A 56,201-nucleotide genomic window follows, 5' to 3' on the forward strand; every position below is an offset into this window, starting at 1 on the left:
GGTGAGGGGTCGTGCCGTTCGGACACCACGGACACTAGAAACAGTCGACGCTTCCTTCTGCGCAGGAATGCACACTCGCGGCTGAAGGTGCACTATTACGGATTTAAAGACCTTCCGTAGCCGATGGTCCCGTGCAACCACTCTGCTCTGCGCGGCGTGCCGGCAGGGCCTTGCGCCGGCGCCGCAGCCGTCGGTGTTCGGCCTGGGGCCCGCGTCTTGCTCCCCTTCGCCTGACCGGGCTGTTCGCACTCGCCACGGAGCCCTTCCGGGATCGGACCCCGCTCGTCCGGTGGAAGACGGGCTTCGCCCACGGCCCGCCCGGCATCGGTGAGATCACCACGCGCCGTGCTCCGTGTCCCGCCGAGGTGCTCCGTCGAGGTGCTCCGTCGAGGTGCTCCGCCGAGGTGTTCCGCCGAGGTGCTCCGTCGAGGTGTTCCGCCGAGGCCGGACCGCACCGCGCAGGCGAGCCCACGCCCCGACGAGCCGGACCTCGAACAGGCCCTGGATCGTGATGCCTTCTCGCTCCTCCGCGCAGCTCCGTGTGCGCTGTAAGCGGTCACCCGGTGGCCTGTTTCCACCTCATGAGGATATTGGCTCGTTCGTGGTGGAATGCCGGAAAAGACCATTGTTCGGTGCGCGGACGATTAAAGGTGCCACTGGATCACATGGCGATTTCATCTTTTCCCTAGAAATGGCGCCAAGTCTTTGTCTTTCGCATGTCGGGCGACAGGGAGCCGAAATGCCGATTAGTAAGGTCGGAGGATATGGCGCGTCATCGGTAATGTGCCTGAGCTGAGCCGTACCAAAGGAAAAGGGCAGTTTGATGAAAGATGCCGGTCGCCCTCGCCTCGTACCGAGAAACATCGTCGGTTCCTTGCGGGTGTGGGCCCTCGCGGTCCTGATCGCGACAGGAGGCATCGCCGCGACACCGTGTACCGCGAAAGCGTTGGCGACACCGGTCGCGCTGGGCACGGCCGCCGACTTCGCGGTACTGGGCGGGGCCTCTGTCACGAACACCGGGTCCACTGTCGTCACCGGAGATCTGGGGGTCAGCCCGAGCGCCACGGTGACCGGCTTCCCGCCCGGCACCGTGATCGGAACCCTCCACGCCGCCGACGCCGCCGCCGCACAGGCTCAGACGGATCAGCTCGCCGCCTACAACGACGCCGCCTCCCGCGCTCCTGACGCCACCATCCCGACACAGCTCGGTGGGACCACCGTGACCCCCGGCGTCTACGACTCCGCCGCGGGCACATTTCAGATCACGGGAAACGTGACGCTCGACGCCCAGGGCGACCCCGACGCGGTCTTCATCTTCCAGGCCGCCTCCACCCTTGTCACCGCGGCCGCCGGCACGGTGACCCTCGCCGGGGGAGCGCAGGCATGCAACGTCTTCTGGCAGGTAGGCAGCTCGTCCACTCTGGGAGCCAATACCGACTTCTCCGGCGACATCCTCGCGCTGACCTCGATCACTGTGGGCAGCGGTGTGACCGTGGACGGTCGAACCCTGGCGCACAACGGCACCGTCACACTGGACACGGACACCATCACCCTGTCCGCCTGCGCGGATCCTTCCGACAGGTCCACCACCACCACGGTGAACTCGTCATGCGCCATCAGCCAGCAAAGCCCGATCACCTTCACCGCGACGGTGAGGTCTCCGAGCGGGATCGTCCCCACCGGCCCGGTCGAATTCTTCGGTGACGGAGTAAGTCTGGGCACGGCCCAACTCGACGGCACAGGCCACGCCGAGTTGACCGTCGCCCCTCTCTCCGAAGGTGTGCATGAGATCGTCGCCGTCTTCCCCGGTACGACCGAACTGGACGGCAGCACATCACCGGTCTTCATCCAGGCCGTCGACTCCCAGGGCTTCTGCCTGATAGAGGGATGTGGGCCGGCGTGTGGCGGTGAGCCTCAGGCCAGGGTGCTGTCCACGACGGCGGAGCGTACGGCCTGCTCGCCGCGCCGGCCCTCTGCGGACGTAACGGTCGCCGACGACCCCCTGAGGATTTCCCGCCTTCGCCCGAAGAATGCGCCGGACACTTTCACTGTGAATTCAATGACCCGCAGGCCGAAGATCGCACCATGAAGTCCCTGTGGTCATGAATGCGAACCTCGATGGGCTGCTCTCCATCGCTTTCCCGTCATTATATTGTTAATTTACGGTTCGACGGCCAGGTCAATGTATTCCGGAGCATTTATCGGGTATCCCATGATCACTGCCCATGCGTCACAGAGGCTGCCCTTGGGGCCCCGAACGACACGGAATGACATGAATTCCAGCGATAGTAGACATGTCGTGATCTCACGGCTTGGCAGGTGCGCCCGAAATCGGGGTATTGCGGTAGTTCTCGTTGGTGTTTTTTTCTTTACGTCGTTTCAAGTGCCGATAAACATGCTCAAGGAAAAATCGGTCGGTATTCACCTGATCGCACAGGTCAAGGAGGGAAAGCCGGTCTCGTCCTGCCCTCCCGTCGCCGCCTCCCGAAGGCCGCACGTCCATGCGAGAGGTCATTGCCGGAAGAGATGCTGCAGGCCATGCAGGTGCAAGGGCAAGCTTTGCGTGTGCCCGCGTGGCCCACGCGGACCGAAAGGCAGGAAAGGGTCCAAGGGCGCAACGGGTCGAACCGGCCCGTACGGCCCTCGGGGCCCAGAAGGTCCCGCAGGTGAGACTGGCCTGCCCGGAGCCACCGGCTCAAAAGGACCAGCAGGTGCGACGGGTGCGACAGGACCCGAGGGGCCAGTAGGTGCGACCGGTGCGACGGGTCCGGTAGGGCCGCGGGGAGAGGTCGGTCCGGCAGGACCGGAAGGGCCGCCGGGCGCAGCCAGTGTGACAGGGCCCGAAGGACCGGAAGGTGCGACGGGTCCGGTAGGGCCCGCAGGGCCGCGGGGGGAGATCGGTCCGGCAGGACCGGAAGGGCCGGCGGGCGCAACCGGTGCGACAGGACCCGAGGGGCCAGTAGGTGCGACCGGTGCGACGGGCGCGGTAGGGCCGCGGGGAGAGGTCGGTCCGGTAGGACCGGAGGGGCCGACGGGTGCGACCGGTGCGACGGGCGCGGTAGGGCCCGCAGGGCCGCAGGGGGAGACCGGTCCGGCAGGACCAACAGGCGCGACGGGTCCGGTAGGGCTGCAAGGGGAGGTCGGTCTGGTAGGGCCCGAGGGTCCGGCGGGTGCGACCGGTGCGATGGGTCCGGTAGGGCCCGCAGGGCCGGAAGGCCCGGTGGGACCCGCAGGTGCGACGGGTGCGACGGGTCCGGTAGGGCCGCAGGGAGAGGTCGGTCTGGTAGGGCCCGAGGGTCCGGCGGGTGCGACCGGTGCGATGGGTCCGGTAGGGCCGCAAGGGGAGATCGGTCCGGTAGGACCGGAAGGACTTGCGGGTGCGACGGGCGCGACGGGCGCGACAGGGCCCGCAGGGCCGCGGGGAGAGACGGGACTTCAGGGACCTCCGGGAGCGACCATCTGCTGCACCGACACGTGGGGCGTCATCGGTCGCGAATCGGATGGCGGACCGAGCGCCGTTTACCGTGTCGGCCCGTATGAGCGAGATCCCGTCACCGGCTCCTCGGCCACCGTGCCGCCGCCCTATGGCGTCGGCAGCCTGGGAATCATCGTCGGAGACAGCCCGGATAAGATCACTTTCGGCAACGAGACGGACTTCGCGGAGTTGTCGATCAGTGATCTCACGATTTTGAGGTACTGGGCGTTCGCGGGCACCGACTCTCCGGCCGAGGTCTCCGTGCCGGGGCTGAGCATAGAGGTCGATCCCAACATGGGCTCGGCGGACTACGCGACCTTGATCTATCTGCCTGACACCTCTACCAGCCCTTCGGCTCCCGACCCCCGGCTGCCCAACACCTGGCAGCAGTACGACGCCGGCGCGGCCGGCAGCCAGTGGTACGCCACCGGGGCGACGGGCGCTTTGATCAACTGCACTCTGGCTTCTCCGTGTTCGTTCGACGAGCTCAAGGCCGCGCTGCCGGATGCGGTGATCACGCTGAGTCTTGGGTTCAGCATGGACACCGCCTTCATCGGCGCGATCGACGGACTGCAGGTGAACAACACGGTCTACGACTTCGGGCCCCTTGGAACACGGAAACTGGCCGTGGCACCTTAGGCCTGCTCGTGGTCCGGATCGTCAGGGTGTGGATTCATCTGCGAGGCGCCGTCCCGGGGATGGATCCGGAATTTCCAGCACACTTGCAGACCCGAACTCAGGACACCGTCCTAGTTGCCCCAGCCAAGGAGCCAGACCTGGCCGTCGGCGCCGTAGCGGTTCTTCTGCCACGGGTATATCCGGGCGGAGCACACGCCCGTGAAACGGCTGTAGGCCGTGCAGAAACGCCATCTGTCGATGACGTCCCAGACGTTCCAGCCGACCCCGTAGGCCTGGATGTTCTGGCAGCCCTCGTAGATGTAGGTGGGAAGGCTCGTGCTCCCGGTGCAGCCGGCCGAGGTGTACGTGATCTGGAAGCCGTCGCCGCACCAGGTGTGATAGGCGCTTCCCTGGAGAGCGGGATACCCGTACGTCGTCGTGAGATACCAGCAGCCTGTCGCGAGATTGGCGGGACCGACGGTTCCCGTCCGCTTCACGGGAGTAAGAAGATTGCTGGTGAATTTACCCTGGGACGTGTCGATAATACTGGGAACCGTTTCCCTCTGGCGGGACATGTCGATGTATTCATCAAGCCCCTGTTCCCGGATCTCGGCGGCCGTCAGAGCGCGTACGGTGGGCCTGGGGGGCGGTGCGACCTCCCCCGGCTGAGGTGCGGGTTCCCACGACCGTGGGGTGACCTCCCAGGGCTGGGGCGCGGCTTCCGCGGGCTGGGGCGCGGGCGGATTGTCCGGAATGCCCGGCGGCACGGGAGAGAAGGCCCCGAGGCTCAGGACGGCCGCCACCGCGAAGGCGCAGTTGACCGTGACTCGGGCGAATCGTCGCTTCAATGGCATACGGCATGCTCCTTATCAAAAAAGCGCGCCATGGACGGAGCTCGTCGATATCTCCGTCGGCGGCGCGATCTTGATGGCGTGGAAAATATATACGCCCTCCTTTGAGGGGGGATCGAATTCCGTTTCCGGCAGGGTAAATGAAAATTTCCTCGCCCTGTCATCCGAAGGTGTCGGGTGTCCTCTCCGGTCCGCGAGGCCACTCGCCGGGCCGTTTCGACCCGCCCGGGACTCTCTCGTTCTCAAAACGGGTGATCTAGTCTGTTCGCCGTCAACCGCACCCCCGTTCCACGGTCCGCGCCACGGGCCGGGGAGCGTGCCGAGACCTCACCCACACGACGAACGCGGCGGAGCGAACGGAACGAATGTGGACCTTCTAACGACCCTGACGCTCGTGATCGGTGTGCTGGTCCTGGTGACCGCGTTCACGGTGGCCGCGCGGCGCCTGCTCGACCTGCGGTTCGGGATCGTCCGCACGCTGCTGGCCGGAACATTCGTGGTCCTGATCGCCGGGCCGCTCATGAAGGCGTTCGCGGGGACGGTGGCCCCGGACGACCCCGGTGTCACCCCGATCTGGTTCTTCATCCTCGCCGTGGTCTGCGCCCTGCTCGCCGGGCTGGTACCCCTGGTGATCGCCGAGGCCCTGATGCCGTCCGGATCGCTGCCGGGACCACTGGAGCTGGCGGGAAGGCTGCGCCGCCACCTGATCCGTTCGCGCCGCTACCTCCGCATCACGCGCATCCTCGTACGGCACGGTCTCGGACCGTACCTGCGCGGCCGGGACCCCGACCTCGGTGCGCCCTCCAGCAGGGCCCGGCTGGCCAGGTCGCTGCGTGAGGCCCTCGACGACGGCGGGGTCACGTTCGTGAAACTGGGCCAGATCCTGTCCACCCGGAGCGACCTGCTGGCGGTGGAGTTCGTCGAGGAGCTGCGCCTGCTGCAGGACGGCGCGGCCTCGGCGCCGTGGACGGAGATCGAGCCGGTGCTCGTGGCCGAGCTGGGCGGGCCCGTGGAGGAGACGTTCGCCGATTTCGACCGCGAACCGCTCGCCGCCGCCTCGATCGCGCAGGTCTACCGCGCCAGGCTGCGGACGGGCGAGGAGGTGGTGGTCAAGGTCCAGCGCCCGGGGATCGCCACCGTGGTCGAGCAGGACCTCGACATCATCGACCGCCTCGCCCACTCGCTCGAACGACGCACCCGCTGGGGGCGCGCGTTCGGCGTCGCCGCCCTGTCCAGAGGATTCGCCGACGCGCTGCGGGAGGAACTCGACTTCCGGATCGAGGCCGGGAACATGGCCGCCGTGGCGGCGGTCTCCGCGGGCGAGCCGGTGCACGTGCCGGTGCCGTACCCGAAGCAGTCCGGACGGCGGGTGCTCGTCATGGAATGGCTGGACGGCACCCCGCTGGGGTCCGCCGCGCCCGGTGGGCAGGCCGGGCAGGAGCTCGCCAGGACCCTGCTCGACACGTTGCTGCGCCAGATCATGGTGCACGGGGTGTTTCACGCCGATCCTCACCCGGGCAACCTCATGCTCCTCGCCGACGGGCGCCTGGCGCTGCTCGACTTCGGCTCGGTGGGGCGGCTCGACGGCTCGCTGCGCGCCTCGCTGGGGCGCCTGCTCGGCGCGATGGACCGGGGGGACCCGCTCGGGGTGAGCGACGCCCTGCTGGAGGTGGTGCCGCGGCCGGACGAGATCGACGAGCGCGAGCTGGAACGCGAGCTCGGCCGGTTCATGGCCCGGCACCTGCTCGCCGGTACCGCCCCGGACGTGCGGATGTTCGGCCGGCTCTTCCGGATCGTCTCCTCGCACGGCCTGTCCCTCCCGCCCGAGGTGGCCGCGGTGTTCCGGGCCCTGGCGACGGTCGAGGGCACGCTCGCCCGGCTCGCCCCCGGGTTCGACATCGTCACCGAGGCACGCGTGTTCTCGCTCCGTCACCTCACCGAACGCCCCGACCACCAGCGGGTACGGGACGAGGTCACCCGGGAGGTGCTCGGCCTGCTTCCCATGGTGCGCCGCCTGCCCCGCCGGATCGAGCGGATCGCCGACGCGGCCGAGCACGGCCGGTTCAGCCTGAACGTGCGCCTCTTCTCCGACGAGCGCGACCGGCGGCACGTCACCGGGATGCTCCACCAGGTGCTGCTCACCGTGCTGGCGGCCACCACGGGTCTCATGGCCGCGCTGCTGCTCGGGGCCGACACCGGCCCGCGCGTCACCCCTGGGGTCGGGCTGCACCAGCTCGTCGGCTACAACCTCCTGCTCGTCAGCGCCATCCTGGGGCTGCGGGTACTGGTGGTCATCTTCCGAAGGAACGGGTGAACGGCCCGCCGCCTCCCGCGACCGTTGGAACCGGCGCGGGAATCGGATAGGAAGGAACCCATGACTACCGAGCAGACGTTCGTCATCGTCGGAGCGGGCCTGGCGGGTGCCAAGGCGGCGGAGTCCCTGCGCGACGAGGGCTTCGAGGGCGGGATCACGCTGATCGGCGCCGAGACCGAGCTCCCCTACGAGAGACCCCCGCTCTCCAAGGGCTATCTGCTCGGCAAGGAGGAGAAGGCCAAGCTCTATGTCCACGACGAGGACTGGTACGCCGCCAACTCCGTGGAGCGGCTGCTCGGGCGCCGCGCGACGGGCCTCGACCGGGTCGCGCACCACGTGGAGCTCGACGACGGGCGGCGCGTCCGGTACGACAAGCTGCTGCTCGTCCCCGGCTCCTCCCCGCGCCGCCTCGACGTACCCGGCGCCGACCTGGACGGCGTGCACTACCTGCGCAGTCTCGGCGACTCGGAGCGGCTGCGCGAGGCCGTCCGCGGCGGCGGCAGGAGGGTGGTCGTCGTCGGCGCGGGCTGGATCGGGCTGGAGACCGCCGCGGCCGCCAGGGAGTACGGCTGCGAGGTGACCGTCGTCGAGCCGAGGGCGGTGCCGCTGCACGCCGCGCTCGGCCCCGAGCTGGGCGCCTTCTTCGCCGACGTGCACCGGCGCCACGGCGTCGACGTACGGCTCGGCCGCGAGGTGACCGGGCTCCTCGGCCCCGGGAACGTCCGCGCGGTCGCCACCCACGACGGCGAGGAGATCCCGGCCGACATCGTGATCGTCGGCATCGGCGTGAGTCCCGACACCGAACTCGCCGAGCGGGCGGGCCTGGCCGTGGACAACGGGATCCTCGTCGACGAGTCCCTCCGCACCGACGACCCCGACGTCTACGCCGCCGGTGACGTGGCCAACGCGTTCAACCCCCTGTACGGCACCCGCATCCGCGTCGAGCACTGGGCCAACGCCCTCAACGGGGGAGTGGCCGCGGCCAGGGCCATGCTCGGCCAGAAGGTGGTCTACGACAGGCCGCCGTACTTCTTCACCGACCAGTACGACGTCGGCATGGAGTTCTCCGGCTGGTTCGCGCCCGGGGGATACGACTCCGTGGTCATCCGGGGAGACCTGGAATCGGAGGCCTTCCACGCCTTCTGGCTCTCCGGCGGACGTGTCGTGGCGGGCATGCACGTCAACCAGTGGGACGAGGGCATCTCGCCGGCGCAGGAGCTGATCCGCGGCGGCGCGACCGTCGCCCCCGACCGGCTCACCGACCTCTCCGTACCGCTGGCCGACCTCGCGAAGAGCTGACCCGCCCCCGCCGTCCCCTCGCTCTCACCCCCTCCCATGAACCGGAGCGGCTACCACGCCCGTCCACGGGTAAAAGCCCTTCTGAGGAGGGTGGTGAGACGAAGGCGAGGAGACGGGCATGACCGACACGGCCCCCACCGGCAAGCTGACCATAGAGACACACGGCCGCCGGGAGGCGCTCGCGCTGGCCGGGACGATCTGCGATCTCTACGAGGCGGTGTTCTCGCTGCCCCCGTTCGACGGGAACGCCGCGGAGTTCGCCAACCAGCGCTCCTACTTCCCCCGGCTGGCCGACCGGCCAGGCTTCCGGCTGACCACCGCGCGGTCCGGGGCGGAGTTCGTCGGGTTCGGGTACGGCCACCTGCTGCCGGCCGACACCCGCTGGTGGAGCGCGCTGGCCGACCCGGTCGGCGAGGAGTTCGCGGCCGAGACCGGGAGCAGGACGTTCGTCGTCGTCGACTACGGGGTGCTGCCCGACTGGCGAGGTGCCGGGATCGGGCACCGGATCCACGACGAGCTGCTCTCCGGGTCCGGGGCCGAGCGGGCCACGCTCTCGGTGCAGCCCAAGGCCGTGCGGACCCGGGAGGTCTACCGGAGGTGGGGATGGCGGAAGGTGTCCGAAAAGCTGATGGACCCGCCGATCCCCGCCCCGGTCTTCGAGATCCTGGTGCTTGAGGAGATGCCAGGGGCGCGCTGATCGATCGCGATGAGCGGGAAAGCCGTCAGGCGATGAGCTGGAAGGTGTGCAGCTTCTCGTCCAGGGCGGCGACCTGGCGGGTCCTCGCCCACGGATTCAGCGTCTCGCGGACCTCCACCACCGAGCGGGCCAGCCGCGGCGAGGTGTTCTTGCAGGTGAGGCGGGCGGCCTCGCCGATCTGCTCGCACGCCTCGTCGATGGCGCGCAGCCGCAGGTGTCCGCGCGCCAGATCCAGGCGGCTGAACGCCAGGTTGCGGACGAACGCCGGATCGATCCGGGCCAGAGACCGCGCGGCCATCTCGACGGCGGTCTGGGCGTCACCCATGTCCAGCAGGCACTTGGTCCTGGTCGACAGATACTGCCCGTCGCCGTAGAAGTAGAGAAGCTTGGCCCCCACGTCGCCCTCGCCCGCGTGGCCCAGCTCGCGGCGGGCCTGGTCGAGGCTGGTCATGCACCGGGCGTGGTCCTTGTGACGGTCGTTCTTGGCCGAGCGGCGCAACACCGCCGAGTAGGCGCGGGCGCCCACGTCGCACGCGTACGACACCAGCAGCTTGCTGTTGGCGCGATGCCCCCAGGCCAGCGCCCCCAGCGCGTGCTCGACGCCCTGGCGGGGGTCGCCCCGCCAGGTCGCCAGCTGTGACCAGTTGGCCAGGACGAAGCTGTTCATCGCGTCGTCGTCGGCCTGGTGCGCGGCCACCTTGGCCTGCTCGTAGTAGTGGTTCGCCCCGTTGAAGTCGTTGAGGTTGAACAGCACCCAGGCGGTGAACCTGCAGATGTTGGCCAGCAGCGACAGCAACCGCTCGCGCACCTCGTCGTTCGACGCGGCCGGGATGAGCGACCGCACCAGGTGGTGCTGGGCGAGCACGGTCCCCAGCACCGACTGGGGGCCGAGGGTGTCCTCCTGCCGCATGCAGTGGTGCAGGACCGCGTCGATGTGGTCGACGGTGGCCTCGTCCACCCGGGACGGTTCGGCGGCGATCAGGGCGAGCCGGTCGAGCTCGTCGTCGTTGAGCCGGGCCAGCAGCGGAGAGGCCGCCGCCGCGGCGGCGGCGGCCCTGATCAGGGCGAGGACGTCGCGCCGTTTCATGGTCGCCGCCCACTGGGCGAGCGCCCGCACCAGGGCGTCGTACTCCTCGTCGCGGGAGGTCCCGAACGGCACGGGTCCCGTGGGCAGGGTGGGCAGGGCGGCCAGCACCCCCCGGATGTCCTCGGGGCCGAGGCTGCCCGCCGCCCCGGCCGCCACCAGCGCCCGCCCCCGGGACCGGACGGCCGGTGTGTTGTGCTCGTCGGCATCGCGGTGGTCTTCACCGTCGACCAGGTCGGCGGTGCGGCACTGGTAGATGCGGGCCAGCCGGTTGAGCCCGGCGATCGGCGGCTCGTTGCCGGTGGGGCCGGGCCACGCTTCCCACGACCCGAGTTTTCGGGTCGTCAGTGGCTCGTTCGGCCAGTACTCGTTCCATAGATGGCAGACCTTGGCTTGTGTCAGGCGATGCGCCTCACGGAAGCCCTGGCGGGAGTTCAGGCGCCAACGTCGCTTGAACTCAGCGGCGACCTCGGCCCACGTGAAACCGCGCTCGCGAAGCTCAGCGCTGAAGGCGTCCATCTGTTGCTTGACGCTGCGCGGTGCACGTGGCATCGGCTCGGCCCCCTCCCGGCGGGTTCTCCGGCGGCGATTCTTCGGGCTGAACGTTACTGGTCGCTCACGTTCGGTGACGGCCGAGTACAGAAACCGGCGATCAGATCACCGCTCCCTGCAATGCCGTCGCTCTGAGGCGCGATGTGACCCCTGAGAGTGACGAACAGACTCGGTGTCGTCGCCTGTTTCCAGCACGCTCCGTACAGCAGGGTTGAGACAACGCCGGAGCCGTCGGATTCGTGTGGTCTCAGCGCTCGGGCGGGGGCGTCCCCATTCTGCGCCGGGGACGCGCGACCGAACCTTCGTTGAACTTCCCTGGAGCCATCAATGACCGTGCTCCCCGTCGAACGGCCGGGACCGATGCACTCACCGTTTCACCCTGATCCGGACACCGCCGACCACCTGTCCCTGGACGCGAACGAGCTGTGGCTGGCGGCGCAGCCGGCCGCGGCCGCCCAGGCGCGCGACTTCACCCGCGCGCGACTGCTGGCGTGGGGCCTGGAAGAACTGTCCGACCTCTGTGTCCTGGTCGTCTCCGAGATGACCACCAACGCCATCAAGGCCACCGCCACCCCGCCCGTCCCGTACGGCTACACCTGCCCGTCCGCCTCCGGCCGCCACCCGCACACCGCCGCCTGTCCGCCCGCCTGCGCCCGCGCGCGGACCGCCGACCCGGACCCGATCCTCCTGCGGCTCCGCCTCACCACCGCGGGCCTGTTCGCGGAGGTCTGGGACGGCTGCGACGGCTCGCCCGAGGTCACCGACGCCGGGGAGGACGACGAGAGCGGCCGGGGCCTGTGGCTCGTCGGCATGTGCACCGACGAGTGGGGGCACTACCGGTCACAGGACGGGGGAAAGGTCGTCTTCGGCCGCTGGGCCCTGCCGTCCGCCTGGCACATCCCGGACGTGCTGCCCTCGCGGCCGTACACGTACTCCCGGACTCACGCGACGCGCGGGTGATCCCTCACCCGCGCGGGGTGTACGCGGGGTATGCCGCCCGGTCCACGTCCGTGTCCGGCCACCGGCGGCGCAGTGCCTGTGCCGCCCGGCGGGCCCATCCGGCCAGGTGGGGCAGGGCTCGATGGTTCTCGGCGGTCGACGCCGCGGCGTCCAGGGTGAAGATCAGCTGAAGCCGGCTGTTCTCGCCCGGCGCCCGGGCGTCGAGCGTCGGGAACCGGGTGAGGCGGCAGGCGGCCCAGGTCAGGCACGCCGCGGCCAGGCCGAAGCCGAACAGGTGGTCGTCGTCGGCCTCCGGTACGCCCCGGGCCAGCGCGCGGCGGTAACCGGCCTCCAGGCCGGTCGCGACCGGGTCGGACACCGTCAGCCACGCCGGGCCCGGCACGTACAGGCACACGGCCGAGGTCAGGGTGTGCCGGTAGCCGGCGAACTCGAAGTCGATCAGCCGCCCGTCGCCGTCCGCCGTCAGGAAGTTGTTCGCCTCGGCGTCCCCGTTGGTCAACGCCAGGAAAGGGCCCGGATCGGCGAGTTCCGCCAGCAGCCCCGCCAGCTCGGTCCCGGCCCGGCCCGGCAGCGCGGCCCCGAATCCCGCGGCGTGCTCCACGGCCCGCCGCCACGCGTCGGCGTCCGAGCAGGTGAGGCCGAGGCCCGTGGCCGGTCGTCTCGCGAGATAGGGCTCCGCGTGCCCGGCCGTGGCCGCGCCCAGCTCGCCCAGCGCCCGCGCGAAGGCCGCCAGCCCCGCCGGTGGAGGCACCGCGCCCTCGCGGCGTAACACCCGGTCCAGCGGCGTGCGGGGAGCGAGGTCCTCCAGGACCAGGAGCGACGCCGCCATGTCGTCGGCCAGCACCCTGGGGGCGAGGTCGAGCCCGAGGTCCTCGGAGAGGAAGCGCAGCGCGGCCCGCTCGGTCACCACCTGTCTCGCGTCCATGCGCAGCCCGGACGGATCGCTGCGCAGCCACTTCACGATCACCGAGGAGGGGAGCCCGGACTCCGGGCCGGCGGAGTGCGCGTGCGGTCCGGGCTTCGGGTCGGCCGGGTACGCGCGCAGGACCGCCCACGGGGCCAGGTGCTCCATGCGGCCGAGCGCCACCGGCACCCCGAAGGCCTTCGCCAGCAGCACCTCCAGGTGAGCCCGATCGGGCAGTGGAAAGCTCGTCGCGGGAGGATCCACAGGTGGTGTCGGCACCCTGGCAGGGTGCCAGCCGAGGCCGCGGCCTTCAACGGGTTTCCCTCCCCGGCCGGATAAGGATTTTCTCGCCCGGCTCGCGAAGGGCAGAATGCCGGGATGGATGCGATCCTGCGCGCTGCGGGCGAAGTGGTGGGCGTCGAGTTGTCCGATCCGGTGGACCTCGGGGGCAGCCCGCGCAGCGTCGTCCTGCGCTGCCGGACGGCTTCGGGCGGCAGCGTCGTCGTCAAGAAGTTCGGCACTGAGCCCGAGGGACTGCGCGCCTTCGCCGCGGAGGCGGCCGGGCTCTCGCTGCGGCTGGCCGGCCCCGGACTGCTGGGCGTGGACGACTCGGTCCCGCTGCTGGTGATGGAGGACCTCGGGTCCGCGCCGACCCTGGCGGACGTGCTGCTCGGTGACGATCCGCGGGCCGCCCTGGACGGCCTTTCGGCCTGGGCGCGCGGGCTCGGGCGGCTGTCCGCCGCGTCGGTGCACCGGCGCGCCGACCTGGCCTCCCTGTCGGCCCGGTACGGCAGGGGCGTGCCGTCCTGGGACGAGGATCCGTGGACCGTACGGTACGCGGCCGGGTTCCCCTCGGCGCTCGCCGGGATCGGGATCGAGGCGCCGCCGGAGCTGGCGGGTGAGCTGGGGCGGATCGCGGCGACGGGAGCGGACGAGTATCTCGCCTTCACCCCCGGTGACACCTGCCCGGACAACAACCTGCTCACCCCGGACGGCCTGCGGCTGCTCGACTTCGAGTCGGCCTGCTACCAGCCGGTCTTCATGACGGCCGCGTACTGCCGGATGCCCTTCGCCACCTGCTGGTGCGTCTTCACACTGCCCCCCGGTCTGGCGGAGAAGATCGAGGACACCTACCGCGCGGAGGTCGTCGAGGCGTACCCGGAACTGGTCGAGGACGAGATCTGGCAGCCCGGGATCCGGCGGGCGGTCGCGCTCTGGACGGTGTATATGACGACCGAGCTGATCCCGCGCATGGCGAAGGACGGGCCGACGCACAGGGTCCGGCGTCCCGTCCCGACGCTGCGGCAGCTGCTGAGGCACCGCTGGGAGATGGCGAGCACCCTGGAGGAGTTCCCGGCCTTCTCGGAGACGATGCGGCTGCTGCTCCGGGAGGTCGCCGGCGGCTGGGACGTCCCTCGACTGCCGGGCTATCCCGCGTTCGGCGGCTGAGGATCCGAACGACCTCGTGAATTCGGGCGCCCGCGCGCCGGGCCCGGCGGTGAACCGGCCGGTTGATCCAGCCGGTTCGCCCGCCGGGCTCGTCCGTTTCCGCTTACCTCAGCCCGAAGGCGTCCTCTCCGGCTACCTCAGCCCGAAGGCCCGGACGATGGTCTGGGTGACGCTGTTGCCCGCGCTGTCACGGGCGCCGGCGCGCAGGGTGACCGTACGGGCGTCGCCCGGGGCGCGCAGCTTCGTCGTCCAGCCCTTCTTGCCGTGGTCGAGGCTCGCCCTGCTCCAAGTGGCGCCGTCGTCGTAGGAGACGTCCAGGGTGGCGGTGCCGATCCGGCCCGAGTCCACCACCGACGGCAGGTGCAGCGGGGTGACGGTGAGCTCGGCCCGGCGGCCGGCCCGGCCCGCCCGGTCCACGTCGACGTCGTAGTCGAGCTGGATCAGCGGCAGGTCCCTGGTCGAGTTGCTCTCGACGTACCCCGAGGTGAAGTTCCACTCGGTCAGGGTGCGCGTCGAGTACGGGTACACCGAGGCGTCGCGGGACGCCTCGTTGACCAGGCGGTAGGGCAGCCGGTCGGGGCTGACGATCGGCGCCAGAATCAGCGTACGGTCGAGCCGTTCGGTCTTCGCCTGCTCCACGAGGGTGTCGCCCTGGTAGAGCGAGAGGGTCTGCGTGGCGTTCGGGTTGAAGAGCGCCTCACCCGCGTGGCTGCCGCCCGAGGCCCCCCAGGAGGGCACGATGGCGACCAGCCCGTCGCCCGCGCGGGTCGGCAGCAGGGACGCCGTGTTCATCCGGGGCCGCTGGACCGGGCCGAGCCACCGCGCCTCGCTGGTCGTACCGCCCTTGTAGGTGAGGATGTCCGAGCGCTGCTGGGTCTCGTCGGGGATGACGTAGAGCGACTCGTGCCAGCGGACGGAGTCGTCGGTGGAGACCCAGTCGGTACGCCTGCTCTGTGCGGGCAGCGCGCTGGTGTAACCGCTGAACCCGGAGCGCAGGCCGTCCTGGAGGTCGATGCGGATCTCCACGGCCGCTTGCTGCCGGTAGTTGTCGAGCGAGACGTCGACGCGTGCCAGGTCGTCCTTCCGGGGCCGGTAGGTCGGGTCGGCCGGGACGGCCCCCTCCCACTTGTGGACGAGGTCGTAGAGGTAGGCGACGGTCGGGTGGGAGACGACGCGCAGCGGCACCGAACCGCGCTGGAGGCGGGCGATGAGCCGCTCGCCCTCGTCGCGGGTGATCGACGCCACGGCCAGCGGGGCGTCGGTCTGCACCGCGTCCCAGGCGTCGAGCCGGCCGCGACCGGGGTTGACGATCAGCAGGAGTTTCGCCCCCGCCCTCGCCGCGGCGTCGGCCTGCGCCTCCGGGGTGACGGACTCGCTCCATCGCACCACGGCGACCTTGCCCGACGCCTTGACCCAGGCGAACTCCGCCGCGGACCCCTCACCCGCGAAGACCGAGCCGTAGGTCCAGCGTCCCTCGGGCAGCGGCTTGGAACGGGTCTGGATCAGCAGGTCGTCGAAGTCGTGCGTCTCGGAGGAGACCGCCAGGCGGGGCTGCTCGTCGCGCCAGCGCGCGGCGAACGTCAGCTGCCCGTCGGTGACCTTCTTGCCGGTGGGCTGCACCCAGAGGCTGTCGTGCTGAACGCCGAGGAGGTAGGAGTCGCTCACGGCGCCGTTGCCGAACCCCCGGTAGAAGTCCATCCTGGCAATCGTCGTGGTCCGCGCCTGGTCCCTGCCGGACGGCAGGACGGACCTGACCTGGCGCGCGGTGGAGGCGTCCAGGGTGATCTCCACGTCACGGGTGAGGGAGATCTTCGGCTTGGCGAGCAGGACTCTGCCCAGGGAGTACGCGCCGTTGACGCCCTCCACGTCGCCCCACATCCAGACGGCGTAGTCGCCGATCGGCAGCCGCAGCTCGGCGGTGCCGGACGGGCCGACCTCGTGGTACTCGAACGTCTGGTGCCCGTTGGGCAGGTCCCGGGAGATCAGCAGGTCCCCGGCGAGGGGCTTGCCCGCGCGGTCCTTGGCGTGCACGGTGAGCTTCGCCCGCTCGCCCTCCTTGTAGAAGCCGATCGCGGTGTGGGCCAGCAGGGCGCCCTCGGCGTCCCTCGCGTCGAGCCGCGCGCTGAGGTGGCCGTCGAGCTCGGCCCGGTCGACGTTCAGGACCACGTTCACCGTGGCGGTGCCGCGCGCCGGTACCGTGACCTGGGCCGCGGACAGGTCGAACAGGCCCTCGGGTGCCCCGCCGGTGACCGCGAGGTCGAGGGTGACCGGGTTCTCCCCGAGGTTGGTGTAGGTGACCGGCTGCTCGCCCTTCTGGCCGGGGGCGTAGGGCCACCGGACCTTGACGTGGGCGGTGGCGGTGGCGAAGACGGTGTTGCGCGTGGCCGCCGCGACGTCGAGCATGCCGCCGCCGACCTGGTAGGCGCTGAACTGCGGCAGGAGCTTGCTGCTGCTGACCAGGGCGTCCTTGAGCTGCTGCCCGGTCCACTCGGGGTGGGTCCTCGACAGCAGGGCCGCCGCTCCCGCGACGTGCGGGGTGGCCATCGAGGTGCCGCTCATCGTCTGGTACGAGCCCTCGCCCCCGGCCGCGTACTGCGACCTGGCCGCCAGCACGTCCACGCCCGGCGCGGAGATCTCCGGCTTGAGCCCGTAGTCCTCCACGCGGGGGCCCCGGCTGGAGAACGGAGCCAGCGCCGTGCCCTTCGGGGCGACGCTCACCGCGGCCACCGACAACGCGGCGTCCGCGGTGCTCGGCGCGCTCACCGTGCTCTCCTCGGGCCCTGAGTTGCCGGCCGCGATGGTGAACAGCGCGCCGGTCTCGGCGCTGAGCTCGTTGACGGCCTGGCTGAGCGGGTCGGTGCCGTCCGTGGGCCCGCCGCCGAGGCTCATGTTGACGATCTTGGCGCGCTGGTCGCGGGCGGCCCACTCCATGCCCGCGATGATCCAGGAGTCCTGGCCGCTGCCCAGGTTGTCCAGGACCTTGCCGACCAGCAGGTCCGCGCCGGGGGCGACGCCCTTCTCCAGGCCCGCGGAGGCGGCGCCGGTGCCGGCGATCGTCGAGGCCACGTGCGTGCCGTGACCGTTGTGGTCCTTGACGTCCTCGCCGGGGACGAAGGTGGCGGTGTTCTTCACCCGGTCCCTGAGGTCGGGGTGGTCGGCGTCGACCCCGGTGTCGAGGACGGCGACCTTCACCCCCTCGCCGGTGTTCCCGGCCGCCCACACCTCGGGCGCGCCGGTCTGCGCGACGGTGTCGGCCAGGTTCGCCCTGGCCTTGCCGTCGAGCCAGACCTTGGCGATCCCCGAGGTGAGGGAGGGAACGCCGGTCGCGGTACGCGACTCCGCCCGCGGGTCCGACCCGGTGAGCGAGGCCCAGAAGCCCGCCGCGCCGTCACGGTCCGCGGACAGCGCGGCGCCCTGGATGCTGCTGAGCGTACGGACCTTCTCCGCCCCGCCCGGCACCTTCTCTGCGCGTCTGCCCACCGCGTCGTCGGTGTAGGTGACGATCAGGGGGAGGTGGTCGCTGCGCGCGTCGTCGTAGCCGTACTCCACGAGCCGCGTGACGTCGAAGAGCCCCTCGTCGAGGAGCCCCGCGCCGACGTACCGTGCGGCCGAGTCGGGATACACGTAGAGGTTGTCGTCGACGGTGCTGACCCGGGCGCCGACGCGCCCGCCGTCCGGGCCCGTGATCGACACGACGGTCAGGGCGCCGGCGATCCGCGCGAGCGTGACCTTGTCCCCGGTGATGAGGGTGACGGTGAGCGGGGTCCCGGCGGTTCCGGCGGCCTTGACGGTCTCGGCGAGCTTCGCCGGGGTGTCCCCGGGAGCGGTCGCGGAGGCGGTCGCGGACGTTCGCGCGAAGGCTTTCACGGGGGTCGTCGCGCCGGCGGATGCCGATACCGGTGAGGCCGCGAGGAGAACCGTGAGCGCGGAGGCCAGGGCGAGCAGCCCGTGCCTCCTGGGGGGAGTGCCGTGCAAGGAGTTTCTCCCGAAGTGGCGATGGTACAAAAGATCAAGGGCCATGATTCGGGATAAAACGGGCGTATATCAACAATCCCGTATGGCTAATTTAGGACATGTCGTAATCCCGACAGGGAGATGGCGGCCGAGGAAACCACGGACGGCGCGACCGGACGTCCTGGAACGACATCCCGAACGAGGTCCCGAGCGGCGGCCCGGAACATGACCGGTCACCCCGGCGAAGCACCCACCTGATCGTCCTTTCGCCCACTCGGCCATGTCCCTGACCGCGCGCCGAACTAAGATCAACAGATGCTCAAGCCGCCCTCCACGGCGCAGGTGACACCGCCCCCGAGAACACGTCCGAGGGTGGGCCGGATGCTGCGACGGGTGCTCGCCGTCGCGGTCGGCGTCTGCGCGCTGCTGGGCGCGGTACGGCTCGTCGTACCGGCCACCGCGGGCACGACCGGCGAGCCGCCCGGGGTCCAGCGGCAGCTGACGTTCCTGCGCGCGGCACTCGACGGGGGAGCGGGCGACCAGGCGCAGAACCTGTTCCCCGAGGGCTATTTCTTCCTGCACGCGCTGTACGGCCTGAGCTGGGTCGAGCTCGGCATGCGCACACCGGAGGGCGAGCGGTCGGCGGCACTGCGCGAGGCGCGCTGGGCACTGGCCCGGCTGGAGTCGCCGTCCGGCCGGGCCCCGTTCAGCGCGGACCTCACCCCGCCACACGGCGTCTTCTATCGAGGCTGGACCAACTGGCTGCGCGGCGGGACGCTCGCCCTGCAACCGCTCGCGCGACGCGACCCGGCCGAGCTGCGCCGGTTCGCCGACGACTCCGCCGCGCTCGGCGAGGCGTTCGCCGCGTCGGAGTCGCCCTACCTGGAGGCCTACCCCGGACAGGCGTGGCCGGTCGACTCGACCGTGGCCATGGCGTCGCTACGGTTGCACGACACGCTGCTGCCACCCCGGTATGCCGGTACCGCCGACCGCTGGCTCCAGGCGGTACGCCAGCGGCTCGATCCCCGCACCCGCCTGCTCCCGCACGAGGCCGAACCCGGCACCGGCGCCCCGGCCGAGGTGGCCAGGGGCAGCTCGCAGAGCCTCGGCCAGCGCTTCCTCGTCGAGATCGACCCGGCCTTCGCCGCCGACCAGTACCGGCGCTTCCGCGACCACTACGTCGTCACCCCACTTGGCCTCGGCCCGGCCGTACGTGAGTATCCCGTCGGCATGGACGGTCAGGCTGACGTCGACTCCGGCCCGCTCCCGCTCGGCGTGAGCCTCTCGGCGACCGCGGTCGCCCTCAGCACCGCCCAGATCCACGGCGACGCCCCCCTCGCCGAGGCGTTGGCGAACTACGGCGAACTGGCCGGCCTCCCGATCGACACCCCGTGGACGAAGAGGTACGCCTTCGGCGTGCTCCCGATCGGCGACGCCTTCCTGGCCTGGTCGAAGACGGCCCGCCCCTGGGTGGCGTCACCTCCTGCCCCGCCCCCGGCGACCATCTCGCCGTGGTGGCGCACACCGCTGCTGGCGTTGCTGCTCGTCATCGGCGTCGCTCCCTGGCTGCCCGCCTTGGTGTGGCGCTATCAAAACCGTGGCACCCGTCCAGGGCCGACGGGCGGGGTGGTGACTGAATGAGACCGGTCCGAAGACTGGAGTGAAACCGGCAGGCGACGACGCTGAGGTCCTGGGAACTTGGCAGCCGCTATGCGACCGGTCAAGAGACCGGAGTGAAACACCGAAGTGCGAGGTGACCGCGCCGACGAAGGCCGTGTCGCAATGAGACCGGTCTGGAGACCGGGGTGAAACCAGTCCACACCAAGGACACTCATCCCCGCCTCGTGCCCGCAATGAGACCGGTCCGGAGACCGGGGTGAAACGTGCGTCACCAGCAGTACCGCCCGCTACGAGACCGTGACCCCGCAATGAGACCGGTCCGGAGACCGGGGTGAAACCTGGACGTGGAGGGCTGGGTTCTGCACGACACCTACCACCCGCAATGAGACCGGTCCGGAGACCGGGGTGAAACGGTTCGCGAGCTGGCCATATAGCGGAAAGTAGCCAAGTCCATACTAGAAAGTGTCCGGTTTGACCCCGTGGCTGTTTGTCTGGGGTTAGGAACCCTCCAGGGAAAGCGTGCGTGCTTGGGGTTCCTAACCGCTGTCAGAAGTTGATGGCGTGGGTTGAGGAACTCCAGCAAGGCAAGGATCGAGACGCTGTGAATTTTCAAATAGCGAGGCTGCGTACGAGCCAGGATGCCCTTACGGACCTGCTCTGACAACCTGTGTTCCCCTACGCCGTGAAGCGGCGGCGTAGCGCTCGGAGGGCGACGCGTGCGGAGCGGGTGCGTAGGAGCAGGGCCGTCAAAATGACGAAAGCCGCGCCCACGGAGGCGTAGAACCAGGGGTCGTCCGGTTCCACCACCTGAAGCAGTGCGAGCGCGATTCCGGCCGGAACGGTAACGAGGGTGAATACCACTACTGCGCTGTTGACGTGGCGGGTCTCGTCTTCGCGGGTGAGCCGGTTGGCGTCGCTGATCTCGGTCAGAATCTGCTCGAAGCGTTCACGGAGACCGTGCTGGCGCTGGTAGGCGGTCAGGAGCCGGTTCGGGATGCCGTGGCTGGTGAGGTGCTGGGCCCACAGGCGGCGCCGGAAGGAACCGACCTCCCGTTCCAACTCGGCCATCGCCTCCGGACGGGTGGAGTCGAGCGCGGCCACACTGTGTTCCTCAAGATGTCTGAGCCCCTGGTTCTGGAGCAGACCGAGCATGAGGGCATCCAGATAGATGGAGCGCACATATAACTCCCCGTACCCGAAGAACCGATCCTCGGCCCCGTCATCGGTGCGGACGCCGATCACGCCCACACCGTCGCGCAGGACAGCGGCGTGCCAGTCGACGGAGAGCCTGATGATCTCGCTGTCGGCCGGTTCGAGGTTCTGAGGGTCGGGTGGATAGTCCGCCAGGGTGGTACGCGAGGCCAGGGACCATAGCCACTGATGTGTCACCGACCAGCGCCAGTATCTGGGCTGGCGATAGAGACGGGGGAGTCCTCTGCCACCAGAGGTTACGAAGCAGACCGTGAAAGGACGTCCGGGCTCGATCTTCGCCTGACCCTCGACAAGGGACTGCGGGTCGAAGCCGACGGGCGGTGCGTCCCGGCGACCGGCCAGGCCACGCAGCAGCGATATGGGTGCCCCTCGCCTGGGCCGCAGGTGAATGGCGACCAGCCCGCAGGCGTCCGGCTCGTCGGATGCCCGCAGCGCCTCGACGCCCAGGACCTCGACATCGCCGACGACGCGGTGAACGGGGTCGTGCCAGCGGCGGGGGCGATCGTCTCGCCCGTACAGGACGCGGGTGGCTTTGTCGCTGTAGTACTCGCCGCGTGCCTCGGCGGTGGAGCGCATCTGCCGATGCTGGAGGACCAGCGGCCCGGGTGCCCACTCGGGTGTGGAGGGGAACCGGGCCTCGTAGACAGCGACAACGACCTGTCTCGCCAGCTGGGTCACCGGTAGTAGTCCTCGATGTCCGGAAGGTCGAGCCGGATGACATAGCGTGCTCGTTCCGAATTGTCCGGGTCGACCAAGAACCTCACCCGCTCGCCGGTCCGGATCGTACGGAACCCTTCGGTCACGATGTCGGAGTACATGAAGGAGTGGTGTGTCTCGGTCTCGATGTCGCGGACCACGTACGTGCCCTGCCGGCCGTCGTGCCCGCTGCCCAGCGGCATGCGGTCGACGATGTGACCGAATCGCTGGCTGCTCGCCGTCGCGGTCTCCTCGATGCTCATCCGAGCTCCTCGACACATCTGAAACCGACCGCGTTGCTGCATCCCCGGCGCCGGGACAGGCCCTTGGAGGAGACCTGCAACGCCCGGTACGGGTTGTCGTAGGAGCCACCGCAGATGACCACCTCATTGAGGTTCTCCAGGACCGTGCCGGTGATCTCCCAGACGTTCCCGGCCATCTCCCGCACCCCGAACGGCGAAACGTTGCCTGGATGCGCGTCGACCGGTCCCGGCATGGCTTGGCTGAGCCGTCCTTGGTCGAGTTCCTCCCGCCACGCCTCGTACGTGATCAATGGCCGTCCGCTCCACGAGTCGGCGCAGTTGACGATGTCCAGGTCGATGTCGTCACCCCAGGGGAACAGCCGCCCGTCGCCACCCCGCGCGGCGGCCTCCCACTCCAGGGAGGTCGGCAGGCGTTTGCCCTCGAAGCGGGCGAAGGCGTGGGCGCTCCAGTAGTTGACACAGATCGCCGGATGGTTCTCGTACGCCGGGTCGGTGAAGTACTCCTGCACCTTAAGGCGTTCCTGCCACGGCTCGTGGGAGAACTCCGGTGGCTTGTCCGGGTGGTCCCACTGCTGCGAACCGTGTTCCCGTACGGCCTCCAGGAAGCGGTTGTAGCGGCCGACTGTGACGGGGAAGCGGTCGAAGCGCACCGGGCGCTCGACGCGCCGGAGCATCAGGTGGTGGCTCGGCCCGACGAGGTACGCGCCCGCGGGCAGGACGCAGTCGTCGGCCGGAGCCTGCGGCGCCTGGCGGGAACGCCGGTAGAGGAACTCCCGGACCTGCTCGGTCAGGCGCGGACCCGCCTCGACGGCTGATTCCCGACCGGCCGGGTCACGCAGGTGTTCGGCCGCCAGCAGCTCCTGGTAGGCCGAGTGCGCGAACGCGATCCCGGACGAGTCGACGGGCCGGAAGAAATCCTTCAGCCGGAAGGCGTCATAGGTCAGCCGCCCTCCCTCGAAGAGCGATATGCCCAGCTCGTTGACGAGCTCGACGAACGTGAACGTCGTACGGCCACGCAGGAAGGCCGAGCCGAAGTACGTGACGATCGATGGCAGGGTGTCGGTGAGATCAGCCGAGGCCGCCACCCGCGTCATGTGCCGCCAGGCGAGATCGACGAGGTGCGGGCGATCGTCGCCGCCGTCGAGTTCCAGTTCGCGTGCCAGGCGGAGTTCGAGGGGCGTCCCGGCGTCCGTGGCGTCCTGGAGTCGCAGCGCCGAGAAACGGGGCACGCGCAGCGGGTTGACGCCCTGTGCGTGGAGTTGCTGGACGAGCTTCTCCGACACCAGCGCGGTGCCGTCCAGCAGCCGTCGCACCTGCGGGGAGTCCTCAAGGAAGGAGACCCGCGAGCTCGTGACTACCGCCGACTCCGCCGACAGCACCTGGGCGAGCTCGGTGAACAGCTCCAGGAACCCCTCCTGGGTCATCGACGGCACCGCCTCGTCGATGCCATCCAGCGCGCACGCCACCGACCCTGACCGCGCGAAGTAGTGGAAGACGTCGAAGACGTACGAGTTCTCGACGGCCATGTACGGCGCGAGCGTGCGCGTGACGAACTCCTGGAACTCCTCGTCGCGGCCCTTGAGGCTCATGTCGAAGTAGAAGCGATAGCGGCGCCGGCTCGCCGTCGCCGACCCGGCGACCAGTTGCTTGAGCAGCGTCGACTTGCCGCTTCCCGAACGGCCGACGATGAGCAGGTTCCCCCCGGAGGAGGCGACCTCGTCCAGCAACTGGTCGGCGGCACCGACCCGGGAGATCCGCTGCTCGCCGGTACGTTCGTCCGTGGTGAGCAGGTCACCGGATATCGTCAGGCCCGCCGGGTCGAGCAGCTCCGGGTAGGCGCCGAAGACGTCCGCCAGATGCCGGTCCAGATCGACGAAGGCGTCCATGAAGCGGTCATAGGTGACGATCCGATAGTCCTCCCCGAGCGGGCTCGAAACCACGGGGACGTCGTCCTCTTCCAGGATCAGGAACCGGGTGAGCTTGGGCAACTGGGTCTGCAACAGCTCACCGCCGGTGGCCTCCAGCACCGCGGCCACGTCCTCGACGTTCTTGCTGAGCAGCAGCTCGACGTACTCGCTGCGTAGCCCTCGTTCGCGAAAAAAGAGTTGGTAGACGGTGTTGCGCGACAGCTCGAAGCGCTTGACCGGTTTGTAGTCGAGGGTCAGGTAGAGCCCGGCGAGAAACTCCGCCTTGAGCGCCACCTCGGGGGAGAGCTTGGGCACGTCCCCGGTCAGGATGCCGCTGCCGGTGCTGCCGAACCAGGCCAGCACGTCCAGCAACCGGCGTACGGCCGTCAGCCCGTCCTCGTCGGCGATCTCGTAACCGTCGTGGGTGGACCGGTTGCGCAGGCGCTGGATGTCGCGCAGCGAGTCGAGGACGCTACTGCTGCGGATGTGCGGCTGAGCCCCCTTGATCAGCTCGCTCAGGGCCTTCCCACCCGGGTCGCCGGGGACGTTGTGGTGCCGCCAGAGCTGCTTAAGGATCCGCTCGGTGATCTTCCCGACCAGCGCGATCGCGTTCTCGGGATAGCCGTCACCGAGCGACTTGATCGGCCGTTCGAAGTCCAGGCCGAGGTGACGGGCGACACGGGAGTGGTCGTCCAACTCGTTGCGGAGCTGGTAGAGACGGCTGTCGAGCTCCACACTGCTCACGCTTTCACCCCAAATACGAAGGCGAACCGGTCGAGGCACTGTAACTCGGCACCCGGATGCCTGCCCCGGATTTCCTCGATGCCCTTTTCCAACTCTGCATCATCGAAGCTGGAAAGCAGTGACATGTAGCGGTTTCGGACCATTCGCAGATAACGCTCGGTGCTGAAAGTGAGCGGGAACTCGTCGTAGGTGAGCTCGGCGTCGAGACCGCTGCCGCTCATCGCGTCGGCGATGCCGACAGGATCGGGCTGGCGCTCGCGAAACAGCCTCAGCGCCGCGTCGAACAGCGGGTAGTCGATACTCGTCGGCAACATGACCACGAGCATCCGCCCACCCGGCCGCAGGAGACGGGCCAGCCCGTCGAGGGCCCGGGGCGGATCGGCGACGTGGTGGATCACCTCCTTGAGCAGGATCGCGTCGTAGCCGTCGTGCGGAGGCCGTACGCGCTGCTCCGCGAGTTCCTCGGCCCCGGCGCGCAGTGGGACCAGACGCTCATGGGCGGGAAGCTGGTCGAGCATCGCGGGGGAGGGGTCGGCGCAGACCACCACCTCGGCGTGCTCCACGAGCTCTCGCGCGTACAGGCCGGTCCCGCCCCCGACGTCCAGCACCCGATGCTCCGGGGTGATCCGGAGCCGGTCGAGAATGTTTCCGGTCATCCATTGAATGAATTCCGGACTGTATGCCCAGTTCTCGTCATATTTGTCAGCGAGGCGATCGTAGTGGGCCCGCGTGACATCGCTCCGCACGAGACATTCCCTCCAAGCCGAGACACCAGGGCAAGCCAAGGGTCCAATGGACGGTGAGGTGGGTCAAGGCCGGTCAGAAAGCGAGATTGGTCATGCTCTTTTGGAGGGGTGTGGATTTGATAGGAGCGAATTCAGTAGTGGATTACCGTACGAGGCCATGCAGCAGGGCGATCCACATCGCGTCCGCCTCCCGGGCCTGCCAGCGGTCACTCTCGTCGATCGCATGATGCTGTCGCGTACGGCGGATGAACCTCAGCCCGCCCGCCTGGCACAGCTCGTAGAACAGGGCGCCGCAGTCGCAGGTCCACCTGACGACCCGGGCCTGCCCGTCCCCGTGCGGAGGGCTCCAGGTCAGCTCCTCGCAGTGGGAGCGGGCGGGGAGAACGTGCGGGCTGAGGCAGCGGGGCGAGTAGTCCCAGCTGACCACGGTGTCACTGTCCGCTCAGCTGGAACCAGACCACGCGCCCGGCCAGGGTCTCGTACCAACCCCAGGCCGAGGACAGCTCCTGCACCAGCCAGAGCCCGCGCCCTCCACCGCTGTCGGGACTCACGCCCGCGCAGAGGCGAGGCCGCTGCCCGGTCGATCCGGCGTCGACGACGTCGATGTGGAGCGTTCCAAGATGGTTCGCGACGGCGATGGTGACCCGGCCATCGGGGCATCGGCCGGAGTCGGAGTGGCGGATCGCGTTGGTGACGAGCTCGGTGACGAGCAGCAGCGCGTCGTCGATGTGTGGGTGGTCGGTCCCTTTCAGCAGGTCGTGGACGTAGCGGCGGGCCCGGGGAACGGCCGCGACCTGCGCGGGCACCTCGACCTGACCCAGCAGCCCCAGCGCCCTCACCGCGTCCGCCGCGTGATCCGCTCGCAGGCCATCCGCGCCCTGGTCCGGGTGCCTCGCTCGTGCCTTTGGCCCCAGGCGCACGCCGAGACGCGGTCTCGCTGGTCGGTCGTGGGCCCTCGCTGTCCGGGCAGCAGGAAGATTTCCATGCTCGCCTGCTGCTGGTCGGGAGGAAACCGCACCACGGAGTCGAACCCCAACTTGTTCAACTCCCAGGCCAGCTCCACCAGCAGCCCACCCCACCCTTGAAGATCACACACCCTCATCTGATCGCCTGCCCTTCGTGAACTCCGCATCTGTTGAGCACTTGCCGCGACCCCGTCATGTGCGGAGGGTTACAGCTCGTACGCATAGAGCATGCATCGATGTTGATGAGCGCGCTACTAAAAGAGCAAAATTGCTTTCCGGCAAGCTCGGGACTCTCGGTTAGCGAGCCGCTACTGTTGGCTCAGCTCAAGGGAGGATGGACATGAGGCAAACAGGGAGCCCTACCGTGCGCAGGCGTCGCCTGGCCTCAGAGCTCCGCCGCTTACGTGACCGCGCTCAGTTGACGATGGAAGAAGTCGGCGAACGGCTCAGCTGGTCCGCCACCAAGATCTCGCGGATCGAGACATCCCGAGTGGGTGTCGTTCCCAAGGACGTCGAACGCCTTCTCGACCTTTACGAAGTGGACGGTCCCAGGCGAGAGGAACTGCTCAAGCTCACGCGTGATGCTCGGAAAAAGGGCTGGTGGCAGGCGTACAACGACCTTTCGAGCGATTACACCGCTTATATCAGCCTTGAAGCTGAAACCGCTTCGATGCGGAGCTTTGCGTCCGTGCTTCTTCCGGGCCTCCTCCAGACCGAGGACTACGCTCGCGCCGTCATCCGCGCTGGCTTGATTCTTGCGCCTCCTGGTGAAGTCGAACGCCGCATCGAAGTCCGCATGGCCCGGCAGCCGCTTCTCACCCAGGCGGAACCCCTTCGGCTCTGGACCGTCCTCGACGAAGCCGTCATCCGTCGAATCATCGGTGGACCTGCGGTGATGCGGACACAGCTCGAACGGCTCCTTGAACTGGCGGACCTACCCAACATCACCGTTCAGCTTCTGCCTTTCCATGCTGGAGCTCACTCGGGCACGAGTGGCGCGTTCCAGATCATGGAGTTTCCCGAGCCTGCCGATCCGGATGTGGTGTTCCTAGAAAACCTGACGGACAGTCTCTATGTGGAACGGGAGACGGACGTCTACCGTTATACAGTGGCATTTGATCATCTTCGTGCCAAGGCGATGGATCCAGATGATTCCCGACGTCTCATCGCGAAGACGGTCACCGAATTTGATTGATCGCTAGGAAAGGAAGTTGCGCATGTCCACCCCGGATTCATCCCGCATTGTGTGGCGCAAGAGTTCCCTCAGCGGTGCCGGCCAGGATTGCGTCGAGGTCGGCGTTTGGCGCAGGAGCGCACCCGGTGGCAATGATGCGAGCTGCGTTGAAGTCGCACTTGCTAGCGATGCCCAGGTTGCACCCGAGCGTACGGCCGATGCCGAACAGCTCTTCCTAATCCGTGATTCTAAGGAACCTGATGGCCTGGTTCTGGCCTTCATGTCCTCTGAATGGAATGCCTTCCTCGTTAGCATCAAGAACGGTGACCTTGTGGACCTGGACCGGTAGCCAAGCTTCCCCACGTGCTGTTGATCAGAATGAGACCGGTCCGGAGACCGGGGCAGAATGAGATCACTCACGCCGCGCCGCCGTCCCCAAAGTCCCCGCAATGAGACCGGTCCGGAGACCGGAGTGCAACGAGCTCACCGGCCAGAGCAAGCCCGTCGAGATCACCCCGCAATGAGACCGGTCAGGGAGACCGGAGTGCAACCATGACCACCAAGGAGTCCAGCCGCGTCCGCGAGCTCCTGCAATGAGACCGGTCGTGAAGACCGGAGTGCAACTTCGGGGGTCCCCGCCCAGTCAAGGACCTGGAACGCATCGCCCCGCAATGAGACCGGTCGTGAGAAGCAGGGTGCAACCACCGGCCGCGTAGACGGCCTGGCCTGCAAGAAGGGTGCCGCAATGAGACCGGTCACGAGGGCCGGAGTGCAACGTTACGCAAAAACATGGTGTTGTACAGGCGTGCGAGGCCGTAATGAGACCGGTCACGAGGACCAGAGTGCAACACGTACCTGGCTCTGTGTACGGCTGACTTGGCGAAGCCGCAATGAGACCAGTCACGAGGACCGGACTGCAACTCTCCTTGATCGCGAGCTTATCCGCCGCGACATGATGCCGCAATGAGACCGGTCACGAGGACCGGACTGCAACGCTTCGCGAGCTGAGTTTATAGCGCAGAGTAATCGAGTCAAAGCGAAAGAATGTCTGGTTTGAGTTCTTGAGTGCTTGTTTGGGCTTCGGAACCTCCCGGGGAAAGCGGGAATGCTTGAGGTTCCTAACCGGCTCCCAGGAGAGGACAGCCTGGCGAGGATCGTGGCATGCTGTGCGTTTTTCAAATGACAACTTGTGCGTACATGCAGAGGCTAGATGACCTTCACGGGAAGCGGGGCCAGGACGCCGTCGAAGGTGCGGCCGGGGATGCGTTGGCGTTCTGCTCCGTAGACGTTGAAGACGCCGAGCGCCGGCCACTGGGCGGAATCGACCGTGGGGGTTCGGTCGCGAGGGGCGAAGGTGGGGTGGTCGAGGAGGCACCTCACGGAGGGGAGATCGAGGGCGGGGCGCCAGAGGGGCCAGAGCATGACGGAGGTAGAGGCTGTTCGGTGCCAGAGGGTGGCGCGGAGACGGTGGCCGTCGCCGGTGATACGGAGGAGGGGCAGGGCCATAGTGGCCAGCCAGGTGGCTCCGGGGACGCCGCTTTCCCGGCCGGGACGGCCCTCGGGGTCGTCGCTGTTGCTGCGCAGCACCCGGTGATCGAGATATTCGCCGGTGAAGCCCTCCACACGTCGCCAGCCGACCAGGGCTTCCAGGAGTCGCTCCGGCTCGTTCCGTACCGCCTCCAGGGGTTTCTCGAAGAAGGTCCGTAGCTTCTGCTGCCCGCTGGGGGCGGTGAACGGTGTGATGGCGCAGCGGCCCTGCTTGTCGAGGGCGAGGTCGGTGACCAGGGATGGCAGCCAGGTTTCCACCGCCTCGGGATGACTCGCCATCAGCTGGTGGAAGTCCTCGCGGGATCGGCGCAGCGGGTCCTTTCCTGAGCCGGACGGCGGTGGAAAATTGGCTCCGCCGTCGGGGAGGACAGCCGAGTCGGGGATCGACGCGACGACACCGCGCAGGGCGTCCGCTATCTCCTCGGCCGTCTCGTACGGGCTGTGCAGGATCGCGCAGGCGGTGGTGTGGGAGAAGGAGAGCGCCGTCGGCACGTGGCAGATGTCGGCGCAGACGCGCAGGAGGCCCAGGGCGGCGAGGAAGCCGAGCGGGTCTCGTCCGTCGAGGGCGGGGAGCTCCGTGCTGAAGGTCGTCATGTCCGCTCCTCACTGAGGGCCGAGCACCAGATGTCGGCCAGCCGGACTATGGCTTCCATCCGGGCGAGACCCCAGCGGCCGTAGCGCCGGTTGAGGCGCTCGAAGCGGCCCGGAGACGTCCAGTCGACCGACCGGGAGGTGTCGACCTCGATCGGCTGGCCGTCCCGCTCGATTTTGGTGGTCGGCGCGGGATCGATGACCGAGGGGAACAGTGGGCGGCTCCGTCCGTGGTGGCTGGCGACGAGGTGCAGGACCAGGTCATGGTCGACGTCGCGTACGTCGGTCAGCAGGGCGGTCGCGATCTGGACGGAGAGCACCTCGTGGCGCATTGAGCCCGGATAGGACGCCCTTCGGCGGGCCTGCCGGAAGGCGGCGCGGTCGCCGGGGTTCATGCCCGACTTCGCGAGCGGTTCGTCGCCGGCCGCTGCCGCCCAGCGGTCGCCGCCGTGGAGCATGACCTGGAAGCGCGGGTCGCGTTTGCCCTCGTCATGCCAGAGGGCGGCGAACCCGACGGCACGGACGACCTCTGGCTCCATGCCCAGGTTGCGGGCGAATTCCTCGGCCTTCTCCGCCACCTCTTGCTGGTGGATGGCCAGGGAGAGCTTCGCGGCGGAGATGGAGGATCCTGCGGCGGTGGTGTCCTCGCGGAACGCGGTGGTTCCGAACGACAGGAGGAGGGTGCCGGTGTCGATGTGGTCGATCAGCCAGCCCTGGGGGCGGCCGGTGAGCCGTCTGAGCATCGTCAGGTGAGGTAGCTCGTCCTGACCCGGTTGAGGTTTGCTCAGTGCGGATTGGAGCGACAGGGTGGGGTTCGGTGCGAGAGCATTCTGGTGGTCGGTTCGCAGGCGTTCGACCCAGGCCGCGACCTCGGGGGCGAGGTCGGGAGCGTAGGTTTCCATGGCGCGGACCAGGCTCGGGCCGACGCGGATCGTCATCCCTCCCCGGACGCCGGACTGTGCGAGGTCGGCGATGTCGATCGCGGGCTCGCGGCTGTCGGGATGCCAGCCGTGCTCGTCGCAGCCGCCGTAGGAGGTGGGGACGACGACGAGGTCGGACGCGCGGATCTTCGTGGGGCTGACCACTTCGGCGCTGTCGCGTGAGCGGTAGCGCAGCACGGACCTGCCGCCGGGTGGGACGAGGACGTCGGGGAGGTACTCGGCCTCCAGGTCGCTGATGTCGTCTCCGCCGGGCTCGCCGCTGAGCCAGCATTTCACGGCGGGGAGCGGCAGCTCGATGCTCTCGGCCGAGGTCGGCGGCACCAGGCCGACGAGGTCGGGCCACAGCTTCTCGTCGTTGGGGAGGTCGCGCCAGACCACCGTCACCTGGGCTGTCTCCCGTTCGATTCCGTGCAGGTAGGGGGCCACGGGGATGTCGTTGAGGGGGATCGGTGAGGTGCGGGCCCAGACGTCCAGGTGGGCCCGACCCAGGAAGGGGACGTAGGAGCGGGGCTCGCGCAGCGTCGCCCACTGGCCGGGGGGCATGGCTCGCACCAGCGCGCGCAGTGCCGAGGGGAAGACGTCCATGCCCGTCGGTTCGGCGGGGAGCCGCGCCTTCTGCGAGTGGGTGAGGGGTGTGCCGCCCTGCTCGCATAGCCAGGCCCAGGTCGCCGGACGGGCCGTGTCGTACACGCCGTCGGAATCCGCCGAGCCGTGCAGCACGACCGCGGAGGCCACGGTCTTCTGGTCACCGAGGCGGTTCAGGCGGCCGAGACGCTGGATGAGCGCGGGCAGTGAGGACGACTCGGTCACGAGCGCGTCCAGGTCGATGTTCGCGCCGACCTCGATCGTCTGGGTCGCCACGACGAACATCGGCTCGGCGGATGCGCGATCACGGCCTGCCCTAATGCGCTCGTAGTGGTCGGCCAGCAGGTAGTCGCGGTCGAGCGGACGGATCTTGCCGGTCAGCATCACGCAGCGGCTCGCGCGGTCGGTGCGCAGGAGCTCGAACACGGCCCGCGCCCGCGCCACGGTGTTGACGACGACACCGACGACCGGGTGTTCGCGGTGCAGCTCCCGCGCCCAGTGAGCAAGAGCTTCGGGCATCACCTTCGCCGTGTTGGCCTTGGTGGTCGGCACGTCCACGAGGTGGAGCCGTTTGGACGCCTTCAACCGTTTGGACGCCTCCTCGTGGTTCTCGTCCGCCTCGGTGATGCCGTGCACGTTGGCGGTATCGGCCTCGGGGCTGGCGGACATGCTGACCACGGTCGGACGGATCGGGGCCGGTGTCTCGTCACAGGTCGTGGCCCCGCGCACGCTGGCCAGGAACGCCTCCGAGAGGTGGGCCTCGTCCACCACGATCAGGCTGTCGGTGCCCACCAGCGCCGCGTCGATCGGGCGCAGGTGTTCCCCGACGCCGTAGCCGCGGAAGAGGAACCGGCTGCCCACCTGGTCGACGGTCCCGACGACGATCGCGTGCCGGTCAGGTCGCTCGACCCACCGCCACGACCAGTTGACCCCACCGCGCATCCGGGTCACCTCCACCGGCGTCCCGAAGGTGTCGCCCTCCATCCGGAGGGCGGTGGCGACCTTGGCCGCGAGGCTCCCTCGTTCGGAGGTGCGGAGAGCCTCGGCGATGGTCTCGGCGTGCCGGTATGCCTCGTCGACGATGAGCCGACGGTCGACGACGAAGAAGACGCGCCTGGGAACCCCGACGCGATCCTGAACCCTGCCGAGGGCCGCCGCGAAGAGGGCGACGTCGATCACGGACGTCTTCCCCAGACCCGTGGGGACGTCGATCAGCTCCGGCCAGCCCTCCTGAACCACCCGGTCGAGAAGCGCGGTCTGCCAGGGGAAGGGCTCATACCCGTGGACCTCCTTGTAGAAGGCGGGGAAGTCCGTGACGGTGAAGGCACTCATCCGGAGACCCCTTCGGGGATGAAGAGGCCGAGGCCGAGGTAGCGCAGGGAGCCCGCGATCACCGGCCCCACCACCGGACGGTCGAAGACGACCCGGGTGTGCACGATGGGTTTCTTCGGCCGGTTGGCCGGGAGGGATCCCGGGCGGGGACGCCAGATCGCCCCGCGCGTCAGCGGCGCCGTCGAGACCTCCACGTCGGTGACGTGGGGGAAACCGGCCCGGCGCAGCGACTTGGCGACCATCTGCTCGTACGAGCGGCCAGGACGGGCGAAGCTGTCGGTCATCATCGGGGTGGCCGTGACCCAGGTGCGGGTCCCCTCCGCCCGGCCGGTCCACCGGCCGCGACGCAGGGTGCGCAGGTTCTGACCCTGGCCGAGCCGCACCGGCTCGCCTGGCCAGGGGGTGAGCCTGGTCAGCGGGTCGGCCATGACGGCCTTGGCCAGCCGGTTCCAGTCTTCGGCGGGCATGTGACGGGGGAGTGCCAGCGCCACTCCGAGAAGGTGGCCGTCGGAGTGCTCCTGCTCGACGTCGGGAAGCGCGAGGAAGGCGACATGGGTCCTGTCGTCGGCCCCGTGCCCGCTCACCTGGGCCGGGATCGGCTCGCTCACCCTGGACATGACGGCCTTGCGCAGGGCGAGCGTGAGCCGGGCGACCTGGTCGCCGCTGACGCGGGCGCTGGGCCGCTCGAATCCCCACACGATCAGGTCGTCCCAGGGGGAAAGGTGCGTCGGGACGGGTTCTTCCATCGCCACGACCGGTGAGTACGGCAGTGCCCGCGCGGCTTCCCACGCTCTCCCGCCACGGTCGTAGGCGTCTTGGAGCGCGTCGGTGTATCCGACGTAGGGGACGCGCAGCTCGATCGCGCCGGGGGTGCCGAGCGCGACGGGGGCAAGCTCCGACCACGCCGGTTCGTCGTCGGGGAGGGAGCCGGTCACGGTCACCTCGGCCTGGCTGGTCGAGCGGCCGACGTACGGCACCCGTCGGGCCAGGGCGCCGAGCTTGGCCAGCATGCCGGGATCTGGGTCGGCACCCGGCCACACCACGGCGAACCGGTCGCAGGCTGGGGTGACGAACGCGCGGCTGCGCGCCCCGTTCGTGCGGCCCGGCCAGCTCTGGCTACCGCTCTTCTGCTCGGTCTGGTTCGTCACCACGTAGGAGTCGGTCCTGCCCGGCCGCGCATCGTCCATGGCCGCGCGCACCACCGGCGCCCCGGCGCGTTCGAGCCAGCGCAGGGCGTCCCAGTCGTCCGCCTGCACCGCCGAGGCGGCTAGGGCGCAGAACAGCCGGGCCGGGTGAGGGGGCCATTCGGCCCGGCTGGGCCGCATGTCACCGGCGTCGTAGCGGCCATGGCGCAGCCGCACCGTGAGAGTGAGCGCCACGACTGCTACTCCTCGTCGGCGGCGGACTGGGCGAAGGCGAACTCGATCGCCTGCTGGAGCGAGGGGATCGGGGTAACCTCGATCGTGTCGTCGGCCATTGGCACACCCAGCCGGGCCGCCTCGTCGCGCAGCTCGTGGTAGGCGTCCAGCGCCTCTCGTACCGACACCTCAAGCTCGTCGATGCTGCCGCCAGGAAGCTCCAGGCCGACCGTCTCGGACGCCTTGGCCAGGTCGCAGCCTGAGCGCAGCCAGACCGACGGGCGTCCGAACGCCAGCCGGTCGCCGACGAGGGTGAGGGCGGCGAGTGTGGCACGGCCGGCCACGCAGGCTTCGGCGGAGGCGTCACCGAAGCGCAGGCGCTCAAGGCCTGCGAAGGAGATGCTCGCGATCCGGCGGATCTCCTTGACGGTGGCTCCGCCCGGCACCGGGTTGGGGGCGATATTGCCGTGCCCGATCTCGCTGAGCTTGCCACCCTTCTTCTTCTCCCCGTCGGCGACGAACTTCCAGTGGTTCTCCGCCTTGGCCTTGTCGTCGACCGAGCCGGTGAGGTTCTGTGGGTCGAGGCGCCCGCCGCGTCGCGCGCCGAAGTGGGGTGCCACTCCGTACATGGTCGCGGTGTAGAGGCGGGCGAACTTGGGCCAGCGGCCCTTGCGGTGGGAGTCCCACGCGCCGAGCACGAGGGACAGGGGCTCCCGCTCGAACAGCGGCCGGACGTCGGTCACGCTGACGGCACGCAGCCGCTCGCCGATCCCGCTCTGGTCGAAGCGGATCCCTCCGATCGTGCTGTCGCGCAGGTAGGCGTCGGCGTAGCGGTGGGGGAAGTCGAGTGAGGTCAGCCGGATCTCGCCCCGGGACGTCTTCGTCCGGAGCTCGAACATCGGCAGGGTGAGACGGCCCCCGTCGCGGGCGTCGCGCAGCGCCTCCTCCAGTCGGTTGGACTGGGACTGCTCCTGGTCGATGGTCACCGTCCCAACCCGCTCGCCGTCGACCAGGCGATCGGCGACGACGTACTTCTTCGTGAGGTCCTTCTCGTTCTTGTCGGTGGGGAAGGTAGGGGGCATCACGACGTTGCCCTCACCGCCGACCGGTTGATATCTGGCCTGCACCACCAGCGCCGTGTGCTTCCTGTCGTCGCCGAGCGCGTCCAGAAGACGCGCCGAAAGACTCGTGCTCACCGCGAACACCTCTCTGTGTTGCCTGACCGCGAGAAAATTGCCTTGGGAGAGAGTGGCAGGCGGGACCGACAGAATCGGAACCGCCTGCGATACCGGCAGCCATGAAGACTGCGGAAGCGTCCTGTGCGTCCCTGCGGAAAATCCCTACATAACCGCAATGAGACCGCGAGATCGACAGAATTCGGATATTTCGGGAATATCGCCCATGCGTGAAATGGTGTCGGTTCAATGGGCGAAGTGGGTGGCCCTCTAGGTGTGGACCGAGACCTGTATCGGCTGGCTGGGGCGACGACGCAGCCAGATCGCTGTCGGGATCGCCACCGCGACGATCGTCAGCGGTATGAGGATTTTGATCTTTCTCTGCTGCCTATTGGCAGTGTGTTCGCCCATGGCGACACTCCATCCTCGGAATCGTTGGGGTATTTCCGGGTTGTGAGAGTATCTGGCAAGGGGTGAGACGGTTAGAAAATAGGAAAACTGGCCAGACCTACACGCAGCCTGCGTACGATTCCTACAGAGAAGCTGTATTCTCGGACCGGCCAAGCGGAAAAATCCGCTTTTCAAGGTCATCGGGTAGGGGTACGGCTGATCGGGTGTCGGGAGATGCCGGTGTCCCGGTCGGCCGGGATGAGATGGCCGAGGGCAGTGCGGGCGCCCTGGCTCTGGCGTCGAGGATCGGTCGAGGATCGGCGGTGTCATGCTCGGCTCCCGCTCACCCCGAAGGGCCGCTGTCGCGAGCCAGGGAAACGCGGGTGCCGAGGCTCGCGTCCGCGCCGCGAACCTCGTGGAAGAACGCTATTCGAGGTCGGTGTAGAGGTCGAAGGCGACGTCGGTGAGGTCGATCGTCCGAACCTCCGGACTGTCGAGGAGCTTGCGCAGGTCGCCGAGTTTCCAGCCGTCGACGACGAGCCCGTACACGACGCCCTCCTTGGCCGTTCCGACGAGCCAGCCGCGGTACAGCTCGAACTCCTCAAGGTCGTCCCCCTCGTCGAGCAGCCCGACCCACCTGCGGAACTCCGCCAGCGCCGGCACGGGCTCGGTCTCGCACCGATAGGGGACGTCCTCCCAGTTGCTCTCCTCGTTCATGTAGCGGTCCCAGACGACCGCGTTCATGGAGGGCACCTCGCTGGAGTCGTCGAAGAAGGACGTGGCGTAGATGTAGGAGACGCCCCCATCGCAGATTTTGTGCCTCCGGTTGAAGGCGACGAGCTGTTTGGCGGTCATCGAGTGTGCGAACTCCACGACCCCGACAGCCTTGAGCGTCTGGGGGAGTCCGTCGATGGTCTTTCCGACCTTCTCCTTCAGCTGCTCGTCGATGCCGGGCTCCGCGCTCACGGAGTTGATCGCGACGAACAGGCTGCTGGACGGTTCGTCGAGGGAGGGGGCGCGGACTGCGCCGAACAGGTCCTCCGTGATCTCGTACTTCGTCTCGTCATCGCTGGGGCCGACCCGGCGGGGCGTCTCCCACATTGTGTGGGTCGTCTCCAGCAGTCCGCCGTCGCTGTGACCGGGCGACAGGTACTTGTCCGGGTTCGCGACGCGAGCGGCGGTGCCGTACACCTGAGCTGTCCGTTTGTCGTCGAAGTCGCCGAACAGCCACAGAACTCGTTCGAACACGTTGAGTGCCAGGAACAGTGCCGAAGCGACGACCAGGACCTTGAGAAGGGACTTGGCCGCGTACGCCCAGTCGGGCTCCCTCACGTTCATCACCGTGCGCTCCTGCGACCTAGATCAAATCGGGTACGGCGCACCATAGCCGTCTGGCAACGGCTTGGACGGGGGAAATCAGGAGGAGGTGTGTTCAATCTTCCGGATTCCGGTTCAGCCTCCGGGCGGATTGAACCAGATGTCGATCCTCCACATCGCGATCATCGGTCTCGTAAGATGATTACATGCTTACTTGATCACTCGAAGGTGGAGACGATGATCGTTGAGTACATCCGTTACCGCGTCCCCCGGGCCGAGGAGTTCGAGGCCGCCTACCGCCGGGCGGCGGTGCCGTTGGGCAGGGCGCCCCAGTGCCTGGACTACGAGCTGTCGAGGTGTACCGACGAGCCGGGCGTCTACATTCTGCGCATCGTCTGGACCTCCGCCAAGGGTCACCTGGAGGGCTTCCGCGGCAGCGAGCACTTCACGGAGTTCTTCGCCGAGATAAAGCCGTACGTCGCGGACATCGAGGAGATGCGGCACTACGAGCCGGTGCTCACAAAGACCGAGCCGACGCTGTTCGACTGGGCGGGCGGCGCGACGGCGTTCGAGCGGCTGACCGAGACGTTCTACGGTCACGTGCGCGAGGACGAGGTGATCGGCCCGCTGTTCGCGCACATGGACCCTGACCATCCGCGGTACGTCGCGCTGTGGCTGGCGGAGGTCTTCGGCGGCCCCGACCGCTACACCCGCGAGCGCGGGGGCTATGCGCACATGCTCTCCCAGCATCTCGGCAAGCACCTCACCGAGCGGCAGCGCCGCAGGTGGGTGAGCCTGTTGATGGACGCGGCCGACGAGGTGGGGCTGCCCGCCGACCCCGAGTTCCGGGCGGCGTTCGCCGGATACGTCGAGTGGGGCACCCGCCTCGCGGTACAGAACTCCCAGCCGGGCGCCACCCCGCCCCCGCAGGCGCCGGTCCCGCGCTGGGGCTGGGGAGTCGCCCCGCCGTACCGGCCGTGACCCCGGATCCTGGTCGGGGCCACGGGCGGTCTCCCCACCGTTCCCGGTAACCGCAGGGCGTACTCCTGCTTCGGCGCCGACCGGCGAAAAAAGGTCTGTCGACCGGCGGAAAGGGGCGGGGACCTCGGGCTCGGACTCAGGACCCAGGACTGTGTGAGCCGACCTCCCGCTCTCCGCGTCCGGCGAGAGAGATGTGGTCGCGGATGATCTCGCCGACCCGGCGGGGCAGCAGGGGGGAGAAGAAGCCGTGCCCCATGCCGGGCACGGCCACCAGGCGCGCGTTCGGGATCTGCGCGGCGACCGCCTCGCCGTGCGGTAGCGGGCGGAGGGGATCCTCGGTACCGTGCACGACCAGCGTCGGCGCGGTGACGGCGGAGAGCGGCGCGAGCCTGTCCTCGGTCATCACCTTCCCTGCCAGGTCGTGGTTGGCCGCGGCGCGCGGGTCGCCGCCCAACTCGCTCGCGGCCTCGACGAGCCGTCGTGCGGCCTGCTCGTCGAAGGGCAGGACGTCGCCGTTCAGCACGCGCCAGGTCTCCATACCGGCCGCGATGTGCTCCTCGCGGGTGGCCGGGGGCGAGGTCGCCAGCCGGACGAGGTGCTGGAGGAACCGCTGCGTGGGCGGCGGCAGGTCGTCGGGGTCGGGATCCTGCCCGGCGAAGGCCCGGGCGAAGGCGGGTCCCGCGCTGTGGCCCATCGGGCCGGTCATGATCGCGGCGAGGGTGAGCACGCGCTCGGGGCGGTGCACCGCCAGCCACTGCCCGATCGCGCCGCCGAGTGAGGCTCCCGCGACGTGCGCGGCGGCCACCCCGTGCCCGTCCAGCACGGCTGTCGCGTCGCCGGCCATGTCCGCCAGCGTGTAGGGGTGCGTCGCGAAGTCCACGCGGCCGGACCGCCCGGTGTCGCGATGGTCGAAACGGATCACGTGCAACCCGCCTTCGAGGAGGACCTTCACCAATTCGTCCGGCCAGCCCATTCCCATTGTGGAGGTGCCCATGACGAGCAGCACGGCGGGATCTCGCGGATCACCGAACCGTTCCGTCCACAGCCGCACATCGCCGGACACGACAAACTTCTCTTCGTTCGCCTTCACGAGCGCGAATTTATCGATTTCTTTTATGTGAGGCAAATTGCAATTAATGTGCTATTGGCGGCAATTCATGGTATAATGATAATCGCGTTTTGTTTCTGATGCCCGGTCGGCCCGGTCCCGTCAGCCTGCGGTCCGCCCGTCGCAGAACACCTCCTCAAGGAGCTTTTCCAGCGCTTTCGGGAACACCTGCGCCGGGTCGATCGCGGCGTCCCCGGCGGTGATCGAGGCGGTCAGGGTCCTGCTGCCGTCGGGCGTGCTGTACATCAGCGCCCCGTAGCCGTTGACGCCGCCGTTGTGGTTGAGGACGGTGCCGACGCAGCCCGGGCCCGTGTCCTGCACGTACAGCCCGAGGCCGGTACGGCCAGGCGCGGCGTGGGAGGCGCCACGTCGAGCCGGATCGGGACAGGCTCGATCGGCACGGCCCTAGGAGATCTTGCGGCGGTAGGTGTTCATGGCGAAGACGTACGCGACGACGAGGATGCCGACGCACCAGCCGAGGGCGATCCAGATGTCGGTGCCGACCGGCTGCTGGGTGAACAGGTCGCGGATGGCGTTGACGATGGAGGTCACCGGCTGGTGCTCGGCGAAGAAGCGCACCGGGCCGGGCATGGTGTCGGTGGGCACGAACGCCGAGCTGAGGAACGGCAGGAAGATGAGCGGGTAGGAGAACGCGCTCGCGCCCTCCATGGTCTTGGCGGACAGGCCGGGGATGACGGCGATCCACGTCAACGCCAGGGTGAACAGGATCAGGATGCCCGCGACCGCGAGCCACGCCGGCACTCCCGCCGCCGAGCGGAAGCCCATGAGCAGGGCGACGAGCACGACCACCACGAGCGAGATCACGTTGGCGACCAGCGAGGTCAGCACGTGCGCCCACAGCACCGACGAGCGAGCGATCGGCATGGACTGGAAGCGCTCGAAGATCCCGCCCTTCATGTCCATGAACAGCCGGAACGCGGTGTAGGCGATGCCCGAGGCGACCGTGATGAGCAGGATGCCGGGCAGCATGTAGTTCACATACGAATCCGACCCCGTTCTGATCGCGCCGCCGAACACGTAGACGAACATCAGCATCATGGCGATCGGCATGATCGCGGTCGTGATGATGGTGTCCGGACTGCGCGCGATGTGGCGCAGGGACCGCCCCAGCAGGACGGCGGTGTCGCCGAGGAAATGCCTGTTCATCGTTGTCCCTTACTCGTCGGTGCCGGCGTTGCGGTCGTTGCGGTCGTTGTCGGTGTCGCGCCCTTGCCGTCGGCGCCGACGAGCGAGAGGAAGACGTCCTCCAGGGTCGGCTGCTTCTCGACGTATTCGACCTTGGCGGGCGGGAGCAGCTGCTTGAGCTCGGTGAGGGTGCCGTTCACGATGACCCGGCCCTCGTGGAGGATCGCGATCCGGTCGGCGAGTTGCTCGGCCTCGTCCAGATACTGCGTGGTGAGCAGCACCGTCGTCCCCTGGGCGGCGAGCTCCCTGACGGCCTGCCACACCTCGATGCGCGCCTGGGGGTCGAGGCCGGTCGTCGGCTCGTCGAGGAAGATGATCGGCGGGTTCCCGATGAGGCTCATCGCGATGTCGAGGCGGCGGCGCATGCCTCCCGAGTACGTCGACGCCTTCCGCGCGCCCGCGTCGGTCAGCGAGAAACGGGCGAGCAGGTCGTCGGCGACCTTGCCCGGATCCTTGAGGTGCCGCAGCCGGGCGACCAGCACGAGGTTCTCCCGCCCGCTCAGGATCTCGTCGACCGCCGCGAACTGCCCGGTGAGGCTGATGGACTCGCGCACGTCCGCCGCCTGCGTGGCGACGTCGAAGCCGTTGACCCGGGCGGTTCCCGCGTCGGCCTTGAGCAGCGTGGACAGGATTCTCACCGCCGTGGTCTTGCCCGCCCCGTTCGAGCCGAGCAGGGCGAAGATGCTGCCCCGCGCCACCTCGAAGTCCACGCCGCGCAGCACACGCAGCTCCTTGTACGACTTCTCCAGGCCCCGCACGTGGATCGCGGGCCCCTGGACCTGATTGGTTGTCATCCGGATATCCGTTCTCTGCCTGGTCACGGCTTGTCGCCCGTGACGCGATCGATGGCGTCGGTCAGCCGTTGCCGCTCCCGGTTGATCCACTGACCCCCCGGGTAGTTCTGGAGGAACGCCTCGACGAACTCCACGGGGTTCTCCCCGACGATTTCGCGGATCGGAGTCCCGCTCGCCGCGCTCTGTTCGAACAGGTCGGCGAGGTCGTCGTACATCGCGGCCGCGTCGGAGCTGTCCCCCGGCCCGAAGTGCATCAGGTACCGCTCCAGCGCCTCGACCGCCGCGTGATAGTCCTCGGGAAGCTTTTTGACGCGTGCCTTGTACTGCCGGTAGCGCTTCTTGTCCTCGAGCGATCCTGTGACCACCTCCAGGTACTGGCGGTAGCGGCTCTTCGGCTCGTTCGACCCTGTTTCCATGTCTAGTTGCCTCTTTCGTGGAGCTGTTCGAGCCGTTCTGCGAGGAAGCTCCAGTTCCTCCAGAACTCTTCGAGATATTCACGTCCCTGAGCGTTCAGGGAGTACACCTTGCGCGGCGGCCCCTTCTCGGACGGGACCTTCTCCACGTCGACGAGACCTCGCCGCTCGATCCTGACGAGCAGGGCGTAGACGGTGCCCTCGGCGATGTCGGAGAAGCCCTGGTCCCGCAGCCACGCCGTGATCTCGTAGCCGTACGCGGGCCGGCCGGACAAGATCGCGAGGACGATGCCCTCCAGCGTTCCCTTGAGCATCTCCGTCAGCTGCTTGCTCATGGGGCACCCCCTCCAGCTACTTAATGTCGCTGACTACTGGTATAAAGTAACACTGACTACCGGTATATAGCAACACTGAATAGCTGAGACGTGAGACCGGACCGCGAACGTGTGACCTGATCGCTACTCGCGAGCGGACCCGCCGCCCTTCAGGAGAGAAGGGGCCGCGTCAGCCCGCCGGAGATCGCGATCCCCGGCCTCGCCGACGCGGACACGACGGGAGCACCGGCGACCACGAGCCCGGCCGCGAGCGGCGCGATCACTGAACCGTTCATGGCATCCACGATCGCCGACCTCCCTGATACCGGGCCGTCGCCGTGCTGACACGGCCGCTGACGCGACACCGCGTCAGGTCCGATCGTCGCCGGACCTCCGCCGGCCTGGCGCACCGCCCGGCGTGGCCTTCGTCACCGGCCCCTTCGAGGGCGCCGGGTGGATTCGCGGCTGACGAGGTGCCAGGCGACCTCGGTGTCCCGGTCGGCGGGGGTGAGGTGGCCGAGGGCGGTACGGGCGCAGCGGGCGCCCTGGTCGGGGCGAGTGGTCCCAGCGGACCACGGTGTCACCGTCCGCCCAACTGGAACCAGACCACACGACCGACCAGGGTCTCGTACCAACCCCAGGCCGAGGACAGCTCCTGCACCAGCCGGAGTCCGCGTCCTCCACCGCTGTCGGGCCCTACCTCCGCGCAGAGGCGAGGCCGCTGCCCGGTCGATCCGGCGTCGACGACATCGATGTGGAGCGTTCCAAGATGGTTCGCGACGGCGATGATGATTCGACCGTCGGGGCATCGGCCGGAGTCGGAGTGGCGGATCGCGTTGGTGACGAGTTCGGTGACGAGCAGCAACGCGTCGTCGGTGTGCGGGTGATCGATCCCTTTCAGTAGGTCGTGGACGTAGTGGCGGGCCCGGGGAACGGCCGCGACCTGCGCGGGCACCTCGACCTGGCCCAGCAGCCCCAGCGCCCTCATCTCGTCCCCCGCGTGATCCGCTCGCAGGCCTTCCGAGCCCTGGTCCGGGAGCCTCGCTCGTGCCTACGGCTCCGGGTGCACGCCGAGACGCGGCCCCGCTGCTCGGTCGCGAGGTCCCGCTGTCCGGGAGGCAGGAAGATCTCCATGCTCGGTCGGCGGTCGGGGTGGAACCGCACCACGGAGTCGAACCCCAACTCGTTCAACTCCCAGGCCAGCTCCACCAGCTGCCCACCCCACCCCCGAAGATCACGCACCCTCATCTGCTCGTCCACCCTTCGTGAGCTCCGCATCTGTTGGGTACTTGCCGTGGCCACTTTCATCTACGGAGGGTCACGGCTCGTACGCATAGAGCATGCATCTCCGCCAACGATCGCGCTACCAAAAACGCAAATCGCGTTCCGAAAAGCGTCAGCACTCTCCGTTGGGGGTCGGTTACTGTTGGCGTCGATTCGATGGAGGGGGAACGTGAGGCAAATGGGAAGTCCGACGGTGCGCAGGCGTCGCCTCGCCTCTGAGCTACGCCGCCTGCGCGACCGGACGCAGCTGACGTTGGAGGAAGTCGCTGAGCGACTTACCTGGTCGGCCACCAAGGTCTCGCGGATCGAGACCTGCCGAGTAGGCGTCACGCTCAAGGATGTCGGACGCCTTCTGGATCTCTATGAGATCGACGTCTCTAAACGAGAAGAACTGATCGACTTGGCGCGTGACTCCCGGAAAAAGGGCTGGTGGCAGGCTTACGGCGATCTCCCAACGGAGTACGCCACCTACATCGGGCTGGAAGCCGAGACTGCCTCGATGCGCGGCTTCGCCGCCACCATCGTGCCCGGCCTGCTCCAAACGGAAGACTACGCACGTGCTGTTATTCGCGCAGCCTTGGTCATGTCGCCTCCCGGCGAGATCGAACGTCGCGTTGAAGTTCGCGTGGCACGTCAGGCATTGCTCTTTCGGGATGATCCCCTGCGCTTTTGGACCGTCTTGGATGAGGCCACCATCCGCCGTGCCGTAGAGGATCCCGTCGTGATGCGATCCCAGCTCAAGCGACTCCTTGAGGTAACCGACCTGCCCAACATCACCGTGCAAGTGCTTCCGTTCGCAGCCGGAGCCCACACAGCCACAGGCGGTGCGTTCCACATCCTGGAGTTTCCCGGGTGCGCTGACCCCGATGTGGTCTTCGTGGAGAACCTGGGAGGCAACCTGTACGTGGAGCGCGAAGCGGATGTTTACCGTTATACGGTGGCATTCGACCACCTGCGCGCCAAGGCGTTGGATCCCGATGATTCCCGACGTTTTATCGCGAAGGCGGTTGCCCAGCTTGGCTGATCCTTGTGAGGGGAAATGGAATGTCCGAGCTAGACCTGTCCCGGTTCGCGTGGCGGAAGAGCTCCCTCAGCGGAAACGGCCCAGACTGTGTCGAGGTCGCCTCGCTGAACGCGGGTCGCGTCGGCGTCCGGGACAGCAAGGACCGAAGTGGCCCCGCTCTGATCTTCGCATCTACTGAGTGGCATGCCTTCATCGGCCGCATTAGGAGCGGCGGATTCGACGATCTAGCTATTTGATCCCGCGATGAGACCGGTCTGGAGACCGGGGTGAAGCATGCGGTCTAGAGTCCGTGCTTGCCGTTCGTGCTGGTGAAGGCGACGGAGTGCTCGATCGTGAGAGGCGTTCTCTTACTGGTCTGGGTCGGCGATCTCGATGATGTGCAGCGGCGCGTCCAGGGTGCTCGACAGCCACGCCCACTTGGAGGCTTTGAGCGTGAGGATCGGGCAGATCGCCACGTCGGCGATCGCGGCCGCGTGGGCGTCGAACGAGTTGAGCTCGGTTGAGGACATGAGATTTACCATGGCGGCGAGTTTCGCGGCTTGGGGGATGCCATCAAGCGGAGCAACGGTGGTGCGTTCGAACGCGGCCAGGCCGGTGAGGAGCGCCTGTGCGTCCGGGAGGCTCTGGCTGTCGAGCAAGGCGCCGGCCACCGTGAGGGACGGGATGACCAGGGAGTGACCTGCCCGGTCGAAGTCCTGTAGGAAACCGATCAGATCGGCGTCACCGCGGGCGACATCGACGAGGACGCTGGAGTCGAGGATGTAGGGGGTGGGGGTGAAGTCACTCACCGGGCGCCGCCGGGAACCCCTGCTCTGCGAGTTGGAGGTTCACGTGCCGCCGCATGCGCGCCACCCGGTCGGGGTCGGCGCTGCGGGCGCGTTCCCGCAGGAGGGCTAGGCCATGCTGGTCGGCGATGCGTTTGGCGGCGACGGAGTCGTTGAAGACGGCGGCGACGCTGGTTGCTTTGCCGGTGGCAACCAGGTGTTCGGCGTATCTGGCGACGTCGGGGTCGACGGTGATCGTGATTCGTTCCTTCTTCTCTCCGCTCATACTCGTCATCATACTCAAATGGTGTTGGCTGGGCAGGAGAAACACCGCTGGCCGCAATGAGACCGGTCCGGAGACCGGGGTGGAACCGGAGTTCCTTCATGATCTCCGGCACGTTGGCCGGGATGCCGCAATGAGGCCGGTTTGGAGACCGGGGTGAAATGTTCGCGAGCTGGTTTTATGGCCAAGAGTAACCAGGCTAAATCGACGAGGCGTCCGGGTAGGAAAGTCCGCTTTCTCAAGGACGCTGAGTGGATTCGCGGCTGACGAGGTGCCAGGCGACCTCGGTGTCCCGGTCGGCCGGGGTGAGGTGGCCGAGGGCGGTACGGGCGCAGCGGGCGCCCTGGTCGCGAAGGGACTGGGCGACGGTGGTGAGCCCGGCGGAAACGGCGGCGTCGGAGTCGTCCCAGCCGCTGAGGGCGAGGTCGCCGGGCACGGTCAGGCCCAGGCGGGCGGCGGCGCGCAGGACGCCGAGGGCCAGCTCGTCGCTCATCGCGGCGATCGCGTCGCAGGCGTGCGGGCCGGTGAGCAGCTCGGCCGCGAGTGCCTCGGCCTCCCGTGCGCTGTTGGTGGAGCAGACGGCCACGCGGACCCGTGACCAGTCGCCGCCGGTCTCGGCCCAGGCGTCGCGGTAGCCGCGCAGGCGCCGGCGGGTGACCCGGAAGGTCGAGGCGTCCGGATCGACCCCGCCCGGAGGCAGGGTGCCGGACCCGGCTGGCGCGGCGTCGTCCAGGGGCGCGCCGGAGGTGACGCCGGACAGCCTCGCGCGGTCGAGGGGGAAGCTCAGCACCCCGGGCCGCCGCGCCCCCGCGAAGACCTCGCGGCCGACGGCCGCCGCCGCGGCCCGGTCGTCGGCGGCGACGAAGGAGAGGCCGTCGCGGCGCGGGCCCCCGTGGACCACGGCGGGCAGGCCGGTGGCGGAGATGGCGTCGATGACGGGGTCGTCGTCGGCGGTCGTCCAGACCACGAAGGCGTCAACGGCGGCCTCGGTGACCCGGTCGACGTCGGAGGGGCTTCCGGTGACGGGGACGAGCGTGAGCGCCATGCCGTGGTCGGCGCAGACCTGCGCGACGCCGGACAGGAAGCGGGTCGCCTGCGGGTCGTCGAAGGCGTAGGTGAGGTGCTCGCCGAGGACGACGCCCAGGTTGCCGGTCCGGCCGCTGCGCAGCGAGCGCGCGCCGGGGTGCGGGCCCGGGTAGCCGAGGCGCTCGGCGGCCTCGCGGACCTTGGCCCGCGCCTCGTCGGAGACCCGGCCCGGCCGGCCGTAGGCGTACGAGACGGTCATCACCGACACCCCTGCCGCGCGGGCGACCTCGGCCATGGTCACCCGGCGTCGCGCCGCCCGTCCGCTCATGGGCCGAGGATATCTGTGTATCGATACACAGCTGATTTGTGTATCGTTACACACATGTCAGGAGGAATGGGCGGAGTCCGGGCACGTACCGCTTATATGGGGTTTGCCGCGTTCGGTGCTTTCTGGGGGGTGTGGGGTGCCTCGGTGCCCGCGATCCGGGCTCAGGCGCAGCTGAGCGACGGGCAGCTGGGCACGGCGCTGCTGTTCGTCGGGGCGGGGGCGCTGCCCGCGATGCTCGTCACCGGCAGGGCGGTCGACCGCTGGGGGCTCCGGGTGGCGGCGTTCCTGCTGGTGACGCTCGGCGCGGTGGGGACGCTGGTGGCCGTGGCCGGGCGCGACTTCTGGAGCCTGTCGGCGGGGCTGGCGCTGCTCGGTGCCTCCTCGGGAGCGGCCGACGTCGCGATCAACTCGGCGGCGGCCTCGGCGGAGCGGGCGTCCCGCCGGCCGGTCATCACCCGCGCGCACGGCACCTTCTCCGCCATGGTGGTGGCCGGCAGCCTCTCCGCCGGGCTGCTGCTCGGCGCCCTGGGGTTGCCGGTCGTCGTACCGTTCCTGCTGGTCGCGGGGGCCGCGGCCGGCGCGGCCCTCAGCGTGTCGGCCGACCGGCGAGCCGCCGCGGCCCTCGGCGTCGTGGCCGACCGGCGGGCCGCCCCGGCCCTCGGGAGGACCGTCCCGGACACGGCGGGAGTCTCCCCGGCCGCCGGGAGAACCGTTCCGGACACGGCAAGGGCCGCCCCGGCCGAGGGGACCGTTCCGGAATCGGTAAGAGCCATCCCGGTCACCGAGGGGACCGCCCCGGGCGCGGCGGGGGCCGCCCGGGGCGGCGAGCGGCCGGGGCACCGGGGGCACCGAGGGCACCGGGGACACGCCGTGCGCCCGTTCCCGCTGCTCGTGGTCGGCGGCCTGGGCGCGCTCGCCTTCGCGGTGGAGAACGCCCACCAGAGCTGGGGCGCGGTCTACCTGGCCGACGTGGCCGGCGCGGGTCCCGCGCTCGCCGCGGCGGGTCCGGCGGTCTTCGCCGCCGTCGTCGCCCTCACCCGCTTCGCGGCCGGCGCGGTCGGCTTCCGGCACGCCGCGACCGTGCTCGTCTGCGGCGCCGCGACGGCCGCCGCCGGGACCGCGCTGGTGTCCGTCGCGACGGCCGTCCCGGCGGTCCTGCTGGGACTGGCCCTGGCCGCCGCCGGCACGGCGGTGCTCTTCCCCATGCTGATGGGTGTCGTCGCGGCACACGTGGGCGAGGCGGCGAGGGGGAGGGCGACGTCCGTGGTCACCACCGTGGCCTACCTGGGGTTCCTCGCCGGTCCTGTCTACGTCGGGCACTGGGCCGAGGCGACCGGCCTGCCGGGGGCGATGGCGGCCGTCGCCGCTCTCGCCGCCGCCCTCGCGGCCATGTCCTGGCCCGCACTGCGATCGGCCGTCCGCACCGGCTCCCCGTGGGACCGCGGTGACCTTCACCATGCGGAGAAGATCAGCGGTCGAACCTCATGACGCCCATCTGGCCCCTGCCGGTTCGCCCCCGTTAACTTTCGATCTGCCGAGATTTCGAGGTGCCGGACGGCGCTCAGAGGTTCTGCTCCGGCGCTGTCGTGCACCCCATCCGGTCGTCCGCCCGCCGGAGCCTGGTCGCCCGTTTCCGGATCAGGCTCCGGCGTGACGCCGTCACTGGGCGCCGGCGGCCGGGCGTATCACGATCTCGTTGACGTCGACCTCGGGGGGTCGGCCGATCGCGAAGGCGATGGCGTCCGCGATCGCCTCGGCCGGGATGGCCACCGACCGGTAGGTCTTCATGGCCTCGCGGGCCACCGGGTCCGAGATGGAGTCGGCCAGCTCGGACTCGGTGACGCCGGGGGAGACGACGCTTACCCGGATGTCGCCCGCGGACTCCTGGCGCAGCCCCTCGGAGATCGCGCGCACCGCGAACTTGGTGGCGCAGTACACCGCGGCGGTCGGCGACACCTCGTAGGCGCCGACCGAGGCGATGTTCACGAAGTGCCCGCCGCCCTGCTCCCGCATGACCGGCAGGGCGGCGGCGATGCCGTGCAGTACCCCGCGGACGTTCACGTCGATCATCCGGTCCCACTCGTCGACCCTCAGTTCCGCGAGTGGTGACAGCGGCATCACGCCGGCGTTGTTGACCATCACGTCCAGGCGCCCGTACCGCTCCCGCGCGGCGGCCACGAAGGTCCGCACGTCAGCGGCTTCGGTGACGTCCAGCCGCCGGAACGAGGCGCTGCCACCGTCGGCGATGATCTTCGCCGTCAACTGTTCCAGCCGGTCCGTACGCCGCGCGCCGAGGAGGAGGTGATGGCCGTCGGCGGCCAGGCGGAGCGCGGTCGCCTCGCCGATCCCGCTGCTCGCCCCGGTGATTGCGATGATCTTGGCCGATGCCCTCATGCCCGCTCCTTCTCCCGGTACAGCACGAGGTGCTCGTGGTAGAGCACGCCGTCGCGGATGTCACCCGTGGCGGTGAACCCGGTGTCGTCGACGTAGTCCAGATGGCCGCCGGTCACCGTGTACCGGCCGGTGTACGCGCTGCGCCGACCGCCGCGTGCCTCGTCGTACCGGCCGTCCGCTCGCAGCTCCTGGCGGATGTGGCCGTCCGCGGTCACCCACATGCCGGCCACGTCCACCTTCCCGTCATCGGTGGTTCTCGTCATGCTCTTCTCCCTCACATGGTGATCTGTCCTTCGTCACCGAGTCTGGGCTGAGTGCGGACCGTCAACCAGGGCGCTCGCCGCCTGGGTGCGACGCACCCGGGCAGGCCGCTGTCCACCCGCCTAGCCTGGGGATATGGCCAACAATGAGCTGGGAGACTTTCTGCGCGCACGCCGTTCGGGCCTGCGGCCAGAAGACGTCGGCATGGCGACCTACGGGGTCCGCAGGGTCGCCGGACTGCGGCGCGAGGAGGTCGCCGTTCTGGCCGGCATGAACGCCGACTACTACACCCGCCTGGAACAGGGGCGTGAACGCCATCCCTCCCCCCAGGTGCTCGACGCGCTCAGCCGTGCCCTGCACCTGGATGTCGACGCCCGCGCGCACCTGTACCGGCTGGCGGGCGCCGCGCCGGATGAGCGGCCGGGGCAGATCCCGGACACGGTCAGTCCCGCATTGCGTCAGCTGATGGACGGCTACCCGAACACTCCCGCGTTCGTCATCAACCGCACCCTGGACATCCTCGCCGCCAACGCGCTGGCCGACGCTCTGTTCTCACCCTTCGAGCCCGCCGACAACCTGGCCCGGATGGCCTTCCTCGACCCCGCCGGGCGGCACTTCTACACCCGCTGGAACTGGGCCGCCCAGGCCACCGTGGCCAATCTGAGGCAGGCGGCCGGCTTCGACCCCGGGCATCCCCGGCTCCGCGAGCTCGTACGGACCCTGACCGAGCGGAGCGGCGAGTTCGCGACCCTGTGGAGCGCGCACGACGTGCGGGGCAAGACCCGGGACGCGAAACACCTCATGCACCCGGACGTCGGCCCCTTGGTCCTTACCTATCAGGCCTTCGACGTGCGCGACGCGCCCGGCCAGCAGCTGATCATCTACCACGCCGAACCCGGTAGTCCCAGCGCCCAGGCACTCACCCTGCTCGGCAGCATCGGCGCCTCCCGGCGACAGACCCTGGGGCGTTCGGCCGATTGACCCGCGACCTCGGCCGGAGAGAGGCCGGGTTCGGACGACGACGGTTCGTGGCATAAGGTAAATGGCTGTCGCGTTCCACAGGGACGCACACGATGACCGCTCGGCGGCCGCGCAAGCGGTATCAACCCCGGTCGAAGCCCGCCACCCCGGTGGGCTCCCGAACCGGGCGGAGTCTCCGTCTGGATGATGGACGGAGAGATGTTGACCTCGTACGTCGCCGTGCTCGGCTCGCCCGGAGCCTGGCGCTTCCTGCTTCCCGCCTTCGTCGCGCGCCTTCCGAACGCGATGCTCCAGCTCGGCGTGCTGCTGCTCGTGCACTGGTCCACCGGCTCGTACGGCGCGGCCGGGGTCGCCGCCGCCGTGGCCGCGGTGGCGCCCGCGCTGGTCGGCCCGCGCACCGGGCGGCTCGCCGACCGGTACGGGCAGGCGAGGGTGCTGGTCCCGCAGGTCGTCGTGCACGCCGTCGCGCTGGGCGCCCTGCTCGTGCTCGCCTCGGCGCACGCCTCCGCGGTCTCGCTGGTGGTCGTCTCGGCGCTGGCCGGGGCGACGATGCCGCAGGTCGGCTCGATGGTCCGCGCCCGCTGGGCGCACGTGCTCGGCGGGTCGGGCAGGCTGGACACGGCCTTCGCCCTCGAGTCCATCACCGACGAGCTGACCTTCACCCTCGCCCCGGTGCTGCTCGTGGCCATCTCGACCGGGTTCTCACCGGTGTGGGCACTGTCGGTGGCGCTGGTGATGGTCGTGGTGGGGACGCTCGCGTTCGCCGGGGTCCGCAGGGGTGCCCCCGAACCGATGCCGGTCCTGGTCCGTTCCCAGCGCGGCGTGCTGCGGTTGCGCGGGGTGGCCGTGCTCGCGCTGGCCTTCGTCGCCCTCGGCACCGTCTTCGGCAGCCTCCAGGTCGGCGTCACCTCCTACACCGCGGCCCTGGGCCAGGCCGGCGCCGCCGGACCGGTCTACGCGAGCTTCTCCGGCGCCAGCTTCGTCGGGGGCATCCTCTACGGCGTGGTCCGCTGGCGGATCGGCGCCCCGGTCAGGCTGGTCGCCGCCTTCGGCCTGCTCTCCGCGGCCACCGTCGCCCTGACGCTCGCCGGATCGGTCCCGCTGCTGTACGCCGGGGCCGCCGTGGCCGGGTTCGTCATCGCCCCGGCCGTCATCACCGGCTACACCCTGGTCGAGGGCCTCATCCCGGCAGAGGTCAGGACCGAGGCCTTCACCTGGCTCAACGGCTCCGTCGGCATGGGCATCGCCGCGGGCGCGGCCGTCGCGGGCCAGCTCGTGGACCGCTTCGGCGCGGCGTTCGCCTTCCTCGTCCCCCCGGTCACCACCGGTCTGGCCGCCCTGCTCGTGCTGGTCTTCCTGCGCCGCCTGCGGCCGGGTGCCGGCCGCGCCCCGGCGCGCGACCTGGTCGCCACGGGCTGAGAAACACCGGGCGGGGAGGTCGACCACCCGTCAGCCGTGTCACCGACCTGCCAGGTCATGTCCGACGAATCCGGCGGCGTTGTCAGAACGGCCGGACACGCCCAGTATGGGGATCTTCTATGCTCCGTACTCCGCGTACTCCGCGTGTTGCGGGGCAACGGGCACGACGACGAACGGACACCGGTGACACACACACTCCAGGAAGTCGGGACGAACGGGCCGCGTGCGCTGCCCGGAGAGCTGGTGGCGGCATGAGCGGCCTTGGGAGGTGGAGCCTCGGTATCGGCGTCGGGCTCCTGGTCGTGGCCGTGCTGTGCAGGGCGCTGAACCTGATCCCGGTCACGGTGATCACCGGCCTCCTGGGCCTGATCGCGCTCGGCATGGCGGGGTACGACGCGCTCTACGAATGGCAGGGCCGGGTCGACCTGCGCCGTCGGGCAGCCAGGGCCCACCGGGAACGTGAAGGCCGCCAGGGCCGCTGAACCGCGGTGCGGGACCCACGCGGGCTGGTACAAATGCGGCATGAGCGAATCCGCCGGGTATCCCCCGCAGTCGAACGTGCCGTCGGCCCGGCGTGTCCACAGCCGGACGTACCGCGTGTGGGCCCGCGCCCTCCTGTGGACGCCGATCGCGCTCACGGTGGCCGGTGTCGTCCTCGGCCTGGGGCTGTTCGCGGCGGCTGACGCCGACCCGGCGTACGGTTCGTCCGCGCTCGGCTATCTCGGAATCTTCGTGTGGGGCGGCCTCGCGGTCCTGTCGCCGGCCCTGCTCGGGTCGTTCGTCGCCGGGCTGGTCATGCTGATCCGCGCGCGCGGCTGAGGTCGCGGCAGGACACGGGCCCGCCGCGACGGCGAGGATCCCGGCAGAGAGCGTGCCCGGTGACCGGGCGACGGCGGTCGACGCCGGGCCACCGCGGAGCGGACGCCGCGGCGGCCCGGACGGGGACGAGGTACCGCGGGGAGGGGCGCGGTGACCGGAAGAGGGATCAGGCGCCGGCGGCCTGGCGGGCGCGGCGGGCCTCGCGGCGCTCGACGAAGCGGGAGGCGGTGACCTCCAGCTTGCCGAGAAAGTCGGAGAGCTCCTCGCGGGCCTTCTCGCCATCGGCGCCGAGGTTCTTCATGTTGAACACGTCCCACTGGCGCAGGACCGGCTGCAGGACGTCGTCGATGTGCAGGCGCAGGTCGTAGATCCCCGCGTTGGCGATGGTCATGGCCTTGCGGGTGAAGCCCTCGATGCCGGTTCCCGGCATCTGGAAGGTGGTGACGACGTCGGTCACGGCGCGCATCGTCTGGTCGGGGGCGAGCTGGAAGGCCGCGTTGAGCAGGTTGCGGTAGAAGAGCATGTGCAGGTTCTCGTCGGCGGCGATCCTGGCGAGCAGCCGCTCGCAGTTCGGGTCCTCGGAGGCCTTGCCGGTGTTGCGGTGCGAGATGCGGGTGGCGAGCTCCTGGAAGGAGACGTACGCCACCGAGGCGAGCACGCCCTCGTAGGAGTTGGTGAAGCCCTCGCTCATGTGCACCATCCGGGCCCGCTCCAGCGCGACCGGGTCGACCGCGCGGGTGACCGTCAGGTAGTCGCGGATGGCGGTGCCGTGGCGGCCCTCCTCGGCGGTCCAGCGGTGCACCCAGGTGCCCCACGCCGCGTCGCGACCCAGGGTCGTGGCGATCTCGTGGTGGTAGCTGGGGAGGTTGTCCTCGGTCAGCAGGTTGACGATGAGGGAGATGCGGGCTTCCTCGGGAATCTTGGTGTCGGTCTCGACCCAGGCGTCCCCGCCGTAGAGGCCGTCGTAGTTCCGTCCCTCCGACCAGGGGACGTACTCGTGCGGGAACCACTCCTTGGCCACCTTGTGGTGCCGGTCCAGTTCCCCCGCGACGACAGGCTCAAGCTCGAGCAGCAGCTCGGTCTCACTGAACTCTCGCATCAGGTTTCTCCCTCGAAGACTACGCAACCGTAACCTACGTTAGCGTAGGTAAGACGTGATGGGTACGTGCCGCATGTCTCATTTACTCGCTCGTGGGCGATTCAAGGGAGCCCCTTCGCCGTCAGCCGAGACCGATCGGCTGCCGAGGATGCCGGGTGCCGTCCGGACCCGGCCGGTGAGGACGGCGCGCGCCGTCCGGGCCCGGCTGGGCGGGGACCGTCATGCCCCGTTCCCGCACCGCGGACCGGTGACCGGCCACGCCGTCGCGGTGCCCCGGCCAGAGGGCGGCTAAGAGGATCAGTGTCATCTCGGAGAGCACCAGCAGCCGTTCCACCAGGCCGTAGTGGTCGGCGCCGTCGATCAGGTCCGAGACGAGCGAGCCCGGGTGAGCGGCCAGGAACCAGGCGAGGAACACCACCGACAGGACGGAGACCGCCGCCAGTGGCCCGTTTCCCGACCGGCGGCCGAGCATCCACCCCGCGCAGGGCAGCGCGGTGAAGACCACGGCCGCCGACCAGCGGTGGATCTCCCCGGCGATCGAGACGACGCCGGGCGCCGCGTCGGTGGGGAACGCGGCGGTGAGAAGGAGTCCCAGCGCCGCGGCCACGAACAGCGCGCGCGAGGCGGCACCGCGCACCGGCGCCACCCGGGCCAGCAGGTACGCGACCCAGAGACAGCCCATGGCCAGGGCGATCGTGCCGCCCACCATCGCCCAGGCGCTGTCGTCGCGCAGCGCGTAGTCGCTGATCAGGCCGTTCAACGGGTCCACCGCGTCGGCCGCGACCAGGTGCGCGTAGCCCATCGCGGCCAGGGCGAGCAGCGGCCCGGCCACGCCGGGCCAGCGGGACGGCGGGCCCCCGTTCACCGCGCCACCTCCCGGTGTGCCGCTTCGGAGTTCATCGCGCCACCTCCCGGCGGGCCGTTTCGAAGTCCGGTCCCGGCTCCCGGCGGATCGTCTCGAACCTCATCGCGCGACCTCCTGGTAGATCCGCTCGAACCTGGCCAGGGAGGCCTGGTGGTCGTGGGTCAGCGCGATGGCGCGGCTCGCGGCGCCCATCGCGGCACGCGTCCCGGGGGAGGCGAGCAGGGCGCCCAGGTGCCGGGCCAGTTCCTGCACGTCGCCGGGCCGGAACAGGTGGCCGTTCTCGCCGGGCCGTACCAGGTGCGGCAGGGCCATCGCGTCCGCGGCGACGACCGGCAGGCCGCTGGCCATGGCCTCCAGCGTGGCGATGCTCTGCAGCTCCGCGACGCCCGGCATGGCGAAGACGTCACCGGCGGCGTACACCTGGGGCAGCGTCTCGTCGGGGACGAACCCGAGGAAGGACACCCGGTCCCCGACCCCGATCCGGTCGGCCAGCCTGGCGAGCGCGGCCCGCTGCCCGCCGGTTCCGGCCAGCGCGATCTGCGCGTCGGTGTGGACGAGCACGCGCGGCAGGGCCCGGACGAGCTCGTCCAGCCGCTTCTCCTCGTCCAGCCGGCCGACGAACACGATCGTGTCCCGGTCGGGCAGGCCGAAGGCCCTGCGGGCCCACGCCTTCGGCTCGGCGCGCGGCTGGAACCTCGCCAGGTCGATGCCGCAGGAGATGGGCTCCACCGGCGGGCCGAAGCCCTTGCCCGTGAGCAGCCCGGCCGCGATCTCGGTGGGCGTGGTGACGCGGTCGGCCCTGGAGAAGACGCGGTTGAAGTCCTTCCAGGCCAGCGCGCCCGCCCTCTCGCGGAGCCGTCCGGGGATGTGCGCGAACTGGAAGAGGTTGTCCGGCATGAAGTGGTTGGTCGCCACGACCGGGACGCCGGCGCGCCGGGAGGCGGAGATCGCCGCGCGGCCGACGACGAAGTGCGCCTGCACGTGGACCACGTCCGGGGCGATCCTGTCGATCAGCCGGTCCAGCCGGGCCGGCACCGCGACCCGCATGGTGGGGTGGACCAGCACCGGTGCCGAGCGCAGCCGGTGCACGGTCACCCCGTCCATCTGCTCGGTCCTGGCCGGTCCCTCGTCCGAGGCGCACACCACGTGGACCTCGTTTCCCCGCTCGGCCAGGCCCTGGGCGAGCCGGTGGGCGAAGTAGGCGGCGCCGTTCACGTCCGGCGGGTAGGTGTCCGCCCCGATCAGCACCCGGCGGGCCCGGGTGGCGAGGAGGGCGGGGGCCTGCACGGGGGCGTACAGGGGGGCGGTGGCCGGCATGACCATCGGTGCTCCGTTCATCGTGCTGTCACGTCAGGTGAGGGGGACATCGGGGTGGTACGGGCCAGCGCGACGGTTCCGGCTGCGGTGAGCGCGGCCGCCGCCAGCGCGGTGAGCGTGCTCGCCGCGCCGGTCGGCAGGGGCTCGCCGAGCAGGAGGGCGCCGAAGGCGACGGCGGTGAGGGGATCGGCCACCTGCAGGGCGGCGAACGCCACGCCGAAGTGGCCGACGGCGTAGGCGCGCTGGAGCAGCGCCAGCGCGATCACGGCGGGCATCGGGACGGCGAACAGGAACCACGGCTCCCAGTCGCCGTCGACCAGGACGCGGGTGAGCGTGGCGGTCGCGCCGTACAGCACGCCCGCGCCCGTGGCGAGCAGGCAGGCCCGTGCGGCGGGGGAGGCCCGCCTGGCGAGGGTCCACAGCGCCAGGGCGGCGGTGGCCGCCCCCGCGAGCAGGACCACCGCCTCCCCGGTGCTGAGGTGGGGGTTCCCGCTGTGCTCGGGCACGACCAGCACCAGGCCGATCAGCCCGATGGCGATCACCGCCGCCGAGGCCAGCTCACCTGGCCGCGGCCTGCGGCGTCGCAGGGCCGCGGCACACGGCAGGGCGAACAGGAGGCTGGCCACGCCCATCGGCTGCACCAGGGTGAGCGGGCCGTATTTCAGCGCGACGATGTGCAGGGCCGTGCCGCCCGCGATGGACAGGCCGCCGAGCAGCCACCGGGGGCGCCTGACCAGGTACCCGAGACCGGCGCGGGACGTGCTCGCCGCCTCGAACTGCTGCAGAGCGGCACCGAGTGC

53 protein-coding genes (1 of these 53 running past the window's edge) are annotated in these 56,201 nt (G+C 69.5%); 18 read left to right on the forward strand and 35 right to left on the reverse strand.

Translation table 11 applies throughout. The features are described from left to right. The first annotated feature begins 946 nt into the window (after positions 1-946). Positions 947-2,089, forward strand: coding sequence for an ice-binding family protein (locus ACTOQ1_RS38490; RefSeq protein WP_440073052.1), 1,143 nt, complete (start codon positions 947-949; stop codon positions 2,087-2,089). A gap of 216 nt (positions 2,090-2,305) precedes the next feature. Here the strand turns inward: ACTOQ1_RS38490 and ACTOQ1_RS38495 are convergent, their stop codons facing one another. Then, positions 2,306-2,515 (reverse strand): hypothetical protein, encoded by a 210-nt coding sequence (locus tag ACTOQ1_RS38495; RefSeq protein ID WP_440073053.1) that lies wholly within the window; start codon positions 2,513-2,515, stop codon positions 2,306-2,308. A 1,056-nt stretch (positions 2,516-3,571) separates the two neighbouring features. On the opposite strand from ACTOQ1_RS38495, the gene ACTOQ1_RS38500 reads away from it, so the two are divergent. Then, positions 3,572-4,114, forward strand: coding sequence for a hypothetical protein (locus tag ACTOQ1_RS38500; protein WP_440073054.1), 543 nt, complete (start codon positions 3,572-3,574; stop codon positions 4,112-4,114). 110 nt (positions 4,115-4,224) lie between these two features. Here ACTOQ1_RS38500 and ACTOQ1_RS38505 read toward each other — a convergent pair whose 3' ends face one another. After that, positions 4,225-4,590, reverse strand: coding sequence for a hypothetical protein (locus ACTOQ1_RS38505; RefSeq protein WP_440073055.1), 366 nt, complete (start codon positions 4,588-4,590; stop codon positions 4,225-4,227). 721 nt (positions 4,591-5,311) lie between these two features. On the opposite strand from ACTOQ1_RS38505, the gene ACTOQ1_RS38510 reads away from it, so the two are divergent. The 3 genes from ACTOQ1_RS38510 to ACTOQ1_RS38520 all read left to right on the forward strand — a co-directional run bounded on the left by ACTOQ1_RS38510 (position 5,312) and on the right by ACTOQ1_RS38520 (position 9,254). Continuing rightward, entirely contained in the window at positions 5,312-7,258 is a 1,947-nt protein-coding gene (locus ACTOQ1_RS38510; protein ID WP_440073056.1) for an ABC1 kinase family protein, read from the forward strand. Between the two features lie 60 nt (positions 7,259-7,318). Beyond that, positions 7,319-8,557 carry an NAD(P)/FAD-dependent oxidoreductase gene (locus ACTOQ1_RS38515; protein WP_440073057.1) on the forward strand — a complete coding sequence of 413 codons (1,239 nt, stop codon included), beginning with the start codon at positions 7,319-7,321 and terminating at the stop codon, positions 8,555-8,557. A 118-nt stretch (positions 8,558-8,675) separates the two neighbouring features. Continuing rightward, on the forward strand, positions 8,676-9,254 hold the full coding sequence (locus tag ACTOQ1_RS38520; RefSeq protein ID WP_440073058.1) for a GNAT family N-acetyltransferase: 579 nt from the start codon (positions 8,676-8,678) through the stop codon (positions 9,252-9,254). Positions 9,255-9,279: 25 nt separating this feature from the next. On the opposite strand, the gene ACTOQ1_RS38525 is transcribed toward ACTOQ1_RS38520, so the two are convergent. After that, the gene (locus ACTOQ1_RS38525) at positions 9,280-10,890 is read right to left on the reverse strand and encodes a hypothetical protein (protein ID WP_440073060.1); all 1,611 of its coding nucleotides are present in this window, start codon (positions 10,888-10,890) and stop codon (positions 9,280-9,282) included. Positions 10,891-11,217: 327 nt separating this feature from the next. On the opposite strand from ACTOQ1_RS38525, the gene ACTOQ1_RS38530 reads away from it, so the two are divergent. Further along, on the forward strand, positions 11,218-11,850 hold the full coding sequence (locus ACTOQ1_RS38530; RefSeq protein WP_440073061.1) for an ATP-binding protein: 633 nt from the start codon (positions 11,218-11,220) through the stop codon (positions 11,848-11,850). 4 nt (positions 11,851-11,854) lie between these two features. On the opposite strand, the gene ACTOQ1_RS38535 is transcribed toward ACTOQ1_RS38530, so the two are convergent. After that, a complete protein-coding gene (locus tag ACTOQ1_RS38535) occupies positions 11,855-13,033 on the reverse strand; it encodes a hypothetical protein (protein WP_440073062.1) in 1,179 nt (392 codons plus the stop codon). 99 nt (positions 13,034-13,132) lie between these two features. Between ACTOQ1_RS38535 and ACTOQ1_RS38540 the strand changes: the two genes are divergently transcribed. Continuing rightward, a complete protein-coding gene (locus ACTOQ1_RS38540) occupies positions 13,133-14,203 on the forward strand; it encodes a hypothetical protein (protein WP_440073064.1) in 1,071 nt (356 codons plus the stop codon). A gap of 132 nt (positions 14,204-14,335) precedes the next feature. On the opposite strand, the gene ACTOQ1_RS38545 is transcribed toward ACTOQ1_RS38540, so the two are convergent. Further along, positions 14,336-18,178 carry a S8 family serine peptidase gene (locus ACTOQ1_RS38545; protein ID WP_440073066.1) on the reverse strand — a complete coding sequence of 1,281 codons (3,843 nt, stop codon included), beginning with the start codon at positions 18,176-18,178 and terminating at the stop codon, positions 14,336-14,338. A 360-nt stretch (positions 18,179-18,538) separates the two neighbouring features. Between ACTOQ1_RS38545 and ACTOQ1_RS38550 the strand changes: the two genes are divergently transcribed. Next, positions 18,539-19,798: a hypothetical protein gene (locus ACTOQ1_RS38550; RefSeq protein ID WP_440073067.1), complete on the forward strand. Its 1,260-nt coding sequence runs from the start codon at positions 18,539-18,541 to the stop codon at positions 19,796-19,798. Between the two features lie 654 nt (positions 19,799-20,452). Here ACTOQ1_RS38550 and ACTOQ1_RS38555 read toward each other — a convergent pair. The 7 genes from ACTOQ1_RS38555 to ACTOQ1_RS38585 all read right to left on the reverse strand — a co-directional run bounded on the left by ACTOQ1_RS38555 (position 20,453) and on the right by ACTOQ1_RS38585 (position 26,447). Continuing rightward, the gene (locus tag ACTOQ1_RS38555) at positions 20,453-21,565 is read right to left on the reverse strand and encodes a hypothetical protein (RefSeq protein ID WP_440073069.1); all 1,113 of its coding nucleotides are present in this window, start codon (positions 21,563-21,565) and stop codon (positions 20,453-20,455) included. Between the two features lie 98 nt (positions 21,566-21,663). Beyond that, positions 21,664-21,948 carry a hypothetical protein gene (locus ACTOQ1_RS38560; RefSeq protein WP_440073071.1) on the reverse strand — a complete coding sequence of 95 codons (285 nt, stop codon included), beginning with the start codon at positions 21,946-21,948 and terminating at the stop codon, positions 21,664-21,666. Beyond that, positions 21,945-24,599 (reverse strand): SUMF1/EgtB/PvdO family nonheme iron enzyme, encoded by a 2,655-nt coding sequence (locus tag ACTOQ1_RS38565; protein WP_440073072.1) that lies wholly within the window; start codon positions 24,597-24,599, stop codon positions 21,945-21,947. Before ACTOQ1_RS38565 ends, ACTOQ1_RS38560 begins: the two co-directional genes overlap by 4 nt. Beyond that, positions 24,596-25,345, reverse strand: coding sequence for a class I SAM-dependent methyltransferase (locus tag ACTOQ1_RS38570; protein ID WP_440073074.1), 750 nt, complete (start codon positions 25,343-25,345; stop codon positions 24,596-24,598). The genes ACTOQ1_RS38565 and ACTOQ1_RS38570 overlap by 4 nt, the downstream gene beginning before the upstream one ends. A 142-nt stretch (positions 25,346-25,487) precedes the next feature. Next, a complete protein-coding gene (locus tag ACTOQ1_RS38575) occupies positions 25,488-25,772 on the reverse strand; it encodes a hypothetical protein (protein ID WP_440073076.1) in 285 nt (94 codons plus the stop codon). A 4-nt stretch (positions 25,773-25,776) separates the two neighbouring features. Continuing rightward, complete coding sequence (locus ACTOQ1_RS38580; RefSeq protein ID WP_440073077.1) at positions 25,777-26,184, reverse strand: ATP-binding protein; 408 nt, start codon at positions 26,182-26,184, stop codon at positions 25,777-25,779. Then, on the reverse strand, positions 26,181-26,447 hold the full coding sequence (locus tag ACTOQ1_RS38585) for a hypothetical protein (protein WP_440073079.1): 267 nt from the start codon (positions 26,445-26,447) through the stop codon (positions 26,181-26,183). The genes ACTOQ1_RS38580 and ACTOQ1_RS38585 overlap by 4 nt, the downstream gene beginning before the upstream one ends. A gap of 227 nt (positions 26,448-26,674) precedes the next feature. Between ACTOQ1_RS38585 and ACTOQ1_RS38590 the strand changes: the two genes are divergently transcribed. Both ACTOQ1_RS38590 and ACTOQ1_RS38595 read left to right on the forward strand, forming a co-directional pair. Next, the gene (locus tag ACTOQ1_RS38590; RefSeq protein WP_440073081.1) at positions 26,675-27,505 is read left to right on the forward strand and encodes a helix-turn-helix domain-containing protein; all 831 of its coding nucleotides are present in this window, start codon (positions 26,675-26,677) and stop codon (positions 27,503-27,505) included. A gap of 22 nt (positions 27,506-27,527) precedes the next feature. After that, positions 27,528-27,833 (forward strand): DUF397 domain-containing protein, encoded by a 306-nt coding sequence (locus ACTOQ1_RS38595; protein WP_440073083.1) that lies wholly within the window; start codon positions 27,528-27,530, stop codon positions 27,831-27,833. Between the two features lie 857 nt (positions 27,834-28,690). On the opposite strand, the gene ACTOQ1_RS38600 is transcribed toward ACTOQ1_RS38595, so the two are convergent. The 5 genes from ACTOQ1_RS38600 to ACTOQ1_RS38620 form a co-directional block, all read right to left on the reverse strand. Continuing rightward, positions 28,691-29,626 (reverse strand): type I-G CRISPR-associated protein, Cas3-extension family, encoded by a 936-nt coding sequence (locus ACTOQ1_RS38600; protein ID WP_440073084.1) that lies wholly within the window; start codon positions 29,624-29,626, stop codon positions 28,691-28,693. Continuing rightward, positions 29,623-32,481: a type I-G CRISPR-associated helicase/endonuclease Cas3g gene (gene cas3g / locus ACTOQ1_RS38605; RefSeq protein WP_440073086.1), complete on the reverse strand. Its 2,859-nt coding sequence runs from the start codon at positions 32,479-32,481 to the stop codon at positions 29,623-29,625. Before cas3g ends, ACTOQ1_RS38600 begins: the two co-directional genes overlap by 4 nt. Continuing rightward, positions 32,478-33,860, reverse strand: a complete 1,383-nt coding sequence (gene csb2 / locus ACTOQ1_RS38610) for a type I-G CRISPR-associated protein Csb2 (RefSeq protein ID WP_440073087.1) — start codon at positions 33,858-33,860, stop codon at positions 32,478-32,480. Before csb2 ends, cas3g begins: the two co-directional genes overlap by 4 nt. Before the next feature lie 5 nt (positions 33,861-33,865). Beyond that, on the reverse strand, positions 33,866-35,035 hold the full coding sequence (gene cas7g / locus ACTOQ1_RS38615; RefSeq protein ID WP_440073089.1) for a type I-G CRISPR-associated RAMP protein Csb1/Cas7g: 1,170 nt from the start codon (positions 35,033-35,035) through the stop codon (positions 33,866-33,868). A 795-nt stretch (positions 35,036-35,830) separates the two neighbouring features. Next, positions 35,831-36,742 carry a hypothetical protein gene (locus tag ACTOQ1_RS38620; RefSeq protein WP_440073090.1) on the reverse strand — a complete coding sequence of 304 codons (912 nt, stop codon included), beginning with the start codon at positions 36,740-36,742 and terminating at the stop codon, positions 35,831-35,833. A 216-nt stretch (positions 36,743-36,958) separates the two neighbouring features. Between ACTOQ1_RS38620 and ACTOQ1_RS38625 the strand changes: the two genes are divergently transcribed. Beyond that, positions 36,959-37,702 (forward strand): group II truncated hemoglobin, encoded by a 744-nt coding sequence (locus ACTOQ1_RS38625; protein WP_440073092.1) that lies wholly within the window; start codon positions 36,959-36,961, stop codon positions 37,700-37,702. A 136-nt stretch (positions 37,703-37,838) separates the two neighbouring features. On the opposite strand, the gene ACTOQ1_RS38630 is transcribed toward ACTOQ1_RS38625, so the two are convergent. The 9 genes from ACTOQ1_RS38630 to ACTOQ1_RS38670 form a co-directional block, all read right to left on the reverse strand. Continuing rightward, entirely contained in the window at positions 37,839-38,792 is a 954-nt protein-coding gene (locus tag ACTOQ1_RS38630; RefSeq protein ID WP_440073093.1) for an alpha/beta fold hydrolase, read from the reverse strand. Positions 38,793-38,912: 120 nt separating this feature from the next. Continuing rightward, the gene (locus ACTOQ1_RS38635; RefSeq protein ID WP_440073095.1) at positions 38,913-39,131 is read right to left on the reverse strand and encodes a hypothetical protein; all 219 of its coding nucleotides are present in this window, start codon (positions 39,129-39,131) and stop codon (positions 38,913-38,915) included. Between the two features lie 84 nt (positions 39,132-39,215). Next, positions 39,216-39,977, reverse strand: a complete 762-nt coding sequence (locus ACTOQ1_RS38640; RefSeq protein ID WP_440073097.1) for an ABC transporter permease — start codon at positions 39,975-39,977, stop codon at positions 39,216-39,218. Beyond that, entirely contained in the window at positions 39,974-40,810 is an 837-nt protein-coding gene (locus ACTOQ1_RS38645; protein ID WP_440073099.1) for an ABC transporter ATP-binding protein, read from the reverse strand. Before ACTOQ1_RS38645 ends, ACTOQ1_RS38640 begins: the two co-directional genes overlap by 4 nt. Positions 40,811-40,833: 23 nt before the next feature. Further along, positions 40,834-41,226: a DUF1048 domain-containing protein gene (locus ACTOQ1_RS38650; RefSeq protein ID WP_440073100.1), complete on the reverse strand. Its 393-nt coding sequence runs from the start codon at positions 41,224-41,226 to the stop codon at positions 40,834-40,836. A 2-nt stretch (positions 41,227-41,228) separates the two neighbouring features. Next, entirely contained in the window at positions 41,229-41,558 is a 330-nt protein-coding gene (locus ACTOQ1_RS38655) for a PadR family transcriptional regulator (RefSeq protein WP_440073102.1), read from the reverse strand. Positions 41,559-41,707: 149 nt separating this feature from the next. After that, on the reverse strand, positions 41,708-41,833 hold the full coding sequence (locus ACTOQ1_RS38660; protein WP_440073103.1) for a hypothetical protein: 126 nt from the start codon (positions 41,831-41,833) through the stop codon (positions 41,708-41,710). Positions 41,834-42,117: 284 nt separating this feature from the next. Beyond that, positions 42,118-42,525, reverse strand: coding sequence for an ATP-binding protein (locus tag ACTOQ1_RS38665; RefSeq protein WP_440073105.1), 408 nt, complete (start codon positions 42,523-42,525; stop codon positions 42,118-42,120). Further along, positions 42,522-42,797 (reverse strand): hypothetical protein, encoded by a 276-nt coding sequence (locus ACTOQ1_RS38670; protein ID WP_440073106.1) that lies wholly within the window; start codon positions 42,795-42,797, stop codon positions 42,522-42,524. The genes ACTOQ1_RS38665 and ACTOQ1_RS38670 overlap by 4 nt, the downstream gene beginning before the upstream one ends. Before the next feature lie 202 nt (positions 42,798-42,999). Between ACTOQ1_RS38670 and ACTOQ1_RS38675 the strand changes: the two genes are divergently transcribed. Together ACTOQ1_RS38675 and ACTOQ1_RS38680 are read left to right on the forward strand one after the other, a co-directional pair. Continuing rightward, positions 43,000-43,845 (forward strand): helix-turn-helix domain-containing protein, encoded by an 846-nt coding sequence (locus ACTOQ1_RS38675; RefSeq protein ID WP_440073108.1) that lies wholly within the window; start codon positions 43,000-43,002, stop codon positions 43,843-43,845. Positions 43,846-43,865: 20 nt separating this feature from the next. Next, entirely contained in the window at positions 43,866-44,081 is a 216-nt protein-coding gene (locus ACTOQ1_RS38680) for a DUF397 domain-containing protein (RefSeq protein WP_440073110.1), read from the forward strand. Positions 44,082-44,192: 111 nt separating this feature from the next. On the opposite strand, the gene ACTOQ1_RS38685 is transcribed toward ACTOQ1_RS38680, so the two are convergent. From ACTOQ1_RS38685 to ACTOQ1_RS38695, 3 genes are all read right to left on the reverse strand, one after another. Then, the gene (locus ACTOQ1_RS38685; protein ID WP_440073111.1) at positions 44,193-44,633 is read right to left on the reverse strand and encodes a hypothetical protein; all 441 of its coding nucleotides are present in this window, start codon (positions 44,631-44,633) and stop codon (positions 44,193-44,195) included. Then, positions 44,626-44,895: a hypothetical protein gene (locus tag ACTOQ1_RS38690; protein WP_362698125.1), complete on the reverse strand. Its 270-nt coding sequence runs from the start codon at positions 44,893-44,895 to the stop codon at positions 44,626-44,628. The genes ACTOQ1_RS38685 and ACTOQ1_RS38690 overlap by 8 nt, the downstream gene beginning before the upstream one ends. A gap of 235 nt (positions 44,896-45,130) precedes the next feature. After that, complete coding sequence (locus tag ACTOQ1_RS38695) at positions 45,131-46,246, reverse strand: LacI family DNA-binding transcriptional regulator (RefSeq protein WP_440073112.1); 1,116 nt, start codon at positions 46,244-46,246, stop codon at positions 45,131-45,133. Positions 46,247-46,390: 144 nt separating this feature from the next. Between ACTOQ1_RS38695 and ACTOQ1_RS38700 the strand changes: the two genes are divergently transcribed. Further along, entirely contained in the window at positions 46,391-47,734 is a 1,344-nt protein-coding gene (locus ACTOQ1_RS38700) for an MFS transporter (protein ID WP_440073113.1), read from the forward strand. Positions 47,735-47,905: 171 nt separating this feature from the next. On the opposite strand, the gene ACTOQ1_RS38705 is transcribed toward ACTOQ1_RS38700, so the two are convergent. Continuing rightward, positions 47,906-48,640, reverse strand: coding sequence for an SDR family oxidoreductase (locus ACTOQ1_RS38705; protein WP_440073114.1), 735 nt, complete (start codon positions 48,638-48,640; stop codon positions 47,906-47,908). Next, entirely contained in the window at positions 48,637-48,903 is a 267-nt protein-coding gene (locus tag ACTOQ1_RS38710; protein ID WP_440073115.1) for an Atu4866 domain-containing protein, read from the reverse strand. The genes ACTOQ1_RS38705 and ACTOQ1_RS38710 overlap by 4 nt, the downstream gene beginning before the upstream one ends. A 133-nt stretch (positions 48,904-49,036) precedes the next feature. Here ACTOQ1_RS38710 and ACTOQ1_RS38715 point away from each other — a divergent pair, with 133 nt between their 5' ends. From ACTOQ1_RS38715 to ACTOQ1_RS38730, 4 genes are all read left to right on the forward strand, one after another. Further along, entirely contained in the window at positions 49,037-49,882 is an 846-nt protein-coding gene (locus ACTOQ1_RS38715) for a helix-turn-helix transcriptional regulator (protein WP_440073117.1), read from the forward strand. 198 nt (positions 49,883-50,080) lie between these two features. Beyond that, the gene (locus ACTOQ1_RS38720) at positions 50,081-51,301 is read left to right on the forward strand and encodes an MFS transporter (protein ID WP_440073118.1); all 1,221 of its coding nucleotides are present in this window, start codon (positions 50,081-50,083) and stop codon (positions 51,299-51,301) included. Between the two features lie 251 nt (positions 51,302-51,552). Further along, entirely contained in the window at positions 51,553-51,783 is a 231-nt protein-coding gene (locus tag ACTOQ1_RS38725; protein WP_440073120.1) for a hypothetical protein, read from the forward strand. Positions 51,784-51,823: 40 nt separating this feature from the next. Then, positions 51,824-52,120: a hypothetical protein gene (locus tag ACTOQ1_RS38730; protein ID WP_440073122.1), complete on the forward strand. Its 297-nt coding sequence runs from the start codon at positions 51,824-51,826 to the stop codon at positions 52,118-52,120. A gap of 166 nt (positions 52,121-52,286) precedes the next feature. On the opposite strand, the gene ACTOQ1_RS38735 is transcribed toward ACTOQ1_RS38730, so the two are convergent. The 4 genes from ACTOQ1_RS38735 to ACTOQ1_RS38750 form a co-directional block, all read right to left on the reverse strand. Continuing rightward, complete coding sequence (locus ACTOQ1_RS38735) at positions 52,287-53,219, reverse strand: acyl-ACP desaturase (RefSeq protein WP_440073123.1); 933 nt, start codon at positions 53,217-53,219, stop codon at positions 52,287-52,289. A gap of 121 nt (positions 53,220-53,340) precedes the next feature. Then, positions 53,341-54,084, reverse strand: coding sequence for a DUF998 domain-containing protein (locus ACTOQ1_RS38740; RefSeq protein WP_440073125.1), 744 nt, complete (start codon positions 54,082-54,084; stop codon positions 53,341-53,343). A gap of 99 nt (positions 54,085-54,183) precedes the next feature. Beyond that, on the reverse strand, positions 54,184-55,407 hold the full coding sequence (locus ACTOQ1_RS38745; protein ID WP_440073126.1) for a glycosyltransferase: 1,224 nt from the start codon (positions 55,405-55,407) through the stop codon (positions 54,184-54,186). An 11-nt stretch (positions 55,408-55,418) separates the two neighbouring features. Next, a protein-coding gene (locus tag ACTOQ1_RS38750; protein WP_440073128.1) for a DMT family transporter crosses the window boundary here: on the reverse strand, positions 55,419-56,201 show its 3' portion. Its footprint extends 48 nt past the window's final position; 783 of the gene's 831 nt are visible here — the last part of the coding sequence; its start codon lies off the right edge, out of view; the stop codon is at positions 55,419-55,421.

It is taken from the genome of Streptosporangium sp. OZ121 (assembly GCF_051918885.1).
GTDB lineage: Bacteria > Actinomycetota > Actinomycetes > Streptosporangiales > Streptosporangiaceae > Streptosporangium.

What these genes read in the sequence shown, in the direction of transcription:
- ACTOQ1_RS38675 (WP_440073108.1), top strand. Translation starts at nt 43,000, where the DNA reads ATGGGAAGTCCGACGGTGCGCAGGCGTCGCCTCGCCTCTGAGCTACGC.
- ACTOQ1_RS38540 (WP_440073064.1), top strand. Translation starts at nt 13,133, where the DNA reads ATGGATGCGATCCTGCGCGCTGCGGGCGAAGTGGTGGGCGTCGAGTTG.
- ACTOQ1_RS38715 (WP_440073117.1), top strand. Translation starts at nt 49,037, where the DNA reads ATGGCCAACAATGAGCTGGGAGACTTTCTGCGCGCACGCCGTTCGGGC.
- ACTOQ1_RS38495 (WP_440073053.1), bottom strand. Translation starts at nt 2,515, where the DNA reads ATGACCTCTCGCATGGACGTGCGGCCTTCGGGAGGCGGCGACGGGAGG.
- ACTOQ1_RS38650 (WP_440073100.1), bottom strand. Translation starts at nt 41,226, where the DNA reads ATGGAAACAGGGTCGAACGAGCCGAAGAGCCGCTACCGCCAGTACCTG.
- ACTOQ1_RS38710 (WP_440073115.1), bottom strand. Translation starts at nt 48,903, where the DNA reads ATGACGAGAACCACCGATGACGGGAAGGTGGACGTGGCCGGCATGTGG.
- ACTOQ1_RS38550 (WP_440073067.1), top strand. Translation starts at nt 18,539, where the DNA reads ATGCTGCGACGGGTGCTCGCCGTCGCGGTCGGCGTCTGCGCGCTGCTG.
- cas3g (WP_440073086.1), bottom strand. Translation starts at nt 32,481, where the DNA reads ATGAGTGCCTTCACCGTCACGGACTTCCCCGCCTTCTACAAGGAGGTC.
- ACTOQ1_RS38735 (WP_440073123.1), bottom strand. Translation starts at nt 53,219, where the DNA reads ATGCGAGAGTTCAGTGAGACCGAGCTGCTGCTCGAGCTTGAGCCTGTC.
- ACTOQ1_RS38595 (WP_440073083.1), top strand. Translation starts at nt 27,528, where the DNA reads ATGTCCACCCCGGATTCATCCCGCATTGTGTGGCGCAAGAGTTCCCTC.
- ACTOQ1_RS38725 (WP_440073120.1), top strand. Translation starts at nt 51,553, where the DNA reads ATGAGCGGCCTTGGGAGGTGGAGCCTCGGTATCGGCGTCGGGCTCCTG.
- ACTOQ1_RS38525 (WP_440073060.1), bottom strand. Translation starts at nt 10,890, where the DNA reads ATGCCACGTGCACCGCGCAGCGTCAAGCAACAGATGGACGCCTTCAGC.
- ACTOQ1_RS38520 (WP_440073058.1), top strand. Translation starts at nt 8,676, where the DNA reads ATGACCGACACGGCCCCCACCGGCAAGCTGACCATAGAGACACACGGC.
- ACTOQ1_RS38745 (WP_440073126.1), bottom strand. Translation starts at nt 55,407, where the DNA reads ATGGTCATGCCGGCCACCGCCCCCCTGTACGCCCCCGTGCAGGCCCCC.
- ACTOQ1_RS38690 (WP_362698125.1), bottom strand. Translation starts at nt 44,895, where the DNA reads ATGAGCGGAGAGAAGAAGGAACGAATCACGATCACCGTCGACCCCGAC.
- ACTOQ1_RS38655 (WP_440073102.1), bottom strand. Translation starts at nt 41,558, where the DNA reads ATGAGCAAGCAGCTGACGGAGATGCTCAAGGGAACGCTGGAGGGCATC.
- ACTOQ1_RS38720 (WP_440073118.1), top strand. Translation starts at nt 50,081, where the DNA reads ATGTTGACCTCGTACGTCGCCGTGCTCGGCTCGCCCGGAGCCTGGCGC.
- ACTOQ1_RS38640 (WP_440073097.1), bottom strand. Translation starts at nt 39,977, where the DNA reads ATGAACAGGCATTTCCTCGGCGACACCGCCGTCCTGCTGGGGCGGTCC.
- ACTOQ1_RS38515 (WP_440073057.1), top strand. Translation starts at nt 7,319, where the DNA reads ATGACTACCGAGCAGACGTTCGTCATCGTCGGAGCGGGCCTGGCGGGT.
- ACTOQ1_RS38600 (WP_440073084.1), bottom strand. Translation starts at nt 29,626, where the DNA reads ATGACGACCTTCAGCACGGAGCTCCCCGCCCTCGACGGACGAGACCCG.
- ACTOQ1_RS38585 (WP_440073079.1), bottom strand. Translation starts at nt 26,447, where the DNA reads ATGAGGGTGTGTGATCTTCAAGGGTGGGGTGGGCTGCTGGTGGAGCTG.
- ACTOQ1_RS38705 (WP_440073114.1), bottom strand. Translation starts at nt 48,640, where the DNA reads ATGAGGGCATCGGCCAAGATCATCGCAATCACCGGGGCGAGCAGCGGG.
- ACTOQ1_RS38560 (WP_440073071.1), bottom strand. Translation starts at nt 21,948, where the DNA reads ATGAGCATCGAGGAGACCGCGACGGCGAGCAGCCAGCGATTCGGTCAC.
- ACTOQ1_RS38645 (WP_440073099.1), bottom strand. Translation starts at nt 40,810, where the DNA reads ATGACAACCAATCAGGTCCAGGGGCCCGCGATCCACGTGCGGGGCCTG.
- ACTOQ1_RS38660 (WP_440073103.1), bottom strand. Translation starts at nt 41,833, where the DNA reads ATGAACGGTTCAGTGATCGCGCCGCTCGCGGCCGGGCTCGTGGTCGCC.
- ACTOQ1_RS38620 (WP_440073090.1), bottom strand. Translation starts at nt 36,742, where the DNA reads ATGAACGTGAGGGAGCCCGACTGGGCGTACGCGGCCAAGTCCCTTCTC.
- ACTOQ1_RS38680 (WP_440073110.1), top strand. Translation starts at nt 43,866, where the DNA reads ATGTCCGAGCTAGACCTGTCCCGGTTCGCGTGGCGGAAGAGCTCCCTC.
- ACTOQ1_RS38625 (WP_440073092.1), top strand. Translation starts at nt 36,959, where the DNA reads ATGATCGTTGAGTACATCCGTTACCGCGTCCCCCGGGCCGAGGAGTTC.
- ACTOQ1_RS38555 (WP_440073069.1), bottom strand. Translation starts at nt 21,565, where the DNA reads ATGCGCTCCACCGCCGAGGCACGCGGCGAGTACTACAGCGACAAAGCC.
- ACTOQ1_RS38695 (WP_440073112.1), bottom strand. Translation starts at nt 46,246, where the DNA reads ATGAGCGGACGGGCGGCGCGACGCCGGGTGACCATGGCCGAGGTCGCC.
- ACTOQ1_RS38665 (WP_440073105.1), bottom strand. Translation starts at nt 42,525, where the DNA reads ATGAGGGCGCTGGGGCTGCTGGGCCAGGTCGAGGTGCCCGCGCAGGTC.
- ACTOQ1_RS38730 (WP_440073122.1), top strand. Translation starts at nt 51,824, where the DNA reads ATGAGCGAATCCGCCGGGTATCCCCCGCAGTCGAACGTGCCGTCGGCC.
- ACTOQ1_RS38530 (WP_440073061.1), top strand. Translation starts at nt 11,218, where the DNA reads ATGACCGTGCTCCCCGTCGAACGGCCGGGACCGATGCACTCACCGTTT.